Raw genomic sequence first — 56,784 nt, 5'->3', positions numbered from 1 at the left:
GTGCCCTGATGCGAACGCGTCGAGGGCCTGCCGGACGGCAGCGTCTTGTTCAGGGCGTAACTCATAGTCTTCGGTCCCCGCTCGCTGGATCTCGGCGCCGCCTCCACTGGCGAAGTCAAGGAAGTATTGCTTCGACGTCAGAGGCGTGTCCGTGAAACGGTGCCACTCCGTGCGCGGCGTGAGCTCACGCTCGACGCCCTGCTGCTTGAGATAGGCGTGGAACTCGCGGTCGGTGAAGGCGCCACCGGCTTCGGTGGTGAAGAACGCACGCTGCGACCAGACCTTCCGCTTCTCGATCCCGAGTTGCGATGCCTGCTGCGCGATGCGCGCGTCGGCTCCGCCCTCCTGCTCGGTGTAGCCGATCTTCTCCCAGCCCTCGTATCTAGGGATGTCCGGAGTCGTCCACGCGTAGACCACGGGGACCACCTCGCGGAACGTGCTGATCCGCGGCTCAGTCATCGGTCCTCACCTCTTTGTGGACGTGATCGATGCGACACACTGCATATGCGTGTTGGGGTGGGAAATCCAGCACGCTGCGACCGGCCGCGGAGTCCCGCAGGGAGTCGAACGTGAATGCGACCCGGCGCACCATGGCCGGTTCGTTGAGCACTCGATGCCACCAGGAGTATTGGATCGCCCGCCCACGGTCGTCGCGACCGGTGAGCGTGTTACCGCAGATGATGTTGTGCTCGACAAGGGCGACCGCCGAACGGTACAGGTTGGTGCGGACTCCGCACGCGCCACCGACTCGCTGATGGAACGCGACGAACTCTGCCAGGAGAGCGGCCTGTGCCGCCCGGTGATTGTCCTCGAGCAGTTCCACGGCGTAGATGGAGGCCAACGCGAACAGCGACTCCGTCGGCCAGACTCCGGGCTGGTAGCGCCTCTCGACGGCGCGAAGCTTGCGCCGCAGGATCGCGACGAGGAAGTTCCCATCGCCAGCCGCGGGTTCGAAGAACGTCTTGTCGACGAAATTCGGTCCGGTCTCCAGTTCCGGGCGCACGAGGTCGAGCATCTGCTCGACCATGCGCCGGGGAGTGAACACTTCGCCGTGAGCCTTCACGCGGAGGCGCGACTTGATCAGCCGCTCGTCCGCCATCGCCGCTCCTTGATCCGTTGACCACCCGGATCGGTACAAGTACCCGGGTTCGTTAACCCTGGCACAAGTCGCGGACATTCCAGACCCTTGAGAGATGCCCCGAGTCCCGTCCGCCGCTGCCGCCCACATCGGGGCGCGGATCCGGGAGGCACGGGAGTCCTCAGCGATGACGCAGGACCAGCTCGCGGTCGGCAGCGACATCGACTCGTCGAACATCCGCGCCTACGAGATGGGGCGCGCGCTGCCGAATCTGCTGAGCCTCGTGCGAATCGCATCGACACTGAAGACTCCGGCCGGCTACTTCCTCGAGGGAGTCACTGTCGAGATGTTCCCGACACAGACAACCGATCGACGGCGGCGGGCGGGTTGAGGGGCCAGGAGCGTGTCAGCCCGACGTCTCATGGGCACCGCTCCCCATCTATCAATCCGCTGAGAAACCCCTACGGTGGTAACCATGAACACCGACCGGAGTCCCCGCATCGCCACCCGCCTGCTGGCGGTCCTGCCCATCGCAGCCGTCGCCTTCTCGCTCGCCGCATGCTCGGCGCCCGAGCGCCCCTCCGCCAAGGAGGTCGCCGCCGGCTACCACAAGATCGTCGAGGAGGCGGGCCAGACCGAGATGTACCCCGGCGACATGATCGAGTGCCTCGCCGACGCCATGGTCAAGTCCGAGATCTCCGACCAGGACCTCGCGAACATCGCCCAGGGCAAGGACCTGCAGACCAGCAAGGACTCGCAGAAGCTGCTGGTCAAGGTCGTCTCGGAGGCAGCGCCGGACTGCGCGCCGAAGCAGTGATCTGAAGTTTCAGGAGGGCGCACAGCGCACAGGGTCGGAACCGGGGGAATGGTTCCGGCCCTTTTCCGTGTCCGCTCCAGAAGCGCGCCTTGTCATGTGACGTCACGCAGTGTCACAAGATCCCCGGAATTCCGCGGCGCACCCTAACGTTGGGCAACATGGCGCGCATGGTGCGCGCATCACCCTCCCCGCTCGACCACATGGAGCCCCCGTGACCACCACCGCCCGCGCGCCGAAGGCGCCCGACACCCGAGGCCCGGTCCGCAAGCTGCTGACCTCCTTCGGGTTCCAGATCCTCGCAGCCCTCGTCCTCGGCATCGCCGCCGGCCTGATCGGCGTCTCCCTCGGCGCCAGCGAGCAGAACCACACCATCCTGTCCGACACGCTCGACCGCATCGGCGGCTCGTACGTCACGCTGCTGAAGGCGGCCGTCGTCCCGCTGATCTTCACCGCGATCGTCGCGAGCATCTCCAACCTGCGCCGCGTGCAGAACGCCGCGCGCCTCGCCGGCCAGACGATCCTGTGGTTCGCCATCACCGCGTTCATCGCGGTGACGATCGGCATCGTGCTCGGCCTGGTCATCCAGCCCGGAAGCAAGGCCGGCGAAGGCCTGAAGACCGGCGAGCCGTACGCGGTCGGCACCTGGTGGAACTTCCTCCTCGGCCTGATCCCGCAGAACTTCCTCGGTCTCAGCGTCTCGAGCTCCCTCGACCCGACCACGAACACCGTCACCTCGGGGGTCGGTTTCAACATCCTGCAGGTCATCGTGGTCGCCGCCGCCGTCGGCATCGCCGCGCTGAAGGCGGGCAAGAAGGCCGAGCCGTTCCTGGCGTTCACCGAGTCGCTGCTCAAGGTCATCCAGCGCGTGCTGTGGTGGATCATCCGCATCGCTCCGCTCGGCACCTTCGGCCTGATCGGCTCCGCCGTCATCAAGTACGGCTGGGACAAGCTCACCGCTCTGGCCTGGTTCGCCGGCGCGATCTACATCGGCCTGGCCATCGTGCTGTTCGTCGTGTACCCGATCCTCGTGAAGACGCACGGACTGTCGATCAAGCAGTACTTCTCGGGCGTGTGGCCGGCGGTGCAGCTGGCATTCGTCAGCCGCTCCTCCATCGGCACCCTGCCGCTCACCGAGCGCGTCACCGAGCGCAACCTCGGCGTCCCCTCCGGCTACGCCTCGTTCGCCGTGCCGCTCGGCGCGACCACCAAGATGGACGGCTGCGCCGCGATCTACCCGGCCATCGCCGCGATCTTCGTCGCTCAGTTCTTCGACGTGACACTCAGCCCCATCCAGTACCTGCTGATCGTGATCGTCTCGGTCGTCGGTTCCGCGGCGACCGCGGGCACCACCGGCGCGATCGTCATGCTCACGCTGACGCTCTCGACCCTCGGCCTGCCGCTGGAGGGCGTCGGCCTGCTGCTCGCGATCGACCCGATCCTCGACATGGGCCGCACCGCGGTGAACGTCGCCGGTCAGGCGCTGGTCCCGACGATCGTCGCCAAGCGCGAGGGCATCCTCGACCTCGACCTGTACAACGCTCCGCGCAACGGTCTTCCCTTCGCCGAGGACATCGACGAGGCGGATGCCGCGGATGCGGCCGAGCCTGAGTCCGGCAAGGAGCCCGTCGCCGCTAAGTGACGACGAGCGGATGCCCGAGCGCCTCGCCCCCACAAGGGGCGGGGCGCTCTCGCATTCCGGGGTCACCGTCGGGCAGCATCCGCTCCCCGGGATGGATCAGAAACGCATGCGCCCCCGCAGGATGGATCAGAAATGCATCCCGGATGCCGATCTCAGGCGCACTTTTGATCCACGCTGCGCGGGGCGCGCCACGGCGCGGGGTCAGGCGCGCGACTGCGGGCGGGTCGCGGCGCGCGTGTCGAGCGCCAGCTCCTCGGCATCCATCGCGGTGATCAGCTCGTGCATGACCTCTTCGCTCAGGTTCCCGGCATCCCGCTCGTCCAGCAGCAGGCGGCGTCGCACCGCCAGCCATCCCTTCGCCATGGCCATGAACTGCTCATGGGTCGGGCGCGGCCTCAGGTCGATCTGCGAGGTCTCGGCATCCGACTCCACCCGGATCAGCCGCTTCGCGAACGCGTCGAACACGGCCAGCTGATCCTCGCCGTGCTTCTTCCCCCACTCGCGCCGCATGTCGCGCAGGTAAGCCTTGCCGGCCTCGCGGCTGCGCTCGCGCACGGCCGCCATTTGCCGGGCATCCTCATGCGCCTCCCGGTCGTCGACGACCTTCAGCGCGCGGATCAGCCACGGCAGCGTCAGTCCCTGCAGCAGCAGGGTGCCGACGGTCACCACGAACGCCACCACGACCAGCGCGTGCGCGGCCTGGGCATCCATCCGGGAGATGTCGGCGGCGGCGAGCGCGGTCGCCAGCGTCACGACACCGCGCATCCCCGCCCACGAGATCACCGCGTTGTCCCGCCACGACAGCTTGGTCTCGGTCAGCCGCTGCCGCAGCTGCTCCTCGGTGAGCGGGCGCCGGCCGCGCCGCTCCACGGTCACCGGCACGCCCGAGCCGCCGTTCTTCATGCGCTCCCACTTGCGCAGGCGCATGCGCGTCCACCACTGGCCCCACGCGCTGGCCGGGTACACGAACAGCGGCCGCACGACCAGCACCACCAGCAGCACCACGACCGACAGCCCGATCACGGGCCAGACCTCGCCGTCGTTGAGATCCGCGACCACCCGAGGGAGCTGCAGGCCGATGTAGGCGAACACGAACGACTCCAGCAGGAAGTCGGCGCTCAGCCACAGCGGCGCCTCCTGCTGCCGAGTCGTGTAGCTCGTCCGAGGAGCGTTGAAGCCCACGTAGAGCCCCATCGCCACCACCGCGATCACGCCGGAGCCGCCGAGCTGCTCGGCGATCGCATAGGCGCCGAACGGTGCGAGCAGTCCGACCGTGCCGTTGATGACCGCGTCGTCGCTGCGCATGCGCAACTGGTGCATGAACAGCCCGAACACCAGTCCGATGAGCACACCGACGATCACGGCCAGCAGGAACTGCCAGATCGTCGCCCAGAAGTTGAAGGCCGCCGGTCCCGCGACGACTGCTGCGGCGAACACGCGATACAGCGTCAGCGAGGTGGCGTCGTTGATCAGGCTCTCACCCGAGAGCACCGTCATCACCCGACGCGGCAGACCGAGCTTCCGGCCGATGGCGGCGGCGGACACGGCATCCGGCGGGGCGACGATCGCCCCGAGCAGCAGGGCGCCGAACGGGCCGAGCTCGGGCAGCAGCCACCACGCGACCAGGCCCACGACGACGGTCGTCACGACCACCAGCCCGATCCCGAGTCTGCGGATCTGCGGCATGGCACGAGCGAAGCTGATGAACGACACGTCGAGCGCCGCCGAGTACAGCAGCGGCGGCAGCACGAGGTTCAGCAGCACATGGCCGTCGATCGAGGGGTTCGGCACGAAGGGCAGGAACGCCGCGGCGAGCGCGACCACCGTGACGAGCAGCGGCGCAGGCCAGCCCCGCCAGCGTGCGATGGCCGCCACCGCGACCGCACCGACGATGACGAAGAAGATGCTCGCGTCCATGGGGGCAAGGCTAACCCTGACCTCCGCGCTCATCCCGGCGCCGGACCGCGCTTCGCCGAGAGCGCCGGATCTCGTCGACGGATGCCGTGCTCACCGCGCGGCGGCGAGCAGCCGGACCACCTCGTCCTCCGAGGTCTGCCGGAAGTCGGTGTAGTACATCCCGACCGCCATGAAGTCGCGCGGAGCGCAGAGACAGACCACCTCATCGGCATCGGTGAGCTGGCTGAGGGCATCCGGCGCCGCCACCGGGACGGCGACCACCACATGCGACGCACCGCGGGCGCGGGCGATCGCGCACGCCGTCCGCATGGTCGCCCCGGTCGCGATCCCGTCGTCCACGATGATCGCGACGCGGCCCTCGATCGGCTCGGCGGGGCGCCCCTCGCGCAGCATCCGCGATCTGCGCTCCACCTCCGCGCGCTCGCGCTGCTCGGCCGCGGCGAGCGCCGCGTCGTCGGCGCCGGTGATGCTGATGACGCCGGCGTTGCGCACGACGGCGCCATCCTCGCCGACGGCGCCCATCGCGACCTCCGGATGCCCGGGCGCCCCGACCTTGCGCACGATCAGCACGTCCAGCGGAGCGGCGAGCGCGCGAGCCACCTCAGCGGCCACGGGCACGCCGCCGCGCGGCAGACCGAGCACGACGCAGTCCTCGTGGGCGCGATGGGTCAGCTCGCGGGCGAGTTCCCGGCCCGCGTCGGCTCTGTCCTCGAAGTTCCACATGGCGTCACCTCATCCCGGATTACGCCGGGCGGATGCGGTGCGTCAAGCCCCTGGCGCACGGGCGTCCCACGCGATCAGCGGTCAGCGTGCGTGCGACCCGGGCGTGGAATGCCGCGGCATCCGCTTCGGTTGCCCCTGATGATGACTTCTGCAGCGCTCTCCGTCCTCGATCTCGTTCCCGTCCGCTCCGGTGCCGACGGCTCCACCCAGACCAGCGCGCAGGCGGTGGCCGCGTCGATGGCGCTCGCCCAGCGCGCCGATGAGCTCGGCTACCGGCGCTACTGGTTCGCGGAGCACCACAACATGCCGTCCGTGGCATCCACCACTCCCCCGGTGCTGATCGCGGCCGCGGCGTCTCGGACGACCCGGATCCGGGTCGGCTCCGGCGGCGTCATGCTGCCCAACCACGCGCCGCTGGTCGTCGCCGAGCAGTTCGCCGCGCTCGAGGCCATCGCGCCCGGACGCATCGACCTGGGCATCGGGCGCGCCCCGGGGAGCGACCCAGTGATCACGCAGCTGCTGCGCCAGTCCGGCACCTCGGGCGACGTGGAGCGCTTCCCCTCGCACGTGCAGGACATCGCGCTGATGCTGCGTCACGAGGGCGCGACCGTGCGGTTCACCAGCGGCGGCGAGTACACCGTGCGGTCGACGCCGATGGCATCCGATGCCCCCGAGATCTGGCTGCTCGGGTCGAGCGACTACTCGGCCCAGCTCGCCGCATCCCTCGGCCTGCCGTACGTGTTCGCGAACCACTTCTCCGGGCAGGGACTGCAGCGCGCCCTCGACCTGTACCGCTCGGCGTTCCAGCCGTCCTCCGTGCTCGAGACGCCGCGAACCTTCCTGACGGCGAACGTCGTCGCCGCCCCGTCCGCCGACGAGGCGGCGGCTCGCGCCCTGCCGCAGCTGCGCATGATGACGCGGCTGCGCCGCAACCAGCCGCTCACCCCGCTGGAGACGGTCGAGCAGGCGCAGCGCGGCCTGGCAGAGGCGGATGCCGGCGAGCAGACGCTCATCGACGGCATCCGCGCCAACTGGTTCATCGGCGCGGGTCCCGAGGTGCGGGAGGCGCTGGACGCCTTCGCCGCGCAGTACGGCGTCGACGAGATCATGATCTCCCCCGTGGCCGGATCTTTCGAGGCCGAGCCGCTCGACGCGACGCCCGGCCGCGTGCAGACCCTGGAGCTGCTCGCGCGCTGAGCGCCTCCGGACGCTCCTTCGAGCTCAGCGCGGATCAATAGTGCATCGCAGATCAGCAGTAGCGCGGCACTATTGATCCAGTCTGTTCGGGCGGATGCATTTCTGATCCACGCTGCGCACGAAGGTCATGCCGCACGCGATGCAATCGCTCGGCGGAGCCGGCCCAGGAACTCCAACGGAAGCCTCAGATCGGCTTGCGTGATGCGGATGACGATCCAACCGCGGTCCTCGAGCTCCCGCTGTCGCTGGATGTCGCGGCGCCACTGGTCCTTGTCCACTCGGTGCCCGTCACCCTCGTACTCGATCGCGATCTTCCACTGCGGATAGGCGAGGTCCACCCGCGCGACGAGCCGCGAGCCGTCGAACTCCTCGTGCTGCACGACGGGTTCGGGCAGCCCTGCGGAGATGATCGCGAGCCTGGTCTCAGTCTCTTTGGGCGATTCCACCTTCTCGCGAGCCAGCCCGAGTGCTTCGCGGATCGTCGCGCTTCCTTTGAACCGCCCCCATGCAGCCAGCCTGCTCGCAACGTCGTCACGGGTGTAGCGGGGTCTGTCCTCGATCAGGCCGGGATAGTTGTCGGCGCCAGTCAGCAGCGCATCCAGCAGTGTGACGGCGTCGGCCAGCGTCAAGTCCGCTGCGCAGCTGAAGACCGCGGAGACCGGATCGACAACGGGCACCCTCCCCACCTTCCAGTTCTCTGCGCGCGACGAGGCGAGGCGACGTCCGGCGACGCCTCGCGTACGCGGCGGACTCTGCTCATGCGGCACGGCGATCTCGAGGTCCTCCGAGAGGAGCCAGCCCGTCGGGTACGGCATCCCCCACCAACGCACGGCGCTGCGACCTACGAGCCGCTGGCCGGGCCGCATCCGCGGGGCGAAGCTGCGCACACGGGCGTGGAACGTCTCGGGCGTCGTCAGCGCCCGCGTTCCATGGAACGGCCGCGCCAGATCGCGGGCATCCGCTCGTCCACGGCCGATACCCGCGTCGGCCGCTTCTCTCACGCTGAAGTGAAGGCCGAGCCGGTCGGGCAGTCGAATCCTGTGTCGCATCCGCCCATGCTCGTGGAAGGCCGGAGGCGAGTGGATGCCGAATCTCAGTACGTGTGGATAAGTCTCAAGGGCTATCCGATGTGCAGGAGCGCTCTTCTTGCTCAGCACGGATCAGAACTGCATCCGATCGACCGGCCCGGCTCAGAAGTGCCTCGCAGAACCCCTCCGCCCGTGCACTATTGATCCATGCCGAGGCGGCCTGGATCCAGCAGGTGCGTTAATGATCGATCCCGCGAAACCGAGCGCTGAGCGCCTACGCCTCGTCGGGCTCGCCGGCGATCAGGCCGCGCAGCCAGTCGCGCGCCTCGACGAACACCTCGTCGGCGTAGCGGTCGGGGTACTGCACGATGCGGCGATCGGCCCGCGGGTAGGAGCCGAGGAACACCACGCGGGGGCTGAACCGGCGGATGCCGAGCAGCGCATCGGCCATGCGCTCGTCGTGGATGTGCCCGTCGGCGTCGAGCACGAAGCGGTACCGCCCCAGCTCGTCGCCGATCGGCCGCGACTCGATCAGCGACAGGTTGATGCCGCGGGTGGAGAACTGCTCCAGCATCTCCAGCAGGGCGCCCGGGCGGTCATCCGGCAGCTCGACGATCAGCGAGGTCTTGTCGGCACCTGTCGGCGCACCCGCGGCGGTCGTGCGCGAGACGAGCACGAAGCGGGTCACGGCGTTGTCGTTGTCGCCGATCTGCTCGGCCAGCACCTCGACGTCCTGGTGCTGCACGATCCCGGGCGCGGCGATCGCGGCCTGCGCCGGCAGCGTCCCGTCGAGGATGCCCAGGGCGGATGCCACATTGCTCGCCGCCGGAACATGGGCGTGCCTGGGGAGGTGCGCTCCGAGCCAGCCGTGGCACTGCGCGTAGGCGACGGGGTGCGCCGCGATGACCTGCACGTCCTCGAGCTTCGTCCCGGGTGCGCCCACCAGCACGAAGTTCACCTTGACGAGGTACTCGCCGATGATCCGCAGGCCCGGGTTCGTCGCCAGGGCGTCCAGCGTCGTCGAGACGCCGCCCTCGATCGAGTTCTCGATCGCGATCATCGCGGCATCCGACACCCCCGACAGCACGTCGGCGAGTGCCTCGCCGACGTTGTGCACGGGCTTCCACTCGTGGCCGCGCGCCTCGGGCACCTGGTCCAGCGCCGCCTCGGTGAAGGTTCCAGCAGGGCCCAGGTAGCTGTACGTGCGGCGTTCGGTCACCCGGCAAGCCTAGTCCCGGGCATCCGCCGGGTTACGGCGGGCGATCCTCACGGGCTGCGCGTGCGCTTCGCGCGGAGATGTACGCCTGCCGCGGACGGAATCCGGCATCCGATCCGCGCGAAGCGCACATTCCCGCGTGAACCGTACGGCACAGGCGGCCCTGATGTCCGCCCGCTTGCATCCGGCCGACTCGGAAGATGCGCAACGGCCACCTGCGGGGCAGACTATGCACATGACGAGCCGTGCAGGCCTCCCCGCGGAGGAAAAGGACCTCATCGATGTCGACGAGCTGATCGCCGCGTACTACGACCGGCATCCGGATCCGAAGGTCGCGACGCAGCGCGTCGTCTTCGGAACCAGCGGCCATCGCGGCTCGGCGCTGTCGTCCAGTTTCAACGAGGACCACATCCTCGCGACCACGCAGGCGATCGTCGACTACCGCAACGGGCAGGGCATCACCGGCCCTCTGTTCCTCGGCCGCGACACCCACGCGCTGTCGCTGCCCGCCGAGCGCAGCGCCATCGAGGTGCTGATCGCGAACGGCGTGGACGTGCGGGTCGACTCGCGGGATGCCTGGGTGCCGACGCCCGCGCTCAGCCACGCGATCCTCACCTACAACCGCGGCCGTGCGGCGGACGACGCCGGACGCGCGGACGGCATCGTCGTCACCCCGTCGCACAACCCTCCCCGCGACGGCGGCTTCAAGTACAACCCGCCGCACGGCGGCCCGGCCGACACGGATGCCACGGGCTGGATCGCCCAGCGCGCCAACGAGCTGATCGAGGCGAAGCTCGAGGGCGTCAAGCGGGAGAGCTTCGCCGACATCGACTGGGATGCCATCACCGGATACGACTTCCGCGACGCGTACGTGCGCGATCTGCCGAACATCATCGACATCGACGCGATCAAGCGCGCGGGCGTGCGCATCGGCGCAGACCCGCTGGGCGGTGCGTCGGTGGAGTACTGGCAGCTCATCAAGGACATGCACGGGCTCGACCTGACGGTCGTGAACCCCGAGGTCGACCCGACCTGGCGCTTCATGACGCTGGACTGGGACGAGAAGATCCGGATGGATCCGTCGTCGCCGTCGGCCATGGCATCCCTGGTCGCCAAGAAGGGCGACTTCGACGTGCTCACCGGCAACGACGCCGACGCCGACCGGCACGGCATCGTCACCCCGGATGCCGGGCTGATGAACCCCAACCACTACCTCGCCGTCGCGATCGACTACCTGTTCTCGCACCGCGCCTCGTGGCCGCGCGACGCCGCGATCGGCAAGACCCTGGTGTCGTCGATGATCATCGACCGGGTCGCCGAGTCGCTGGGCCGCCGTCTGCTGGAGGTGCCGGTCGGCTTCAAGTGGTTCGTGCCCGGCCTGCTCGACGGATCCGTCGCGTTCGGCGGCGAGGAGTCCGCCGGGGCGTCGTTCCTGCGCCACGACGGAAGTGTGTGGTCGACCGACAAGGACGGCATCCTGCTGTGCCTGCTGGCCGCGGAGATCATCGCGGTCACCGGCAAGTCGCCCTCCGAGCGGTATGCAGAGCTCGAGGTCGCCTTCGGGGCATCCGCCTATCAGCGCGTGGACGCGCCGTCGACGCCGGAGCAGAAGGCGACGCTCGGCAAGCTGGCTCCGGATGCCGTGACCGCCACCGACCTCGCCGGTGAGGAGATCACCGCGAAGCTCTCGCACGCCCCAGGGAACGGCGCGGCGATCGGCGGTCTGAAGGTGCAGACCGAGCACGCCTGGTTCGCCGCGCGCCCTTCGGGCACGGAGGACGTCTACAAGCTGTATGCCGAGAGCCTGCTCGGGCCCGAGCACCTCGCGAAGGTGCAGGAGGAGGCCCGCGCGGTGGTCAGCGCCGCGCTCGGGGGCTGAGCGGGACGCGAGTGCCGCCCGCGTCGCGAGCACGGCGACACCGGCACGACCCGAGAACGGATGCACGGCCAGATCGCGGCTTCGATCGTGCATCCGTTCCCGGGTCGTGCATCCGTGCCTGTCAGTCCCCGCCCGGCGAGCCCAGCAGCTCGCGGACGCGGCTGGAGATGCGGGTGAACTCGGGCGTCTCGAGCGTCTGCGCGTACCCGCGCTCGGCGGGCAGGTCCACGCGGTGCTCCTCGAGGATGCGGCCGGGGCGAGGGCTCATCACGACCACCCGGCTGGCGAGGTAGACCGCCTCGGCCACCGAATGGGTGACCAGCAGCACGGTGGTGCCGGTCTGCGCCCAGATGCGGTTGAGCTCGACGTTCATCTTCTCGCGCGTCAGCGCGTCCAGCGCGCCGAAGGGCTCGTCCATCAGCAGCACCCGCGGCTCGTGCAGCAGGGCACGGCACAGCGACACGCGCTGCTGCATGCCGCCGGAGAGCTCGTGCGGGAGCGCCTTCTCGAACCCGGTCAGACCGGTCATCTCGATCAGCTCGTCGGCCCGGGCCTGCGCCTTCTTCGAGTCCATGCCGCGCATCTCCGCCTGCAGCAGGATGTTGCCGCGCACGCTGCGCCACTCGAGCAGAGCCGCGCGCTGGAACACGTAGCCGATGTCCTGCCGAGGGCCCGTCACGTCCTCGCCGTTGAGCCTGACCCTGCCGGAGCTCGGCAGGGTCAGGCCGGCGACGGCCTTCAGCAGCGTCGACTTGCCGCAGCCCGAGGGCCCGGCGATGGTGATGAACTCCCCCGCCTGCACGTCCAGGTCGACGCCCTCCAGCGCCGACACCCGTCCGCGCTTGGAGGCGAAGGTGATCGAGACGTCGGTGATCTCCAGCGCCGCGCTCGTCTGCGTCATGTCGGTCATCTCCTGATCCGGGTACGGGGTGCCGCGGTCACTTGCCGGGGGCGAAGGACGCGTCGAAGTAGGTCTTCACGTCACCGTCGCCCGAGATCAGGCCGGCCTTCGACAGCACGTCGAGCGTGGCCTGCCAGTCCTCGGTGGCGTTGGTTCCGGGTGCCTTGCCCTCGGTCGCCTTGGTGCTGAGCAGCTTGATGGTCTCGTTCCACTGGTCCAGCAGCACGTCCTTTGCGGGCATCTGCGGGTCCTTGCCCGCCATCGACGCGACGGCCGCCTCGGGGTCCTTCTGCGCGGCGGCGAACGCCTCGGAGGTGGCCGCCACCATCTCCTTGACCAGCTCGGGCTTGTCCTTGATGGTGTCGTCGGGCGCGATCAGGCCGTTGCTGTAGAAGTTCAGGCCGGCGTCGGAGTAGCGCAGGTAGGTCATCTTCTTGCCGCTCTTCGCCGCGATCGTGGGTCCCTGATCGTGCGCGAAGCCGATCAGCCCGTCGACCTGGCCGGAGAGCACGGCCGCGATCTTGCCTGCGGGGTCGAGGTTCTGCTGCTTGACGTCGGACTCCTTCAGCCCGACCGCCTCGAGGTACAGCGGGAACGTCGTGGTCGGAGCGTCGCCCGCCGAGACCGCGATCGTCTTGCCCTCGAGGTCCTCGGGCTTCTCGATGCCGGAGTCGGCGAACACCTGCACGGCCGACGGCGTGGTCTGCAGGAAGACGCCGACGCTCTTGATCGCCACGCCCTTGTCGATGTTGGCGAGCACGGCGGGCGTGTCGGCCCAGCCGAAGTCGACCTGCTTCTGGCCGACGGCCTGCGCGGTCTTGGTGGATCCCTGACCGGCCTTGATGGTCAGGTTGATCCCGTGCTCCTTGAAGATGCCCTTCTCGACGCCGTAGTAGAACGGCGCGTGCTCACCGTACGGGTACCAGTTGAGCATCAGGGTGACGTCGGTGAGCTGCTTGTCGCCCTTCGCCGGGGTGCCGCCGTCGCCCGCCGGCGCGGAGGCGCCGCAGCCGACCAGGGCGAGCGCGGATGCCGTGATGACGGCGAGGGTGCTGAGGATGGATGCTGACTTCTTCATCAGTGCTCCTTGTGTGTGATGGTGCAGGGTGCGGATGCTGGGGGGCTCAGAGGCGGACGGTCGCGGCGCCGACGTCGCGCTTGGACGCGTGCCACGGGATGAGGAACTTCTCGGCGATCTGGATGATCGCGAACAGCAGCACGCCCATCAGCGACATGATGATGAGCGCGGCGAACAGCATCGCCGTGTCGAGGTTGCCGTTGGCCTGCAGGATGACGTAGCCGAGGCCCTCGTTCGCCCCGACGAACTCGCCCACGACGGCACCGGTCACGGCGAGGGTGGCAGCCACCTTCAGACCGGAGAGCAGCTCCGGCAGTGCCGCTGGCAGCCGCACCTTGGTGAAGGTGCGCCAGCGACCGGCGCCCATCGTGGACGTCAGCTGCAGGATCTCGGGGTCGACGGAGCGCAGGCCGGCGAGGCCCGAGATCACGACGGGGAAGAACGCCATCAGCACGGCGACCAGGATCTTCGGCTCCATGCCGAATCCGAGCCAGACGATGAACAGCGGCGCGATGGCGATCTTGGGGATGACCTGCGCGAACAGGATCACGGGGTAGAGCGTCTGCTCGAGGCCCCGCGAGTAGACCATGATCACGGCGACGAACAGGCCGACGATCACCGCGATGACGAATCCGACCAGCGTCTCGTAGGTGGTCACCCAGGTGTGCTGCGCGAGGTAGGCGGCGTTGTTCGCGAAGGCCGCCCAGGTGTCGCCGGGCGACGGGATGATGAACGGCTTGACCCACTTCATGGCGGTGACGAGCCACCAGATGAGCAGCACGGCGACGACGAACACGACCGGATGCCAGCTGCGCTGCCACCAGCGGACGAAGGCGTTCGGCTCGCCCGGCGCCTGAGCGAGCGCGAGCGACATGGTGGCGTTCTGCGTTGAAGTCATGGGGTCCTCGACGTCGTCGTCAATGATGAGATCGATTTCGGGAAAGCGCATTCCGAACCGTTGCTGCGAGTCTATGTCGCGCATCGGGGAGTGTCAATCCGGCCGGATGCTGGGCCGCGCACCGCGCACACGGGCGGGCGCGGACCTGCACACAGACACGACATGGCACAGTTGCACGACGCGGGAACGATTGCACGGGCAGATCGCCGAATCGGTCGTGCAGGCGTTCCCCGGCCGTGCATCCGTACCCGCTCGCGTCCGGTCCGCAGGCGCGGCCAGGGCGGGTCAGGCGTGGGGATCAGGCCAGGCGGCGGGCCAGTTCCGCGCCGGCCTCGCGCAGCCAGCGGGCGGGCTCAGCCAGAGCGGATGCCGATGATCCGGCGAGCTCGGTGAGCGAGATCGAGCCGGCGAACAGGCCGGTGTCGGCGTCATCCGTGATGCGCCCCGCCACCACGGCGGCGCGGACGCCGGCATCCGAGGCCACCGAGGCCACGAACGACGGCACCTTGCCGTCGCCGGACTGCCCGTCGTACGAGCCCTCCCCCGTGACGACCAGATCGGCGCCCGCGAGAGCGTCCGCGAGGCCGATCAGACGGGCGACCTCCCCGGCACCGGGCAGCAGTCGCGCGCCCCAGGCGACGAGCGCGCCGCCCACGCCGCCGGCGGCACCGGCCCCTGGCGTCGAAGGATCGAGGTCGAGCAGCTGTGCGAGCGCGGCGAGGCCGGCATCCGCGACGGCGCGATCCACCGCATCCGTGAGCCCCTTCTGCGGGCCGAACACCTCGGCGGCGCCGCGCGGTCCGGTGAGCGGATTGGTCACATCGCTGAGCACGAGCGTCTCGGGTGCGGGACGCAGCGCGGTCAGATCCGCCCGAACGATCGAGGCGAGACCGCGGGCGCCACGAGCTGCGTCGGCACCGTCAGCAGCGAGGAACCGCGCGCCCAGAGCGCGCAGCATGCCCGTGCCGCCGTCGGTGGATGCACTCGAGCCGATCCCGAGGACCAGGCGCGAGACACCGTGGTCGAGAGCCGCAGCGATCGCCTGCCCGAACCCGGTCGAGTCCGCATCCCACGGGCGCAGCTCGCCGAGCAGCTCGATCCCCGAGGTGGATGCGAGGTCGATCACGGCCGTGCCGCCCGGGGCATCCGCGGATGCCGGGAGCAGCAGCCACGACGTCTCCACCGGCGCACCGGCCGGGCCGTCGACGGTGAGGGGCATCCGCTCCGCGCCGGGCACTGCGGCCGCGAAGGCCGCCACCGTGCCCTCTCCCCCGTCGGCCATGGGCCGCAGCACGAGCTCCGCATCCGGAGCGACCTGCACCCAGCCCTGGGCGAGTGCCTGAGCGGCGTCCGCCGCCGTGATGGTCCCCTTGAAGCTGTCCGGCGCGAAGACGACCCTCATCGAGCGATCCCGGGCGTGCTGTCGCGCACGAGCACCTCGATCTCCATCGGCGGCTGCTCCCACTCGTCGGCCACGGTCGCGCGGAACGCCTGATAACCGAGCTCGCTGAGCGGCACGCGCACGGTGGTGAGCTGCGGGGTCACGTCGCGGCTGACCGGCACGTCGTCGAATCCGCATACCGCGATGTCCTCGCCGACCGTGCGGCCCGCGTCCCGGATCGCGGTCATCGCCCCGATCGCCACCACATCGCTGAGCGCGAAGATCAGCGTGCCCGGCTCCACGCCGGCGGCGAGCGCCTCGGTCATCGAGGCCGTGCCCGACTCCCGCTCGAAGGTGCCGCGGTGCACGCGGACGACCTCGCCACCTCCGGCCGTGAAGCCGGCCGTGAAGCCCGCCAGCCTGTCGTCCGAGGTGCTCACGCCCTCGGAGGCTCCGATCCCGATCGCGCGCCGGTATCCGAGCGCCGCCATCGAGCGGCCGAGCTCCTCGGATCCCTCCCGGTTCGGGATGCGGATGCTGCGATCGCCGCCCGCACCGAAGGTGACGGTGCGGCCGCCGAGCGACGCGAACTCCGCCAGCTCGTCGACGGCGGCGGCGTCCCGCTCGCCGGATCGGGATGCCGCGAGGATCACGCCACGGGGACGCTGGCCGCGCAGCGCGTGCAGGATGCGCGCCTCGCGCTGCGGCTCGCGCTCGGTGATCGCGATCGTCACGATCAGCCCCTGCTCGTCGGCACCACGGGCGACGCCGGAGGCGATCAGTCCGAAGTACGGGTCGGCAATGTCGGCCACCAGCAGCGCGATCACGGGAGAGGTGCCGCGCGCGATCGTCTGAGCGGAGACGTTCGCGGTGTAGCCGAGTTCGGCGGCGGCCTGCTCGACGCGTTCGCGGAACGATTCGGCGACCTTTCGCTCGGAGCCGTTCAGCACCCGGGAGGCCGTCGCGAGGGAGACGCCGGCCGCCGCGGCCACGTCGTGCAGCGTCGGCGCGGAGCGCGCCGCCCTGCTCCGGGAAGTGTTTTCCTGGATGGTCATGCCCTGAGCCTACTGCGCTCCCGGGCGCGCTGGCCGTCACGGGGCCTTCGGCCCCACGTCGGCCGTGGTGAGCGGTGCACGGGTCGCCGGTGCGGTGGTGACCTCATGCGCTCCTACGTCGTACGCCCCGGTGCGGGCGCGTCCGTCGATGTCGTCGGTCACCCAGTTCGCGTGGTTCGTCTGGGAGGCGGCGTCGACGGCGGGGCTGGATGCCCCGATCCGCCAGGTGCCTGCGGCATCCTTCGCGAGCTGCGGGTTCACCCTGATGAAGCCGACCTTCGGGATGTTGCCGTTGGCCGCCGCGCCCCACAGGATGTTGCCGCGCCAGTAGAAGTCCTGCATGAGCGGGACGTCGGCGAGCGTGCCGCTGTCGCTCTGGATGATGTTGTCGACGATGGTGACGTTGAGCGGCGGGACCGTGCGGTTCGTCTCACCGCTGATGCCGTCGGTGCCGCCCACGACGGTGTTCAGTGCGATGCGGATGCGGTCGGGGGCGTCGTTCTGCTTGCGCGAGTCCGAGGGCTCGCCCTCGTAGTGGTCCCGCAGCGTGCCCGACCCGACGACGATGGCGCTCTTGCTGAGCCCGGCGAGATAGTTGTCGATGATCTCGTGGTCGTTGCCGTAGATGCGGATGCCGTTGGCGCCGTCCATGATGCGGTTGCCGACGACGGTGTTGTCGTTGCCGTGGCGCAGCACGATGCCGCCGAAGCTGTTGCGGATCGTGTTGTAGCGCACCGTGTTGCCGCTGGACTTGATCGAGATCGTCTCCGGATCGCCGTTGGCGTTCTCGAACAGGTTGTACTCGACGACGGCTCCCGCGACGCTCAGCGCGCGCGGGCTGACTCCCAGACGGATGCACTCGCCGCCGTTCTTGCCGCTGAAGCTCTGGTCGGAGAAGTAGTTGTGGTGCACCCGCACGCCGGTGGCCATGTCGGTGGTGCCCGCGCCCTCGATGCCGAGATAGACGCCGATGGTGCTCTTGCCGTGGAACCAGCTGTACTCCACGACGGAGTCGTCGGCGCGGATGATCAGGTTGTGCTCCGCGCTCTGCGCGAAGACGAACTCGTCCCGGCTGAACGTGATGCGCCTGCTGTCGGCCGGCACGTCCAGGGTGGTCGACTGCGTGAACCGGAACCCCTGGACGACGACGTCGTGCGCGCCCGAGAACGTGAAGCTCTTCGAGCCGCTGAGGGTCACGCCGCCGACGGTCTCGGCCTTGATCGTCACGGGCGCCCCCGCGGTCCCTCCTCCGGAGACGTCGATGCTTCCGGAGACGCTGTAGGAGCCGTTCTTCAGCACGATGGTGTCGCCGGCATCCGCATCGTCGATCGCCGACTGCAGCGCGGAGATCGAGCTGACGACGGTCGCGGTGCTGCCGGGCTCACCGGGGGTCGTCCCCGACGGCGTGACGGCGATGTTCGTGAGACCGGTGACGGCGTGCGCGACCGTGTTCGTGTCCATCACGACATTGGGGGCGTCCGCGCACTTGGACGTGGAGGTGACGTTGACGGCGTACTGCCCGACGCCGCCGAGGTCGGAGCTGTTGCCGCGCCAGATGTTGCCGCAGCCGGATCCGGTGAGCGGGTTGTGGGTCTCGTAGCCGTTCGCGAAGACACCCGGCGAGGCGAACGTGCCGGTGTTGCCCTCGAACAGGTAGCCGTTGCCCTTCACGTCCACCCAGGAGTCGGCGGAGTTCTCGCCGGACAGCCCGGTGCCGTTGAAGGCGTTGCCGCGCACGATCCCGTCTCGCGTTCCCTCCTTGACGTCGATCAGCTCAGCCGCGACGCCGGGACCGATCCTGTTGTCGAGCACCTGGATGCGGTCGGAGCGGTCGAAGCCGCTCGCGTCGGCGTAGCAGTCGTAGTTGGAGTTCGCCGAGCCGAGGTAGACCGCCTCGCCGTAACCCGGCTTCACGAGTCCGGTGCGCACGATCTCGGAGTTGCGCAGCACTCCGTCGGCGGACGAGCGGCGGAAGTGCACGCCCTCCTCGGCGATGTCGCGCACCAGCACTCCGTCGATGGTGACGTGGGTGGCGCCGTCGAGCACGATGCCCTTCTTCGAGTCGGCGACCGTGAGCCCGGTGACGTTCCAGTAGGAGGCCCCGAACAGCCACAGCCCGTATCCGGAGTTCCAGTCGGCGGATGGCGCCGGGCAGCCCGACAGGGTTCCGGAGGAGGCCTCGTTGATGATCACGGCGTCACGCGGACCGGTGAGGGTGATCGGCGCGGATGCCGTGCCCGCGGTCTCGGCGACGAAGCTGCCGCGGTACGTGCCCGCCGCCAGCTTGATGGTCTGTCCCGGCTTCACCGCCGCGAGGGCGCTGGTCAGCTGGGCGGCGGTGGAGACGCCGATGACGTCACCGGTCGAGGGGTCGGTGCCTCCGGTGCCGGCGGTGCCGTACACCTTCAGGTCGTAGAGGGAGTAGCCATAGCTCGTGCCGCGGGCGGTGCCGTAGACACGCAGGTAGCGGCCGGTGCCGGTCAGGTTCGTGAACTCGTCGGTGCCTCCGTCGCCCGCCGATTCCGTGGCGAGGGTCGACCAGGCGGTTCCGTCCGGAGAGATCTCGACGCGATACTTGGTCGCATAGGCGGCCTCCCACTTCAGCACCACCTTCGACACCGTCGCACCCGCTCCCAGATCGACGCGGATCCACTGCGGATCCACACCCTCCTCACTCGCCCAGCGCGACGTCGTGACATCCGCATCGACCGCCTTCGCCCCCTCGAAGCCCGCCCCCTCCGTCGACGACGTCGCCGTCGGCCGACCCTGCGAGATCAGCGTCACCGCCCCCGGGTCCCCGCTCGTATCATCCGCCTGAGCGGCCCCGGACTGCACTGTCAGGCCCAGCGGGATGACGAGCGCGGCTGCCGTCAGCGCCGTCAGCGCCCTGCGGCGGAGGGAGAGGTGGGCATAGGACATCGTCGTCTCCTGCACGTTCGAAGCGGTTCACGACCAGCCTGATCGACTGTTCGTAAAACTTCTTACCATGGGAGATCGGGGCAGCACCAGACTTTTTGGCAAACGCTTGCCAGATTCGATGACGCAACCGTCCACGCACGGCCCGCGCTGCGACGTCGCACGTCAGGTGCGGGCGAGCCAGCCCCGCAGCGTCGTGGCTTCGGGCGCGAGCAGAGCCGGATCGTCACCGGGGACGAACTCGAGCAGGGCGTCGCGAGGCGGAACGGGCAGAGCGGATGCCGCAGCGCACAGCGCCTGCCACATCCCCTGCCGCTCATGCAGGCGCAGGCGCTCGTTGAACGGCCACCAGGAGAACACGTGCACGGCGCTCGTGTGCGCGGCGACCGCGTCGAACTCGGCGAGGGCCGTCGCGTCCGGGGCGTCGACCGAGGGCTGCCAGTACGTGGACAGGGCCGGCACGTCGGCGAGCAGGCGCAGCACGGCATCCGGATCGTCGGCGATCGTGCCGCGGTGATACTCCAGCGCGAGGCCGATCCCCCGCTCGGACGCCTCGGCCGCAGCATCCCTCAGCCGTGCGACGATCTGCGCGTACTGCGCGGGCGAAGCATCCGCGGAGTCCACGTGCCCCGCCCAGATCCGCACGCGATCAGCGCCGAGCGCCTCGGCACTGTCGAGGATCGGGGTGAGCGCCTCGTCGGCGCCGGCACGGAAGTACGAGCCGTACGAGCAGACCGCGAGACCGCCGTCCGTCGTCGCCCGGGCGACCTGCGCTGCGCGTTCGACGTCGCCGGGCGGCACGTGCACATCGCCGCCCCACTCGATCACCTCGAGCTGCGCCTCCGCGGCGAGCGCCACGATCTCCTCCGGCGCGAGCTGCCGGAACGTCACCGAGCAGAGCCCTGGTCGCATGGTCATCCCTTCATCTTCGCCCAGTCGTCCTTCGTCCCGCTGCGCTCGCTCGGGAACCGGCTCCAGAGCGAGGAGCGGAGCGATGAGACGAACGGCGGGTCAGCCCAGATGCGGGCTGACCGCTTCCGCGAACGACGCCACGGTGCGGGCGATGACCGCGTCCGGGGCATCCGCCCAGATCTCGGCGTTGAACAGCTCCACCTCGACGTCGCCGGTGTAGCCGGCGTCCGCCACGGCCCGCGTCAGCGAGGCGAAATCGATCACGCCGTCGCCCGGATAGTGCCGCGAGAGCAGCACGTCCTCGGCGAGCGGCGTCTTCCAGTCGCACACCTGATAGCTGGCGATGCGGCCCTCGCGCCCCGCGCGGGCGATCTGCTCGAGCACCTGCGGGTCCCACCAGATGTGGAACGAGTCGACGACGGCGCCGACGACCGCGGGTTCGAAGTCGGATGCGATGTCCAGCGCCTGACCGAGCGTGGAGACCACGGCACGGTCGGAGGCGTACATCGGATGCAGCGGCTCCACGGCCAGGGTCACACCGTGGTCCCGCGCGAAGGGCGCCAGCGCACCGAGCGCGTCACGCACCCGCTCCCTGGCGCCGATGAGGTCCCTCGACCCCTCGGGCAGGCCGCCCGCAACGAGCACGAGCACGGCCGCGGAACCCGGAGCGCCGGCAGCGGCCAGCGTCGCCGTCTCCTCGATGGCACGACGGTTCTCGTCCAGGGCGGCGACGCGCTCGGGCCCCTCGGGGAGCGTGAAGAACCCACCACGGCAGTGGCTGGAGAAGCGCAGACCGGAATCGGCCAGCATCCGAGCCGCCGTGTCGAGACCGACCTCGTTGACCGGCTCACGCCACAGGCCGATGGACTGCACGCCGGCGTCGGTGGTCGCCTTCAGCGCGGTCGCGAGATCGGCGTACTTGATGGTCGCCTGGTTGATCGACAGGCGGGGATCCGCAGCGCTCACAGGCTGACTCCGTTCAGGCGCAGCATCCCGTGCCAGCGCTCGCGCGCGAGCTCCGGGTCCTCCAGGGCGAGCGAGGCGTTGGCCAGCTCGACGATCCGCGACAGGTGCGGCAGGCTGCGCGCGGAGTGCAGGCCGCCGACCATCTGGAACGCGGGCTGGTGGCCGTTCAGCCAGGACAGGAATGCGACGCCGGTCTTGTAGTAGAACGTGGGCGCGGCGAACACCTGACGGCTGAGCTCCTCCGTCGGACCGAGGATGCGCTGGTACGCCGCCGCATCACCGGCATCGAGCGCCTGGATGGCAGCCGAGGCGACGGGAGTGATCGCCGCGAAGGCGCCGAGCAGCGCGTCGGAGTACGGCCGGGCTCCGGTGCCGGAGTCGCCGATGAGCGAGACGTAGTTGAAGTCGTCGCCGGTGAACATCCGCACGCCCTCGGGAAGGCGCTCGCGCACCGAGATCTCGCTCTCGGCGTTGAGCAGGCTCATCTTCACGCCCGCGACCTTGCCCGGGTTCTCGGCGATGATGTCCAGCAGCACGCCGGATGCCGTCTGCCAGTCATCGGCACCGAAGTACCCGGACAGCTCGGGATCGAACGCGGTGCCGAGCCAGTGCAGCACGACGGGAGTGGTGGCCGAGGACAGCACCTCGCGGTACACGCGGCGGTAGTCGTCGGCGCCGTCCGCCACGCGGGCGAGATGGCGGGATGCCATCAGCACGGGGCCCGCTCCCTGCTCCTCGGTGAAGTGCAGCTGCGACTTGTACGCGTCGACCACCTGGTCGAGGGAGATGTGCGTCTCCTCCACGTGGTCGGTGTTGACGCCGACCACGACGGAGCCGCCCTCCTCGCGGGCCACCTGAGCGCTGCGCGAGATGAGCTCGCGCGTCGCGGCGGCGTCGAGGCCCATGTTCCGTTGCGCGGTGTCCATGGCATCCGCGACGCCCAGACCCCACGAGTAGACGTTCCGACGGAACGCGAGCGTCGAGTCCCAGTCGATGTCGGCGGGCTGACCCGGGGTGTTGTCGCCCCAGACGACCGGCACGACGTGCGCGGCGGCATAGGCGACGCGCGAGCGCAGCGGCGCGGTGGGCCGCTGATACCCGCCGGACGAGTTCAGCTCGGCATCCGTCAGTGCCCCGGATGCCGACAGCAGGCGCAGCGTGCTCACAGCGCGAGCTTCTCGATCGCGATCTTGCGGCCCTCGGCGCTGGAGGCGAGGCCGGCCTCGGCGAACTGCACGCCGCGGGCGCCGGCCAGCAGGTCGAAGCCGTAGTCGGTGCCGAGCACGTACGACTCCAGGTACTCCTCCCACTGCTGGCGGAAGCCGTTCAGGAAGACGTCGTTGGTGGGGACGTCCTGCCAGTCGGCGTCGTAGTCGTGGGTGTCCTCGAGGTCGGGGTTCCACACCGGCTTCGGGGTGGCGTTGCGCGGCTGGATCTTGCAGCCGAAGAGGCCGACCACGGCCGACCCGTGCGTGCCGTCGACCTGGAACTCGACCAGTTCGTCGCGGTTCACGCGCACGGTCCACGAGGAGTTGATCTCGGCGATGATGCCGCCCTCCAGCTCGAAGATGCCGTACGCGGCGTCCTCGGCGGTGGCGTCGTAGTGCTCGCCCTTCTCGTCCCAGCGGTCGGCGATGTGCACGGCGGCCTGTGCGTAGACGCTCTTGACCTCGCCGAACAGGTTCTCGAGCACGTAGTTCCAGTGCGGGAACATGTCGGTGATGATGCCGCCGCCGTCCTCGGTGCGGTAGTTCCAGCTGGGGCGCTGGGCGGGCTGCCAGTCGCCCTCGAACACCCAGTAGCCGAACTCGCCGCGCACGGAGAGGATGCGGCCGAAGAAGCCGGAGTCGATCAGGCGCTTGAGCTTCTGCAGGCCGGGGAGGTACAGCTTGTCGTGCACGACGCCGGTCTTCACGCCCGCGGTCTTCGCGAGCTGCGCGAGCTCGATCGCCTCCTCCAGCGACTCGGCGGTGGGCTTCTCGGTGTAGATCGCCTTGCCCGCGGCGATGGCCTTGCGGATGGCGGTGGCGCGCGCCTTGGTCACCAGGAAGTCGGCGTAGATCTCCCACTGCGGGTCGGCGAGCGCGGCGTCGAGATCGGTGGTGTAGTCGGCGATGCCGTGCTTGGCGGCGAGCTCGGCGAGCTTCTCCTCGCTGCGGCCGACGAGGATCGGCTTGACGGTCACCTTCGACCCGTCGGAGAGCTCGATGCCGCCCTGGTCGCGGATCGCGAGGATCGAGCGCACCAGGTGCTGCCGGTAGCCCATGCGTCCGGAGACGCCGTTCATGATGATGCCGATCTCGCGCACGTTCGCCATTGGTGTTTCCGTTCTGTTCGGGAAGTCGGTCGCGCCGCCGGATGACTCGGTAAGCGCTTTCCCATATCAAAGCAGGTTGTTCCGTGGAGCGCAAGGCCCGCTTGCGCGCGTCAGCGCCCGAGCGCGTCCAGCAGCTCGGCGAAGTGATTGAGGTCGCCGGCCGACCAGGCCCGCAGGCGAGCGCCGATCCGCTGCTCGTAGGCCGCGCGGGCCGCGGCCACGCGCTCCCTCGCCAGCTCCGTGGGCGCCAGGCTGCGCGCGCGGCGGTCATCCGGGTCGCGGACGCTGTCGACCAGACCGAGCTCGGTGAGGTGACGCACCTGCCTGCTGACCGCCGACTTGTCCGCCTGCACGCGCTCGATGATCTGCCCGGCCGTGGTCGCCTCGCCGCTCACGATGCCCACCAGCACCTGGTAGCCCAGCGGCTGCAGGTCGGGATGCACGGTGGCCGCCGCCTCGCGCCAGCCGATCCGGATGCGCGCGAACAATCGGCCGAGCTCCCGCTCCACGCGTTCGACCGCAGCGTCCAGCTCCGCCCCGTCGAGCGTGGGTTCGGACGCATGCTCACTCATGCCCGCCAGCTTACGGCGAAGCCCGCCTCCCGAATCGGGAGGCGGGCTTCAGCACGGTGGAGCGGATGCCGCGGATCAGACCTCGGCGAGCAGCCGGAACACCTTCGAGGCGGCCTGCACCTCTTCCGGCGTCAGCTCGGCGAGCACCGAGCGCATCCGCTCGGCGTTCTCGGCCCGCAGCTGGACCAGCACGGCCGAGGCCTCGGGCGTGGCCGTCAGCACCCGGAGGCGCCCGTCGCGCTCATCCGGCCGCGACTGCAGCAGGCCGAACTCCTCGAGCATCCGGATCTGCCGGCTCACGACCGACTTGTCCATCTCGAACAGGTCGGCGAGCCGGTGGGCGCTCGTGTCCCCGTTGCGGGCGATGTACGCCAGCAGCTTGTAGCCGGAGGGCTGCAGGTCGGGGTGCATCCGGGAGGCCGACTCCTTCCACAGCGCCTTCGCACGCGCGAAGATCAGGTTCATATGAGCCTGGAAGTCCGCGAGCGTGTCATCGGCGGTCTGCGGATCGACCATGTCAGCGCACCTGGTCCTCGTCACCCGTGCCGTCGTCGTCGCGCTCCAGCACCAGGACACGGCCGGAGGCGGACTCCGCGCCGTCCGCATCGATGACGCGGATGCTGCCGGTGGCGGCACCCACCTCGGCCTCGGCGACCTCGATCGCCGACTCCTCGGCGTTGGCGCGCAGCTGCTCGGCGGAGTTCTTCGTCGAGAGCGGCTTGTTGCGGATGAACGCGATGGCGATGACGCCGATCACGGCCAGCGGGATGGCGATGACGAAGGCATCCGCGATGCCGTGGCCGTACGCGGACTCGACGATGCTGCGGATCGACTCGGGCAGGTCGGACATCTTCGGGACGTTGCCCGAGTCCAGCGCCTTCAGCGCCTGGAGGTCGGACGGCGAGCTGGGCTTGAACCCCTTGAAGCCGTCGACGATGTAGTCCTTGACGTTGGTGGCCAGGATCGAGCCCATGATCGTCACGCCGATGGTGCCGGCGATGGTGCGGAAGAAGTTCACACCGGACGACGCCGCGCCGAGCTGCTGCGGCGGAGTGTCGTTCTGCACGATCAGCGTGAGGTTCTGCATCACCATGCCGAGGCCGGCGCCGAGCACGAACATGTAGACCGCGACGAGGATGAACGGGGTGTCGTAGCGCAGCGTGGCCATCAGGCTGACGCCGGCGAGTGCGAGCACCGAGCCCAGCAGCATCCAGCTCTTCCACTTGCCGAAGCGGCTGACCAGCTGACCGATCACGATCGACGCACCCATCTGGCCGACGATCATGGGGATCGTCATCAGGCCCGACTCGGTCGGCGTGGCGCCACGGGCGAGCTGGAAGTACTGCGCCAGGAACACCGAGGTCGCGAACATCGAGACGCCGATGGCGATCGAGGCGATGACCGAGAGCGTGAAGGTGCGGTTGCGGAACAGCGACATCGGGATGAGGGGCTCCTTGACGAACACCTCGACCAGCACGAACGCGAGCAGCACCACGCCGGAGCCGATGGCGAGCACGTAGCTGGTGACCGAGTCCCACTCGAACTGGTCGCCGCCCATCGACACCCAGATCAGCAGCGCCGAGACGCCGACCGCCAGGAGCACGATGCCGAAGTAGTCGATGGAGACCTTCGCGGTCTGCGGCTTGGGCAGGTGCAGGGTGATCTGCAGCAGGATCAGCGCGACGATCGCGAAGGGCACGCCGACGAAGAAGTTGGCGCGCCAGCCGAACACGTCGGTGATGAAGCCGCCCAGCAGCGGGCCGCCGATCGTGGCGAGAGCCATGATGCCGCCGACGACGCCCATGTACTTGCCGCGCTCGCGCGGCGAGATGATCAGCGCGACGGCGATCATGACGAGCGACATCAGGCCGCCGACGCCGAGGCCCTGCAGCACGCGCATGGCGATGAGCATGTTGATGTCGTGCGAGAAGCCGGCGGCGACCGTTCCCGCGGTGAACAGCACGAGCGACAGCTGCACGAGGATCTTGCGGTCGACGAGGTCGGCCAGTTTGCCCCAGATCGGGGTGGTGACGGCGGTCGCCAGCAGGCTCGCGGTGATGACCCAGGTGTACTGGGCCTGGGTGCCGCCGAGGTCGGCGACGATGACGGGAAGGGAGGTCGACACCACCGTGCCGGACAGCACGGCGACGAACATGCCGACGATGAGGCCGGAGATCGCGGTGAAGACCTCGCGGGCCGAGCGCGTGGCTTCGGTGGAGGGGTGTGTGGTGGAGTTCAAGGAAGGCTCTCCTGCAGAGAATGGTTGATCTTCGTCAACGATACATCATTGGTTGATCTTTCTCAACCATTGCCTCGAGTCAACTATTCCGGCCCGCCGTGTTCAGGTGTGTTCACCTGAACACACCTGGCGCGCCGCTGCTGTCACGATGTGGGCATCCGAGGCCACCCGGGCCCGGGTGCGTGATTCGAGGAGGAATCCCTTGCGCATCAGACGAACACGGATGCCCGCGGCGATCGCCGTCGGCGCCGTCTGCCTGGCCGGCCTGGCCGGCATCCCGGCCACCGCCGCCTACGGCGCGGACGGACTGGCGGGATCCATCCACTACGCCAGCGACATCGCCTGGGTCTCCGCCGAGAACGGCTGGGGACCGGTCGAGCTCGACTACAACAACGGCGCCCGCGCCGTGCCCGATCCCGACCGCACCATCCAGTCGATCCGCGGCACCAAGTACCCCAAGGGGCTGGGCACGCACGCCCCGGCGAAGATCGTCTACGACGTGGGCGCGCAGTGCACGCAGCTGCTCGGCTACGTCGGCATCGACGACAGCCAGAGCGGCAAGGGCAGGGTGGACTTCGTCGTCGCCGTCGACGGCACCGAGAGGTTCCGCATGGAGCGGACCGGGACCTCCCCCGCGGGCCGGCTCAACCTCGACCTCCGCGGCGCATCCCGCGTCGAGCTGCGCGCGGAGCCCGGCCCGGAGGGCAACGGCAACGACCACGCGGACTGGGCGGACCTGAGGTTCAACTGCACCGACGGCTTCGTCGCGCAGCCGCTCGCGCTCACCGCGAAGGACGTCGACCTGTCGCTGCTCGCGCCGGGCATGCCGGTGTCGATCGCGATCGAGGGCGCCGCGCCGCGGGTCCCCGTCACCGTCGCCTTCGGCGACACGAGCGTCGTCGCGAACTCCGACGACAGCGGCCGCGCCGTCGCCGCGTTCGTCGTGCCGGCGGGCATGACCGCCGGCACGCACACGATCACGGCATCCGCGGAGGCGCTGTTCGGCGCCGTCGCCACCGGCGAGATCACCGCGAACGTGGTCGCCGTGTCGGATGCCGTGCACTACGTCGACTGCTCCGCCGCAGGCGTGGGCGACGGCTCCGCCGACGACCCCTACACCTCGCTCGCCCAGCTCGACGGCATCCTGTTCCAGCCCGGCGAGAAGGTGCTGTTCAAGCGCGGCGCGACCTGCACGGGCACGTTCGCACCGAAGGGCTCGGGCCTGTCGACCGCGCCCATCACGGTGGCGCCGTACGGAGACGGCGACGCGGAGGCCACCATCGACGGGCACGGAGCGCTCACCGGCATCCACCTGCTCAACGTCAGCAACTGGACCGTCGACGGCATGCACGTGATCAACCCGGGCACCCCCGACCAGCGTCGCGTCGGCATCCTCTACGAGATCAACGACGGATCGAAGCGCAGCGGCGTCGTGCTCACCCGCAACCACGTCGAGAGGGTCGCCGGCTGGTCCGACAAGACCAGCCTCGGCAACGCCTTCTCCCGGTCGGCCGGCATCTCGGTGCTCGGCGACGGCATCGGCTGGTTCGACGGCATCACGATCACCGACAACGTGGTCAACGACACGGCCGCCGGCGGCATCAAGCTGTCGGCGCCCGACACCACGAAGCACTACAACGAGAAGGTCTACGTCGCGCGGAACGACATCCGTGCCGTCGGCGGCGACGGCATCGTGATCCACAACTCCGACAAGCCGGTCATCGAGTACAACTCGGCGATCGACCTCGGACACGGCGAGTACCCGTTCCTGAAGGGCAACTTCGCGGGCATGTGGCCGTACAACTCGGTGGATCCGCTGTTCCAGTACAACGTCGTGGGCAACAGCGTGGGGTCGACCTACGACTCCACGGCCTGGGACTGCGACATGAAGATCAAGGGCAGCTGCACCTTCCAGTACAACTACTCGTACGGCAACGCGGGCGGCTTCTACCTGGACTGCATCTCGGGTTGCGGCACGGCGTCGACCACGACGGACGCGATCCTGCGCTATAACGTCTCGCAGGACGACTGCCGTCTCGCGGGCTCCAGCGGCGGACCGGGAGTGCACCGGATCTACAACAACACGTTCTCGTGCCTGAACCGGCCGTTCCTGGATGACATGAACGCGCCGCGCGAGGTGAGGAACAACGTCTTCATCGCGCCGGGCGGTGCGCTCAGGGCCGACAAGGGCGTCTACGCGAACAACGCCTGGTTCGGCGGCATCCAGCCCCCGGCCGGCGAGACCGGCTCGGTGCTCGCCGATCCGCAGCTGATCGCCGCAGGCAGCGGGCAGCTGAGCCGTGCGCTCCCCGGATACCGCCTCGCGGTCGGCTCGCCGCTGATCGGCGCGGGCGTTCCCGTCCCGGATGCCGGTGCGCACGACTTCTTCGGCGACCCGATCCCCGCGACGCCGAACATCGGCGCCTACCAGGGCCCGGGCGTGGAGGTCGCGCCGCTGCCGTTCCGCGCGCTGGTGAACCAGACCGCGGTCGCCTCGACGGCCAACCCGCGCAACGGGGCGATCACCACGGATCTGCGCGTGCTCTCCGCCGAGGCGCTGGATGCGGCCGGTCTCCAGGTCGGGGCAACGGCTTCCGCCTTCGGCGCCGAGATCGACTGGCACCCGACCGCGGTCGGCACGCCGGACGCGATCAAGGCGGCCGGGCAGCAGGTGGCGCTGAACGGGGAGGGCGACGAGCTCATCGTCGCCGGGTTCTCCTCCGGGACGGCCACCTCCGGCACCGCGACCGTGCACTATCAGGACGGGACCACCGCTGATGTCGAGATCAGCCTGCCGGTGTGGTCGCAGACGCAGGTCGATGCGACCGACACGGCCGTGCTCGCCACGTCGGCCTCGTACCTGAAGCGCACCGCCGCGTACATCGGCGGGACGATCTCGACCGTGCAGGAGCCGGCATCCGTGTTCGCGCAGCGCATCCCGCTGTCGGGCAAGCCCGTCGCGAGCGTCACCCTCCCGGAGGGCAGCCCGATGACCGGCGACGGTCTCACGCTGTTCGCCGTCGAGCTCGCCGGCAGCGCGGTGCCGACGTCGGCCTCCGTGCTCACGGAGTGCCGCGGCCCGTTCGCCTGGGTGCACGTCGACGTCGCCAACGAGCACGACGAGCAGGTGGCCGTGACCGTCGACACCGCACTGGGCGACCGCGTGGCGGAGAAGCTCAAGCCCGGCAAGGACGTGCGGCTGTCGTACAAGGTGAGCACCGCGGTGGACGCCGGCGTGGCCACCCTGGTCGCGATCACGGACTCCGGGGCGCGCACCACGACGACCGTCCCCTATGCGGCGGTGAGCTGCCGCTGAGCACTGACCAGGGGCGGGGTGCGAGCGTCCGCACCCCGCCCCTGGTATGAACGGAAGCGAACAGAACGCACAGAAGGGTGACCGGGTGATCGCCGAGGAGCGGCGGGAGCGGATCCTGCGCGAGATCGTGATGCGCGGACGCATCGAGGTCGGGGACTTCGCCGCCCGCACGGGACTGAGCGGCATGACGATCCGCCGCGACCTCGCCGTGCTCGCGGATCGCGGCCTGATCCGCCGGGTGCACGGCGGGGCGGTGCTCCCCGACACCGCCGAGGCGCCGGCCACCGGCATCCGCGGCATCGGGTCCTCCACGCGGCCGCTGGCGACGATCGGCCTGATCGTGCCGGATGCCGGATATTACTTCCCGCCGCTGATCCGCGGCGCCAGCGAGGCGGCTCTGGCCGCCGGCGTGCGGCTCGTGCTCGGCACGACCAACTACGACCCCGCCGAGGAGACCCGCCAGCTGCAGCGACTGAGCGCGGGCGGGGCGGATGCGACGATGCTCGTGACGGCCCGGCCGGACGTGGTCGACGAGGAGCTCTGGCGCGCGATCGCCGCGGTGGACACCCCCGTGGTCCTCGTGGAGCGCGCGGCCGACGGGGCCCCGACCTCGCTTCGCATCGACGCCGTGCGCAGCGACCACTCCTTCGGCGCGGAGCTCGCCGTCGACCACCTCGCGGAGCGCGGCCACGGCTCGGTCGGGCTGCTGTGCCGCGAGACCGCCACCGCTCCGTGGATCGCGAAGGGGCACCGGCGGGCCGTGGAGCGGCGCGGCCTGGCATCCGCACCGGTCATGACGGCCCCGTCACCGCGCTGGGGCGACGACTCCCGCGCGGACGTGCTGCGGGAGTTCCTGGATGCATGCCTTGCGGAGGGCGTGCGAGCGGCCGTGGTGCTGCCGGACGAGCTCGCCATCGGCCTGCTCAGCGTCGTCGAGGAGCGCGGCCTGCGCGTGCCCGAGGACTTCGCGATCGTCGCCTACGACGACGAGGTGGCCTCCCTCGCCAGCGTGCCGCTGACCGCCGTGGATCCGCCACGGACCGCTGTCGGACGCCGGGCCCTGGAGACCGCGCTGATGCGGCTCGAGCGCCGCGACGACGCGCCCGCGCATCGCATCAAGCTCGCGCCGTCGCTGCACGTGCGCGAGTCCAGCTGACCCACGATCACACGGCGACGGTCGACTCCCGCGCGTACAGCGTCGGCACCACCTGCACCCGCTCGACGGGGCGCGCCGATCCCTCGGTCAGCCGCGCGAGCATGACCTCCACGGCGCGTCGTCCGACATGCTGCTTGGGAGGGCGCAGCGCCGTGATCGGAGGTGCTCCGCTCTCGGCGACCTCGTCGTCGTAGGCGATGATCGACAGGTCGTCGGGCAGCTCCCAGCCCCGGTCGAGGGCGTTCTGCTGCACCAGCAGCGCCTGCGGGTCGGAGTGGATGAGCATCGCCGAGGTTCCGGTCTCGCGCACGCGGTCGAGCAGCGCCTCCACGAACACGGCCCGCTCCGGGCCCTCCATGTAGTCCAGCGACGCGTTCAGGTCGATGGTCTCCTGCAGTCCGAGCTCCTCGACAGCCTGCGCCCAGCCGCGGCGCAGCTGCCACGAGGTCGGCGACTGGGCCGAGGTGAGGATGCCGACGCGGCGGTGCCCCAGCGACGCCAGGTGCGACGCGGCGAGGTGGCCGCCGAACACGTGGTCGGTGGTCACCCATTCCAGCCGGGTGAGGGCGAGGGATGCCGGGGCGCGGCGCTCGACGAGCACGACCGGCACCGGCAGCTGCTCCAGCCAGCTCAGCAGGGCGTGCCCGTCGGGGCCCTGGTTCTCGGGCGCCACGATCAGGCCGTGGAATCCGCCGGACTCGACCAGCGAGCTGATCTGCCGCCGCTGATCCTCCGGCTCGTAACTCGCGCCGCGCAGCACCAGCTGCACGCCGAGCTCGGTCGCCGCGGCCCGTGCGCCGATGACGACCTGCGGCCAGTAGTAGCTCAGCGAGGGCACCACCATGCCCACCCGGTAGCGCGGGCCGCCGGCGGATGCCCGGGGCGCGACGGTCGTGTCGAGCCGGCTGCGCAGGGTGGCCCCGCCGTGCACCCGGGTGACGAGCCCGCGATCGGCGAGTTCGCCGATGTCGCGCCGGATCGTCAGCTCGGACACCGCGAACTCGCGCGCCAGGTCCGCCACGCGCACGGCTCCGGCCGTGCGCAGCTGGTCCATGATCCGCTCGCGCCGGGCGATCCCGAACACCGGCGGCATCTCCGAATCGGTCATCGCGCCTCTCCCCTCAGTTCCCAACCCGCACCGGATGCCGGTCGGAACAGCATCCGCGTGACCCGCTCGCCCCACGACCTGCGCAGGTGCCTGTCATCGATCTCCACGGTCTCGACGTCCACCTCGGCCGGGTCGAAGGTCAGCCGGAGTCCGCGCGAGCCGTCCCGGCCGGGCACGACGATCCCGTCGCCGTCCCGCTCAGGCACGCCCGTGCACACGACGACGATCCGGGTGGCGGGGTCGCCGAGGGCGTCGCTCTCGTCGCGCACGCTGAGCCCGGCATCCGTGACCCGCACGGTGCGGATCCAGCGCTCCCCCGCGGGGTGCGCCGCGCTCAGATCGAGCGTCCAGCCGCCGTCGACGGAGTCCATCGCGGCCCGCCACTGCGCACCGGGAAGCTGCACCTCTCCGCGGGGCATCGGCGCGGAGTGCCAGTCGCTGCGCATGTTCCACAGCTCGTAGCGGCGCTCCGAGAACGTCTCGGCGCGGTACTCGGCGCGACCGAGATCGGGCAGCAGCGGCACCCCGTCGACGGCCACGGCGATCGAGCCGAGGTCGTTGTGGTTGTGGTTCTCGCCGTTGTGGCCGCCCTTGGCGACGACGGTGAGCCCGCCGCGCTCCCGGATGCCGAGACCGATCGACGCCAGGAAGACGTCGGGCCGCACCGGGCCGGATGCCGGATGCTGCGCCGCGTCCGGCGTCACGGCGGCGGTGAGCGCGCCGGAGCGCAGGTCGGTCAGCTCCGCCAGCATCCGGCCCAGTCCGGCGTGGACGCCGTCGTCGAGCCCGCACAGCGGCTGCTCGCCCCGCTCCGCCTGCGCGAAGGCCGCAACGTCGGCAATGCCGCACAGCATCGCCGCACGGAGGAGCACATGCCAGGGAGTGCCGGCGTCGGCTCTCGCCTCGGCATCCGCGAAGCTCGCGAACCAGCCCGGGCCGATCTGCACCCGCTGTGGGAAGCGGGCGAGCTCGGCGAGCCCACTCAGCTCGCCCTCGCGCGCGGCGGTCGCGACGCTGCCGCCGCTCAGCGCATCGAGCAGGCTCAGGGCGTCGAAAGAGCGCCCGCCGCCCTGCCACCAGTAGGCGAAGCCCTCGTCGATCGCGCCGTCCGCGGGCAGCTGCGCGAGATAGCGGTCAAGTCCGTCGACGCAGCGCTCGACCACCCGGTCGCGCAGCGGAGGCTCGGCGAAGGCGAGGGCGGCCGGGAGGAGGTTGGAGTGGATCCACGGAGCCCAGTTGTGCACGTGGTCCTCGGTCCCCTCCCAGTGCCATTCGCGGACGAGGAAGGGCTCGAGCACGCGCTTGCGGGCCTCGGCGCCCAGCCGGTCGCGGAGGCCGGGTGCGTGCTCGTCCAGCTGCTGGCCGAGCAGCAGCGCCGCCCAGGCGACGAGGGCGACGTCCTCCCCCGCACCGAGGTCGACGAAGGGGTGCTCGGGGTCGGGGACCCGCAGGCCGCGAGCGAACGCGTCGTCGTGCGCGGGCCAGCACCAGGTGCTCTGCTCGACCTTGAGCCACAGGCCGTCCGCGGCCTCGCGCAACCGTTCCTCGGTCGGGTCGAGGGCCGCGGCGAGCACGGCGACGCGCGTGCGCCGGTTGCGCAGGAAGAGGGCGCTCTCGTACGCCGAGCGGTCGCCCGTGCGCGCATAGGCCGCCCAGTCCGAGAGCAACGGCTGCGGCCAGGCGGTCTCGCGCAGGCGATCGGCCTCGACGAGGATCGTCTCCTTCACGCGGGGGTCGAGCCCGTCCCAGAACGCTCGGTCGGATGCCGTGGGCACCGGCAGCCGGCGCTCAGGATCCCCGTGCTCGCTCCAGATCGCGCGCAGCGCTCCTCGCCGGATCAGCATCCCGCATCCTCTCGCCGATGAATCTTTATGTTCGAGTGAGTGTTTTCAGCTTCGAATCGGTTGCGTTTGATTGGGTGTTCAGTCTTCACTGGGAAAGCCGCGTCACGCAAGCGGTCTGGCTCGCGAACCTCGTTGGAGAAATACATGCCCTCTTCCCGCCCCCGGGCACACGCGGTCATGTCGGCCGAGGCATACGAACTGCTGTTCGACGAGGCCCGCCGCCGCCGCTTCGCGGAGCTCGCCGACGTGCGCACGCCGATGCACATCGCCGACCTCACGGCCCCCGGGCTGGACGAGCTGCTGGCCGAGGCCGAGGTGCTGATCACGTCGTGGGGCGCCCCGCGCTTCGAGGCACCGCTGCTGGACCGGATGCCGCGCCTGCGCGCCGTGTTCCATGCCGCCGGCAGCATCCGCCAGCACGTCTCCGAGGACTTCTGGGAGCGCGGCATCCGCATCACGACCGCAGCCGACGCCAACGCCGTGCCCGTCGCCGAGTTCACGCTCGCGACGATCCTGCTCGCGGGCAAGCGGGTCTTCCCGCACGTGCGCACGCCCGCGCTGGCAGCGGCGGACTGGGGCGGGAACCTGCGCGACTTCTCGATCGGCAACCTCGACCGCACCGTGGGACTGGTCGGGTTCTCGCGCATCGGGCGGCGCGTCGCCGAGCTGCTGCGCCCGTTCACCGGCCTGAAGGTGCTCGTCGCCGACCCGTTCGCCGACCCGGCCGAGGTGGCAGCCACCGGCGCCGAGCTCGTGGCGCTGGAGGAGATGCTCCCCCGTGTGAGCGTGCTCTCGCTGCACGCCCCGGCGCTGCCCTCGACGCACCACATGATCTCGGTACGCGAGCTCGCCGCGCTGCCCGACGGCGCCACGGTCATCAACACCGCACGAGGCGCGCTGCTCGACCACGACGCGCTGGTCGCCGAGTGCCGCACGGGCCGGCTGGACGCCGTCCTCGACGTCACCGACCCGGAGCCCCTGCCGCTGGACTCGCCGCTGCTGGATCTGCCGAACGTGGCGCTCACCCCGCACCTGGCCGGATCGCTCGGCACCGAGACGCGACGGCTGACGGACTCCGCCCTGGACGAGCTCGAGGCGTACGCCGCAGGCTCCCCGCTGCTGTACCCGATGGACGCGGTCTCGCTGGCGCGCAGCGCCTGAGGCGCGGCGCCCGGCGACGGAGCGGCGCTCACGCGGCGGCTTCGTCCCGGGCGGGCACCTCGCCGAGCACGGGCCGCAGCACGTAGCGCGCGTTCGCCCAGGCGACGTAGAGCGCCGGCGCCGCGGTCAGGCCGATCGCGATCGCCGGCATGGTGGTGAACACCGCGATCTGCACGCCGAGCACCGCGAACGTCAGCAACTGGAAGTACCAGCGCCGCACGCCCAGATACAGACTCGAGCGCAGCACGTCCCGCAGCCGGGCCGCCGGCACCTCGGAGAGCGCCGCAGCGCCCAGCAGTGCGGTCGAGGCCGTCAGCGCCGCCAGGAGCAGCAGCACGGGCACGATCACCACCGAAGCGGCCGTATCCGCCAGCATCCGCACGTCGACCAGCAGCACCACCGCGAGTCCGACAGCCAGTGCACCCAGCAGCATCGCCTTCCGCCAGGTCGCACGCCAGGAGCGCAGATACGCCCGCACCACCTGCGTCTCGCCCTCGTCATGCGCCCGGTACGCCCCGAACGCGGCGGTCAGTGCCGGCACGGCGGGCACCGCCGCGACCGCCAGCAGCGGCCAGGAGCGCATCGGGTCGGTGGTGATCAGCAGCACCACCAGCGGGGACGCCGCCACCAGCACGAGCAGGTTCACCATCAGTCCCAGATACAGCACGCCCAGGATCGACGCCCAGGTGTCGTGCGCCACGCGCTTCACGGCTCAGCCCTTCATCCCGCTGGTCGCGATGCCCTCGACGAAGTACTTCTGCCCGAGCATGAAGATGATCGCGATCGGCACGACCGAGATGCACAGGCCCGCGAAGAGCAGGGCGTAGTTCGTGTCGAACAGGTTGGAGACGAAGCTCTTCAGACCCAGCTGGATCGTCCACAGGTCGGGGTTGCGCAGATAGATCAGCGGTCCCAGGTAGTCGTTCCAGGTGTTCACGAAGGTCAGCAGCGTCAGGCTCGCGATGGCGGGCACCGACAGCGGGATCATGATGCGCCGCCAGATGCCGTACTCGCTCAGGCCGTCCAGCCGCGCGGCCTCGCTGAGCTCCTCGGGGATGGTCTCGTAGTACTGCTTCATCAGGAACACGCCGAAGGCGCCGAACGCCTGGATGAGGATGATCGCCCAGAGCGTGTTGGACACCTTGAGGTTGGACAGCAGGATGAACTGCGGGATCATGTACGACTGCCACGGCACGGCGATCGTGCCGATGTACGCCAGGAACAGCACGTCCCGTCCGGGGAACCGCATGCGCGAGAAGCCGTAGGCCGCGAACGACCCGGTCAGCACCTGCAGGAAGGTCACCACGACCGCCAGCAGCAGGGTGTTGCGGATCCAGATGAGCATCCCGGACTTCGACCAGATGTCGAGGTAGTTCTGCCAGACGAACGTCTCGGGCCACCACACGATCGGTGCGCTGAACACCTCGTTCGAGGTCTTCAGCGAGCTCAGCAGCATCCAGGCGAACGGAGCGAGCAGGGCGATCGCGGCGACGATCAGGGCGGCGTAGCCGAACACGCGGCCGACGCGGCGCACACCGTGGGAGGATCCGATCGGCGCGGGCTCGGCGAGCCGCCGCATCCGCTTCTCCCCGGTGACCATGAGCTGGGTCTCGGACATCAGGCGCTCCTCCTCTTGTTCCAGAGGAACTGGGCGATCGTGACGATGATGCACAGCAGGAACAGCGCGACCGAGGCGGCGGAGGCGTACCCGAACTGCGACTCCACGAAGCCCTTGCGGTAGATGAACTGCGACAGCACCATGGTGGCCTGCCCCGGACCTCCGTTGGTCATCACGAGGATCAGGTCGAAGATCTTCAGCGAGTTGATGGTGAGCATCACGGTGACGAAGAACATCGTGGGACGCAGGCACGGCAGGGTCACGTTCAGGAAGCGCTGCCAGACGTTCGCGCCGTCGACGCGGGCGGCCTCGTGCAGCTCGCGCGGCACGGTCTGCAGGCCGGCGAGGAACAGGATCATGTAGTAGCCCATGTCGCGCCAGGTGCTGACGATGACGACGGCGGGCATCGCCCAGTCCTTCGAGGTGAGCCAGCCGGGCGGATGCGCGATGCCGATCGAGCGCAGCACGGCGTTGATCGGGCCGAAGTCGGGGCTGAACAGCAGGTTCCACACCACCGCGATCGCGACGATCGAGGTGATGTACGGGAAGAAGGCCGCGGTGCGGAAGAACGCCACGCCGCGCAGCTTGCTGTTCAGCAGCAGTGCGAGCCCGAGCGAGACGACGATGGTGAGCGGGATGTGCATCACCGAGTAGTAGATGGTGTTCCAGAACGAGATCCGGAAGCTGCCGTCGCCGAGCAGCCGCTGGAAGTTGGCGAACCCGACCCAGTCGGCCTTGCCGAAGACGTTCCAGTTCGTGAACGCCATGTAGAACAGGATCAGCACGGGCACGAGCGTGAAGGCCGCGAACCCGGCGAAGTTCGGCAGGATGAACGTCCACCCGATCAGGGTGTTCCTGCGGCGCAGCGCCGAGCGCCGGCGCGGCGGCCGGTTCGGGGGCGGGGCGACGGTGCTGGTCATGGGATTTCCTTCGTCGGGCTGAAGACGGATGGCGGACGCGGGGCGACGGCGGATGCCGGGTGCGTCGCGCGCGGGAAGCGGGGGCGGCCCCGACGGCCCGCCCCGCGCAGCGGGTCAGTCCAGGCCGACCTCGTTGGAGACGCGGTCCTGCGCCTCCTTGATCGCGGCGTCGACCGGCGTCGAGCCGGACATGATCGCCGTGTGCATGTCGCTCAGGATGCCCTGGATCGCCGCGGTCTTGCTCGAGGTGGGGTTCTCGGCGAGCACCTTGTGCGTCGACCATGCGAACTTCGACAGGTCGTCGGTCGGAGCGCCCTTGACACCGAAGTAGGTGTCGGCGACGGCGCTGCTGTTCAGCGCAGGGGTGATGCCGATGCCGGCGAGCACCTGCGCGGCGTCCTCGCTGGACGCGAAGGCGAGGAACTTCTTCGCGGCCGCGGCCTTCTCCGGGCTGGCCGCGGCGTTGACGCCGAAGCCGGTCGGGTCGCCGAAGGTGACCGGGGTGTTGTCGAGCCCCGCGGTCTTCGCGCTGAGCTGCGGGATCGGCGCGATGCCCCACGGGAAGGCATCCGCGTCGCCCGAGGCCTGCTGCGCGATGAGCGTCGCGACGAACCAGGTGCCCATCGGCATCATCGCGGCCTTCTGCTTGCCGAACTCGCCCTGGTAGGTGAGCTGGTTGGCGCTGGAGGTGTTGAAGTCGACGACGTCGCCGTCCTTCTGCAGCTTCAGGACGCGCTCGTAGAACGGCGTCATGTAGTCGTACTTGCCCTTGAGCACGTTCGACCCGGTCTGCGAGTTGGCGAAGCCCTGCACGACCGACTGCCAGCGGTGCAGGTAGGCGCCCTTCGCACCACCGGCGCCGGCGGTCAGCTCGGCGGCCGCCTTGTCGAAGTCGTCCCAGGTCCACGAGCCGTCGGGCTCGGCGACGCCGGCCTTCTTGAACAGGTCCTTGTTGTAGAAGAGCACCCAGGAGTCCTGGCGGTACGGGGTCGCGTACGCCTTGCCGTCGACCTTGTAGGAGTCGGCGCCGCCGATGCCCTTGGGCAGCTTCACGTCGGAGACGTCGAGCAGCTGGCCGCCCTCCTGCAGGGTGGTGACGTACTTGACCTCCTTCTGCGTGATGATGTCCGGGCCGGAGCCGGCGGCGAGGTCGGCGGTGATCAGCGTGTTGTAGTCGGTGGCGTCGTACTCCTTGAGGTTGATCGTGATGTCGGGGTTCTTCTCGTGGAACGCGTCCGCGAGCGCCTTGAACTCCGGCGTGGTGTCGACGCTCCATGCCGACATCGTGAGGGTGACGGGCCCGCTGGAGGCTGCGGGCTTGTCGGCCTCGGTGCTGCCGCTGCATCCGGCGAGCGCCAGCGCTGCCACAGCGGCGATGCTGCCGACGGCGAGGATCCTTCTGTTCATGCTGTTCGTGCTCCTTCGTGATTGCGGCCCGGCCGCGGTTCGGGTGTCTCAGTCTTCGTTCGAGGGGAGTCGGCTGGTGGTGCGCCGGCCGTCCGGCCAGACGACGGTCGCCGTGCCGGCTTCGAGGGCGAGGGTGGGCGCGGATGCCCCGGATCCCGCGCCGTCCGCCGAGTCGGCGCTCAGCTGCACCGCCGCGGCGATCCAGCGACCCGTCTCCGGCGTGGTCGTGAGGACGGGCACGACGGCGTCGGGGCCGAGAGGGCTGGCATCCCGCCGCCGCTCGATGCCGGGCTCGAGTCCGGGGGTGAGCGCCACGAGAGCGCTGGTCAGGTCGCCGAGGCGGGCGGATGCTGCATCCTCGGATGCCGCGACGACCACCTCGCCCTGCTCGCCGGCCAGGGCCCAGCCACCGATCCGCAGCCGGGCGCCGTCGCTCTCGAGGGCGTCGACGCGGATCAGTCGCACCTCCCACGCGCCTCGCACGATCGAGCAGGTCGTGATCCGCCCGGCGAACGCGACCTCGCCGCCGATGCCGGCGCCGTGCCGTGTCTGGACGGGGGCCGGGTCGATCCAGTGCACGTGCGCCGACGACGAGGCAACGGCGATCTCGCCGTCGCTCTCGATGCCGAGCAGGGTCAGTCCGGTCCGATGCGTGGCCCGGCCGGCCGCGTCGATGAGCGCGACGGACTGCTCCAGTGGCTCGGCCCACGCGTCACCGTTCAGCAGCGGGGACACGGCGGTGGAGTAGCCCAGTCGCGCGTACAGCGGGGAGTCGCCGGCGTCCGCCCCCGGCTGGGCGTGGTCGGTGCCGTGGTTGATCACGCGGACGATGCCGTCGGATGCCGTGCCGGACACGATCCAGCCGGCGGGCGCCACCACGCGCAGGTCGTCGGGGAACGGCGCGGGTTCCGGGGCCGCCCAGACCGGGTGGTCGGCGGGAAGCGCGATGCCGAGCATCCCCTTCGACGCCCAGTAGGGCGACCCGGGGCCGGAGTAGCTCTGCGCGAGGCGCCGCCACTCACCGTGCCAGCCCATCGTGAGCAGGTCGTCGCCGTCCGGAGCGCCGTGCTCGTCGAAGTGCGCGATGATGCCCATCGCGGTGCGGCGCAGGGTGCCGAGGTCGGTGGACGGGACCTGCGCGAACGCGCCGACCCAGAACGGGGCCGCGGCGGCGAACCGGTAGATCAGGCTGCGTCCCTCGATCAGCGGGCCGCCGTCGGCGCCGACCAGGTGCACGGCATCCTGCAGGTAGCCGTCCAGCGCCTCGACGTCGCCGGCGAAGCGCTCGGGCGCGATCTCGTCGGCGCCCTGCATGCGCGACCAGAGCACCGGGTACAGGTGCAGAGCCCAGCCGACGTAGTGGTCGTAGTTGCGGTCGTCGCCGTCGGAGAACCAGCCGTCGCCGCGGGCGAAGGAGTCGTGCCGATCGAGATCGGCGGCGATGTCGGATGCCGACCAGGGCCCGCCGACCGAGCGCAGGAAGGTCTGCACCACGATGCGGAACCACACCCAGTTGTTCTGCGGGTAGGTGGTGTCGCCCACGACGGGCGAGAGGTACTCGATCACGCGCTGCCGGGTCGTGGCGTCGAGCCGGTCCCAGATCCAGGGCCGGGTCATGTCGAGGATGAGCGCGATCGAGGCGGCCTCGACCTTGGCCTGGGGATGCTCGTCGAGCCGCACCCAGCGCTCTTCGGACGCCGGGTCGACGCCGGCCGCGATCCCGCGGCTGTAGTCGTGGATCAGCCGGTCCACGCCCTCGCCGCGCGCGCCCGCGATGCGGAAGCCGGCCAGCAGGAAGGTCCGGGCGAAGCCCTCCAGGCCGTCCACGGCCGTGCCGTAGCCGCCGGGAGCACCGGGAGGCGTGATGCGCGCGAAGCCCGGGGACGCCCATGCCGCCGCGCCGCTCAGCATCCGATCGGCGAAGGCGACCAGTGCCTCCCTCGATCCGCTCCGCAGCGGGCTGCGATGAGGAGTCGTCGGCGTGGGGGTCACAGGGTCTCCTTCGAACAGCGATCCGCACCCGGGAAAGGGTGACTGTTTCAGGAGATTAGCAATCCGTTTTGATCGCCTCAAGAAGGTTTGCGTTCCACCATGAACGTTCGTGATCGTTTATCGAAACGTGTCCTCCGCGCCCAGGGAAGCGCTTGCCGGGCGCATAGTGGAAGCATGCGCGCAGTCATCATGCACGGGCCCGGCGACGTCCGGGTCGAAGAGGTCCCCCTGCCCTCCCTCGTCGAGCCGACGGATGCGATCATCCGACTCGACGCGACCTGCATCTGCGGGTCGGACCTCTGGCCCTACCGCGGCATCCAGCCGATCAAGCGCCCCATCCGGATGGGCCACGAGTACATCGGCACGGTCGAGCAGGTCGGCGCGGAGGTGCGCGACCTCGCGGTCGGCGACTTCGTGGTCGGCTCGTTCATGGCATCCGACGGCACCTGCGAGATCTGCCGGGCCGGCTACCAGTCCCGATGCATCCACGTGGTGGGAATGGGCTCGGTGGGCACGCAGGCCGAGTACGCGCGCGTCCCCTGGGCCGACGGCACGCTGGTGAAGGTGACCGGCGACCTGACCCCCGAGCGCCGGCGCAGCCTGCTCGCGGCATCCGATGTGCTCGGCACCGGCTGGTTCGCGGCGGTCGCCGCCGAGGCGGGGCCGGGAAAGACCGTCGCCGTTGTGGGCGACGGCGCGGTCGGGCTGTGCGGCATCCTCGCCGCCCGGCAGCTGGGCGCGGAGCGGATCATCGCGATGTCGCGGCACGCCGACCGGCAGGAGCTCGCGCGCAGGTTCGGGGCGACCGACATCGTCGAGGAGCGCGGGGATGCCGGGGTGGAGCGCATCAAGGAGCTCACCGGCGGCTACGGCGCGCATTCCACGATCGAGGCGGTCGGCACGCAGGAGTCCATGCAGCAGGCGCTGCGCGCCACCCGCGCCGGCGGGCATGTGGGCTTCGTGGGCGTCTCGCACGACGTGACGATCGACGGCAGCGAGCTGTTCTACTCGGGTGTCCACCTGCACGGCGGCCCGGCGCCTGTGCGGCGCTGGCTGCCCGACCTGGTCGAGCTCATCATGACGTCCGCCATCGATCCGGGCGTCGTGTTCGATCTCACGCTCCCCCTCGACGAGGCCGCCGAGGGCTACCGCGCCATGGACGAGCGCCGCGCCACGAAGGTGCTGCTCGAGTTCTGACCCGCGCCTCAGGCGCTCGCGCGCACGACGAGCGCGGGCGCCAGGAGCGAGGTCGCCGCGCGGCCGCCCTCGATGTCCGCGATCAGCACCTGCACGGCCTGCTCGCCCAGCGCGTCGAAGTCCTGCCGCACCGTGGTCAGCGGGGGCTGGAACTCCGCGGCATCCGCGATGTCGTCGAAGCCGATCACCGCGACGTCGTCGGGCACGCGACGTCCGGCGTCGGCGAGCGCGCGCAGCGCACCGAGCGCCATCTGATCGTTGGCGGCGAAGATCGCGGTGGCCTCGGAGAGAAGCCCTGCCTGCGCATGACCGGATGCCGCGGTCCAGTCGCCGCGCACGATCCCGGGCGCCGCGATACCGGCGGCGGCGAGCGCCTGCCGCCAGCCGCGCTCGCGCTCGGCCGCCGCGAAGGAGCCCTCGGGACCGGCGAGATGGTGCACGGTGGCGTGGCCTGCGGCGAGCAGGTGCTCGGTCGCCGCACGGGCGCCCGCGGCGTGGTCGGTGCCGATCACCGTGAAGCGCTCGTCGGGCGCGGAGTCGACCACCACCAGGCGGAGGCCGGCGGATGCCGCGTCACGGGCCAGCGCGGTGGCCTCGTTGAGCACGATCGCGCCGTCCACGCCCTGATCGCGCAGACGGTCGAAGGCCTCGTCGATGTCACCGCCGGCGCCGAGCGTCACGACGGTCACCGCATAGCCGTGGGATGCCGCCGACTCGGCCACGGCCTGCAGCATCCGAGAGTTGCCGACCGTGGCGAGCGTCTGCGCGACCAGGCCGAGGGTGTGCGTGCGTCCGGTGCGCAGGGCGCGCGCGGCGCGGTTCGGACGGTAGCCGAGCTCGGCCATCGCCTGCTCGACGCGCGCCCGGGTGTCGGGATCGACCTTGGGGCTGTCGTTGGCGACGCGGGAGACGGTCTGCCCGGACACGCCGGCCCGCTGGGCGACCATCGCCATGGACACGCGCTGCTGCGGCATCCGCTCTCCCCTCCCGGATCCGGCTTTCACAACTCCGGATTGTTGACGTTACCACGGCCTACGCGATACCGTGTTGACGTGAACATCGAAGAATCTCCGGAGTTGCGGATCACCGAGCTCGGCGCGGGTGTCGTCAAGCGCGCCACCCGGCTGGCCGACGGGCGCGAGCTGTTCTACTTCGACGATCCGGGCACCTCCCTCGGCGCTGCCCGAGCGGTCGACGCCCGCACGCTCGACGAGCGGCCCGAGACCGCCACGATGCGCCAGGACATCCTCACCGGCGACTGGATCACCTTCGCGACCAAGCGGCAGAACCGGGTGATGATGCCGGGCGCCGACGCCGACCCGCTCGCCCCGCAGACGCCCACGAACCCCTCCGAGGTCCCGTCGCTGTACGACGTGGCGGTGTTCGAGAACCGGTCCCCCTCCTTCGGCCCCGCGCTCAACGCGGCGACCGGCGGCGTGCCTGCGGCGGTCAACCCGACCCATGGGCTCGACGACCTGGCCGAACTCGGCATCGGGCGCACCCGCACCAGCGTCGGCCGGTGCGAGGTCGTCTGCTTCAGCCCCGACACCGAGGGCTCCTTCGGCACGCAGTCCGTCACCCGCGCGCGCACCGTGATCGAGGCCTGGGCCGATCGCACGGCAGCGCTGTCCGAGCTGCCCGGCGTCGAGCAGGTCTTCCCGTTCGAGAACCGCGGCGAGGCCATCGGCGTCACGCTGCCGCATCCGCACGGCCAGATCTACGCCTACCCGTACGTGACCCCGCGCACGCAGCGTCTGCTCGACAGCATCCACCGCACCGCACCCGATCTGATGACGCGCGTGCTGGACTCCGAGCGCTCCTCGGAGCGGGTCGTGCTGCAGGGCGAGCACTGGACGGCGTTCGTGCCGTTCGCGGCGCGCTGGCCCCTCGAGGTGCAGCTCGTGCCGCACCGCCACGTGCCCGACTTCGCCGCGCTGTCGGATGCCGAGCGCGAGGAGCTCGCGCCGCTCTACCTGCGCCTGCTGCGCGGGGTGGATGCCCTCTACGAGACGCCGACGCCGTACATCGCCGCCTGGCACCAGGCACCGGTGCACGCCGGCCGCGACACCGTGCGGATGCGGCTGGAGCTGACCAGCCCGCGCCGCGCGGCCGACAAGCTGAAGTTCCTCGCCGGCTCCGAGGCCGCAATGAGCGCCTGGACCGCCGAGATCCTCCCCGAGGACGCCGCCGCCCGGCTCCGCGACGCGATCGCGACCGTCCCGGACCTCTGACCCGCGCTGCAGAACGGCGGAGATCTGCACGATCTCGGATGGTTTCAGGCCCTGGCATCCGAAGTTCTGCAGAACTGCGAAGTTCTGCCACGAGCACCACTGGAGAAATCTCATGACCGCACTCACCGCCGCCCGCGACCTGTTCACCTCGTCCTTCGGTCGCGAGCCAGAAGGCGTCTGGTCCGCGCCCGGGCGCGTGAACCTGATCGGCGAGCACACCGACTACAACGAGGGCTTCGTGCTGCCGTTCGCCATTCAGCACCGCACGTACGCCGCGGTCGCATTCAACGGCACGGGCGACATCCGGGTCGAGTCGACGTTCGCCGACAGCCAGGTCGTCGCGCACCTGGACGAGCTCGACGGGATCTTCCCCACCGCGCCCGGCGAGGCTCCGGGAGTGCCGGAATGGTCGGCGTACGCGCTCGGCGTCGCCTGGGCGCTGCGGGCGCTGCGCCCCGATGCGCCCCTCACCGGCGTCGACATCGCGATCGCCTCCGACGTGCCGGTCGGCGCGGGCCTGTCCTCCTCGGCCGCGATCGAGGGAGCCGTGGCATCCGCCCTGAACGACCTCTGGGAGCTGGGCCTGGATCCGGTCATCCTCGCGCAAGTCGGCCGCAAGGCCGAGAACGAGGCCGTCGGCGCGCCGACCGGGATCATGGACCAGATGTCGTCCATGCTCGGCCGGCCGGATGCCGCGACCTTCATCGACTGCCGCAGCCTGGAGGCGAAGTCCATCCCGACCGGCTTCCGCGACGCGGGTCTCGAGGTGCTCGTGATCGACACGCAGGTCACCCACGCGCACTCCACCGGCGGTTACCGGGAGCGCCGGGAGTCCTGCGAGCGGGGCGCGCAGCTGCTCGGCATCCGCTCCCTGCGCGACGCGAGCGTCTCCGATCTGCCGCGCGCCGCCGAGATCATGGACGACGTCACGTTCCGCCGGGTGCGGCACATCGTCACCGAGAACCAGCGCGTGCTCGACACGGTCGCCGCCCTCACCGAGCAGGGTCCGCGGGCGATCGGCGACCTCCTGGTCGCCTCGCACGCGTCCATGCGCGATGACTTCGAGATCTCGGTCGCCGAGCTCGACACGGCGGTGGACACCGCGCTCGAGAACGGCGCGATCGGTGCGCGGATGACCGGCGGCGGCTTCGGTGGCGCGGCGATCGCACTGGTCTCGCACGCCGATCTGCCGCGGGTGTCGGATGCCGTCGAGCAGGCCTTCGCGGATGCCGGCTTCACCGCGCCGCACATCTTCACGGTCTCGCCCTCCGAGGGGCCGCGCCGCGACGCCTGACCCCGCCCGGCGCACCGCGCCTGACACAATGGAACCCGCGCGTCCGCGCGACGGAAGGAGACCCATGTCCTGGCTTGTCACCGGCGGTGCCGGCTACATCGGAGCGCACGTGGTGCGCGCACTGGCATCCGCGGGTCTCACCCCGGTCGTGCTGGACGACCTGTCCAGCGGGCGTCCGTCGTTCGTGCCCGAGGGCGTGACCCTCGTCGAGGGCAGCATCCTCGACCGCGAGCTCATCGAGCGCACCCTTCGCGAGCACGACGCGGAGGGCGTGATCCACGTCGCCGGGTTCAAGTACGCCGGCGTCTCCGTGCAGCGCCCGCTGCACACGTACGCGCAGAACGTCGAGGGCACCAGGGTGATCCTCGAGGCCATGGAGGCCGCGGGCGTCGCGAACATCGTGTTCTCCTCCAGCGCCGCCGTCTTCGGCACCCCCGACGTCCAGCTCGTCACCGAGGACACGGCCAAGCGGCCGGCCAGCCCGTACGGCGAGTCGAAGCTCATCGGCGAGTGGCTGCTGCGCGACCAGGGCGTGGCGACGGCAGCATCCGAGAAGCCCCTGCGGCACACCTCGCTGCGCTACTTCAACGTGGTCGGCTCCGCCGACCCGACGGTCTACGACGTCAGCCCGCACAACCTCTTCCCGATCGTGTTCGAGGCGCTGCTCGAGGGCCGCACCCCGCAGATCAACGGCGACGACTACAACACTCCCGACGGCACCAACGTGCGCGACTACGTGCACGTCGGCGACATCGCCGCCGCACATGTGGTGGCCGCGCAGCGCCTCGCCTCCGGCGAGTCGATCGAGCCCGCCTACAACCTCGGCTCCGGCGACGGGCTGAGCGTGAAGCAGATCATGGATGCCATGGTGCGCGTCACCGGGATCGACTTCGTCCCCGCGATCGGGCCACGCCGCCCCGGTGACCCCGACCGCATCGTCGCCGCCGGCGACCTCGCCGCCCGCGACCTGAACTGGACGATGCGGCACACGGTCGACGAGATGGTGCGCTCGGGCTGGGAGGCCCGGCGCAACGCGGGCTGAGCTCCGATGGTCCTCGAGCTGCGCCCCGCGGCCGTGGCGGATGCCGACGGCATCGCCGAGGTGCACGTGCGCTCCTGGCAGGAGGCCTATCGCGGGCTGATGCCGCAGGAAGTCCTCGACGGACTGTCCGTCTCCGAGCGGGCCGCGAACTGGGCGCGCATCCTGGGCGAGACCGGGCGCGGCTCGCAGACGCTCGTGGTGCTCGACGGCTCCCGGGTCGTGGGGTGGGCGAGCTTCGGCGACGCCAGGGATGCGGAGGCCGAGGGTGCCGGCTCAGCGGCCGGGACGGGCGAGCTGTGGGGCATCTACGCCCACCCCGACTCCTGGTCCACCGGCGTCGGGCACCTGCTGATCTCCGCCGTCGAGGACGCGCTGCGGGAGGCCGGTCATGAGACCGCGTACCTGTGGGTGCTGGCGGGCAACGACCGGGCATCCGGCTTCTACGAGCGCCACGGCTGGCACGCCGACGGCGCGAGCAAGGTCGACGAGCGTCCGGGCCTCGTGCTCAACGAGCTCCGGCACGTGAAGCGCCTGGCCTGAGCATCCGGCGCCGGTTCCGTCTCGCATCCGCCCCGCACGCCCCGTCGCCGATCGGCGCGGATGGAAAGCGTCGGTGGATCGCGCCTCCCCGCAACCTTTTCCATCCGCCCCGGGCTCGCCGAGATGGAAATCGGTCGGTACGAGCGGCCCCTGCCGACCTTTTCCATCCGGACACGGGCGGTCCGGATGGAAAACCCCCACTCAGTCCAGTGCGGTCATCACGTGCTTGATGCGCGTGTAGTCGTCGAAGCCGTACTGCGACAGGTCCTTGCCGTAGCCGGAGTGCTTGAAACCGCCGTGCGGCATGTCCGACACGAAGGGGATGTGCGTGTTCACCCACACGCAGCCGAAGTCCAGGTCGCGGGTGAACCGGAGAGCGCGGCTGTGGTCGCGGGTCCACACGGATGCCGCCAGGGCGTACTGCACGCCGTTGGCCATCGACAGCGCCTCATCGTCGGTCTCGAAGGACTGCACGGTGAGCAGCGGTCCAAACACCTCGTTCTGCACGGCCTCGTCGTCCTGCCGCATGCCCGAGACGATGGTCGGCTCGAAGAAGTACCCGCGATCGCCCTGCCGACGTCCGCCGGTCTCGATGCGCGCGTGCGCGGGGAGGCGGTCGACGAAGCCCTGCACCTGGGCTAGCTGCGCGGCGCTGGAGAGCGGCCCGAAGAACACGCCCTCCTCGCGCGGCCCGCCGGTGCGGGCGTGCGTGTGCGTGCGGTCGACCAGCATCCGCACCAGCTCGTCGTGCGCCGAGGAGTGCACGATCACGCGGGTCGCGGCCGTGCAGTCCTGCCCGGCGTTGAAGAACGCCGCCGCCACGATGCCCTCCGCGGCCTTCTGCAGCGGAGCGTCGGCGAAGACCACGGCGGGGGCCTTGCCGCCCAGCTCCAGGTGCACGCGCTTCAGGTCGTTCGCAGCGGATGAGGCGACCGCCATGCCCGCGCGCACCGATCCGGTGATCGCCACCATCTGCGGCACCGGATGCGCGACCAGCGTCGCCCCCGTCTCCCGCGCGCCGAGCACGACGTTCAGCGCGCCGGCCGGGGTGTGCTCGGCGACGATCGCGGCGAGCAGCAGGGTGGAGCGCGGCGTGGACTCGGCGGGCTTGAGCACGACCGTGTTGCCCGCGGCGAGCGCCGGGGCGATCTTCCACACCGCCATGTTCAGCGGGTAGTTCCAGGGCGTGACCTGCCCGATCACCCCGATCGGCTCGCGCCGCACGTAGGAGGTGTGCCCGGCGAGGTACTCCCCGGCGGCTCGTCCCTCCAGACTGCGGGCGGCCCCGGCGAAGAAGCGCAGCTGGTCGACGGACTGCTCGATCTCGTCGGCCACGAGCGTGGCGCGCGGCTTGCCGGTGTCCTGCGACTCCAGGTCGGCGAACTCCTCGGCCCGCGCGGCCATGGCATCCGCGATCCGGAACAGCGCCAGCTGGCGCTCGGCCGGCGTCGTGTCGCGCCAGATCGGGAACGCCGCCGAGGCGGCCGCATAGGCGGCGTCCAGGTCGACCTCATCGGAGAGGGGGATGCGGCCGTCGACCTCGCCGGTCGCGGGATCGATGAGGTCGAGGGTGCCTGTGCCGTGGGCATCCCGGAAGGAGCCAGCGATGTGGTTCTGGAGCGTCGTCAGCATGCCCGACACTCTACCCATGCGAATGCGAAATCAGAAGAAAACTTCTCTCCAAACAATGGATTCAGTTGATTCAGCATCCGGATAGTGTCAGAATCAGCACATGAGCGACAAGACGAAGAGCGTGGCGCTGGACGACGTCTCCAAGCGGATCATCGAGCTGCTGCAGCAGGACGGCCGGCGCCCCTACGCCGAGATCGGCCGCGCGGTCGGTCTCAGCGAGGCGGCCGTCCGCCAGCGCGTGCAGCGGCTGACGGATGCCGGAGTCATGCAGATCGTAGCGGTCACCGACCCCCGTCAGCTCGGTTTCGCGCGGATGGCGATGATCGGCATCCGGACCGCAGGGGATCCGCGCGAGGTCGCCGAGGCGGTGAAGGCGTTCGACGAGATCGCCTACGTGGTCGTGACGCTGGGCACCTTCGACGTGCTCGCCGAGGCCATCTGCGAGACCGACGAGGACCTGCTCGAGCTCGTCAGCAAGCGCGTGCGCGCCATCCCGGGCGTCACGCACACCGAGAGCCTGATCTACGCGGGCCTCCACAAGGACTTCTACAACTGGGGCACGCGCTGATGGGGACCACGGTCTTCGAACGATTCCCACCGGCGGATGCCACGATCACCGAGTCTCTGCGCGATGCGAAGCACGCGCCGTTCTGGCTCGACGACGTCGAGCGTCCCTCCTACCCCGCCCTGGCGGGTTCCGCGCAGGCCGACCTGGTCGTCGTCGGCGGCGGGTACGTCGGCCTGTGGACCGCCGTGCGCGCCAAGGAGCGGGACCCGCAGCGCTCGGTCATCGTGCTCGAGGCCGCGCGCGTCGGCTGGGCGGCGTCGGGGCGCAACGGCGGATTCTGCGAGGCGAGCCTGACGCACGGCCACGAGAACGGGCTGAGCCGGTGGCCCGAGGAGATCGAGCAGCTCGAGCGCCTGGGCCTCGAGAACCTCGACGGCATCGAGCAGGCCGTGCGGCGCTACGGCATGGACGTGGACTGGGAGCGCACCGGGCAGCTGGCCATCGCGACCGAGCCGCACCAGATCGAATGGTTGGAGGGTGACGGGTTCCTCGGCCAGGACGCCGTGCGCTCCGAGGTGCACTCCCCCACCTACCTCGCCGGCAACTGGGACCGCGAGGGCTGCGCGATGGTGCATCCGGCGAAGCTGGCGATCGAGCTGGCGCGCGTCGCCACCGAACTGGGCGTCGTGATCCACGAGCAGAGTCGGGTGACCGGCATCTCGGGCAGCGGCCGTCAGACCGTGAGCGTCGCCGGCGGCGCGACGGTCACCGCCGATCACGTGGCGCTCGCGACCAACGTCTTCCCCTCGCTGCTCAAGCGCAACCGGCTGATGACCGTGCCGGTGTACGACTACGCCCTGATGACGGAGCCGCTGACGCAGGAGCAGCACGACGCGATCGGCTGGAGGAACCGGCAGGGCCTGGCCGACAGCGCCAACCAGTTCCACTACTACCGGCTCAGCGCCGACAACCGCATCCTGTTCGGCGGCTACGACGCGATCTACCACTTCGGCGGCAAGGTGCGCGCCGAGTACGAGGAGCGGCCGGAGACCTACCGCAAGCTCGCCTCGCACTTCTTCACGACCTTCCCGCAGCTGGAGGGGCTGAAGTTCACGCATCGCTGGGCCGGCGCGATCGACTCGTGCAGCCGGTTCTGCGCGTTCTACGGCACCGCCCGCAGCGGACGCGTCGCCTATGCGACGGGATTCACCGGGCTCGGCGTCGGTGCCAGCCGATTCGGCGCCGACGTCATGCTCGACAAGCTGGCAGGCGTCGACACCGAGCGCACGCGCCTGAAGATGGTGCGCACCAAGCCCATCCCGTTCCCGCCCGAGCCCGCCGCAGCCATCGGCGTCAACGTGGTGCGCGCGTCGATGGACCGTGCCGACCACAACGAGGGCAGGCGCAATCTGCTCCTGAAGGGCCTGGACGCCATCGGCATGGGGTTCGACTCGTGAGCGGGCTGGATGCCGGTGTCGTCGTGGATGCCCTGGCCGTCGACCTGGCGCATGAGCCGCTGCCAGCGGAGGTCGTCCGCGCGGGCGAGCCGACCACCGGCATCCGCGAACTCGGCGTCCTCCGCGACGTGGAGCTCGGCATCTGGGAGATGAGCGAGGGCGCCGCGGTCGACACCGAGACCGACGAGGTGTTCATCGTGCTCGCCGGAGCCGCGCGCGTCGACTTCACCGAACCGGTGCTGCCCTCGATCGAGGTGCGGGCGGGGTCCGTCGTGCGGCTGACCGAGGGCATGCGCACCCTGTGGACCGTGCACGAGACCCTGCGCAAGATGTACATCACCTGACGCTGCCGGACGCCTTCCGAAGCGGAGGGTGCGGAGGTATGCTCACAGCGGGGACCTCGTCCGCGCGCCCAAGCGGCGCGGCGTTGTGCTGGGCCGACGCGAGGACGACCACACCCCGGAGCTGGGGCTCATCATGTTCGAGAAACTCATGGCGACGGCCGTCCTTCCGGCGACAGACCTCGATCGCGCCAAGCGCTGGTGGCACGACGTGCTGGATCGGGACCCGGTCTACACCGACGCCGAATCCCAGAACCTGTTCTACGACGTCGGCGGCGCGGTGGTGCTGGTGTACCGCACCGATTTCGCGGGCACGGCGAAGAACACCGCCATCAACCTCGTGACCGACGACCTGGATCGCGACGTGGCTGCGCTGCGGGAACGCGGCGTCGAGTTCCACGAGTACGACTTCCCAGGGCTCAAGACCGTGGATGGGATCGCGGATCTCGGCAGTGAACGCGGAGCGTGGTTCAGCGACAGCGAGGAGAACATCTTCGCCCTCGGCCAGCCATCGCCCGAGATGATGGAGCGCGTGATGGGAGGTGCGCGCGCCGACGGGTGAGGTCGCGCCTGCTCCGAAGCGGGCCGAACCTGAGGCGGGAGGTCGTCAGCGGGCGGAGGCCAGCAGCGCCAGGTGGAGCGCGGAGAGGGTCTCGCCGTCGTCGAGGTCGGCGCCCAGCAGGTCGGCGATCAGCGCGATGCGCTGGTAGAACACCGAGCGCGAGAGGTGTGAGGCGGAAGCGGCGGCCGTGCGGTTGCCGGGATGCGAGACGACCGCGCGCAGCACCCGCACCAGGTCGCCGTCGTGCTGCTCGTCGAAGCGGATCAGCGGGGCCAGCATGCGCTCACTGTGCTCCTGCAGTCGGTGGTCGTCGCCGAGTTCGGTGACCAGCCGGGTCAGCGGACGGTCGCCGACCCGGCGCACCTCCCCCGCGCGCAGCCGAGCCGCGAGCAGGCGGGTCGGGCGCACGGATGCCAGCAGCTCGGCGACCGTCGCGACGTCCGGTCCCACGGCGAGCCCGACGCCGGATGCCTCGGATGCCCGGCGCAGCAGCGCGGCCGCCAGGGAGGCGGAAGCCGAGACCAGCACGACGCCGTCGCCGCCGTGCACCGCACCCAGCGCGCGGACGTCGAGATCGCGACCGGCAGTCGACGCGATCGCACCGTTCGCCACGTCGACGCCAGTGCTGATCGCGGCGATCAGCGCGCCGGTGGCCGCGGCATCCGCTCCCTCCGCGATCAGCACGCTGAGCACGCGCCCACGCAGCGGCAGCCCCGCCGCCTGCAGCCGGGCCGCCACGTCGTCCTCGCCGGTATGGCGCCCGCTCACGACGGCGTTGACCAGCTCTCGGGCGGGCAGCTGGGCCCAGGCCTCGGGGCCGTCGGCCAGGCGTGCGAGCGCCAGCGCGGTGGCCGCGAGCTCGAGCACGGTCGTGCGCCCGGCGGGGTGCGCGGGCCCCGGCAGCGCCACCAGCGTCCCCCAGCGCACGCCTCGCGCCTCGACGGGCACGGCGAGCAGGCCGTCGCCGGTGCGGGAGCGCGCCGGCCAGTCGGTCAGCACGGCGGATGCCGTGGCATCCCGCATGTCGGCGGTCACCACCTCGCGCCCGAGGGTCTCGAGCACCACCGGCGCCCCCAGCACCCGCGCGGTCTCGCGCACGACGGTGTCGGCGGGAGCCCCGCGCAGGGTGAGCCCGGTGAACAGCTCGTGCAGACTCTGGCGCTCCTGCAGCGCCTCCAGCTGACCGGCGATGATGCGACGGTGCACCGCCTCGGTGACGGCGACGAACTTCACCACCTGCTCCAGCGCGATCAGCGCCAGCCCGCGCGCTCGGCACGCCGCGACCAGCGCCGGCGGCGCCACCGGGAAGCGGGCGCCGAGTTCCATCACGATGCCCGCGATGCCGGCATCCGCCAGGCTGTCGACCAAGCTTCGCAGCGCCGCGTCCGCACCCGGCCATCCCGCCGCGGTGGTGAGGAGCAGCTCGCCGCCGTCCAGCAGCTGCGCCACCTGATCGCTGTCGGAGACGTGCACCCAGCGCACCGGGGCGTCGAGTGCGTCGCCGCCGACGAGCACCTGCGGGTCACCGCGCAGCAGCACCTCGGCGTCGAGCACGTCGCGCACGCGCGGCAGCGCGGCCGCATCCGGACGATCTGTCCGATTGTCGACGAAGTCCTGACGATCTGCGGGCATGACGTCAGTCTCGCCGCTGTCAGCATGGGAAGCAAGCCGCCGGTCATTCTGTGCGGTATGACCACGAACTCTCGATGAGGAGCATCCTGTGAGCACCATCCGCCACTTCATCGCCGGCGCCGACGCCGGCGCGGCCGACCGCACTCTCCCGGTGTACGACCCCGCCACGGGCGAGACGCACCGCCAGGTCGCCGCGGCCAGCACGGCGGAGGTCGAGCACGCGATCGCGGTCGCCAAGGAGGCGCAGCGCGCCTGGCGTGCCTCGTCGCTCGTCAAGCGCGCCGATGTGTTCTTCCGGCTGCGCCAGATCCTCACTGAGCGCGCCGACGAGCTCGCCGCCATCGTCACCAGCGAGCACGGGAAGGTGCTCTCGGATGCCGCCGGCGAGGTCTCGCGCGGCATCGAGAACGTCGAGTTCGCGGCCGGATTGCTGCACCATCTGAAGGGCGAGCGCGCCGAGCAGGTGTCCCGCGGAGTGGATGTGCACTCGGCCAAGCAGCCGGTGGGCGTGGTCGCCTGCATCACCCCGTTCAACTTCCCCGTCATGGTGCCGCTGTGGATGGTCGCGTCCGCCATCGCCTGCGGCAACGCCGTGGTGCTCAAGCCCAGCGAGAAGGATCCGTCGGCGGCGATCTGGCTCGCCAGGGCGTTCCAGGAGGCGGGTCTGCCGGACGGCGTGCTCAACGTCGTCAACGGCGACAAGGTCGCGGTCGACGCCCTGCTCGACTCCGAGGACATCGGCGCGGTCAGCTTCGTCGGCTCCACTCCCGTCGCCCGCTCCATCTACGAGCGCGCCTCCGCTGCCGGCAAGCGCGTGCAGGCGCTGGGCGGCGCCAAGAACCACATGGTCGTCATGCCTGATGCCGACATCGACGGCGCCGTCACGGCCGCGATCTCGGCGGCGTACGGCTCCGCCGGCGAGCGCTGCATGGCCGTGTCGGTGCTGGTCGCCGTCGGCGACATCGCGGACGACCTGGTGGAGGGCATCCGCTCTCGCATCGGCGAGCTGCGCATCGGCCCGGGCACTGACCCCGCCAGCGAGATGGGCCCGCTGATCACCCGCGAGCACCGCGACAAGGTCGCCTCCTACGTGGCGGGCGCCGCCACCGAGGGCGGCACCGTCGTCGTCGACGGCACGCAGCGCGCGTTCGAGGGCGACGGATTCTTCACCGGCGTCTCGCTCATCGACAACGTCACCACCGACATGAAGGTCTACCAGGACGAGATCTTCGGGCCCGTCCTCTCGGTGGTGCGCGTGAACAGCTACGAGGAGGCCGTCGAGCTGATCAACGCCAACCGGTTCGGCAACGGCACCGCGATCTTCACCCGCGACGGCGGCACCGCCCGTCAGTTCGAGTACGACATCGAGGTCGGCATGGTCGGCATCAACGTGCCGATCCCGGTGCCGGTGGGGGCTTTCTCGTTCGGCGGCTGGAAGGACTCGCTGTTCGGCGACTCGCACATCTACGGCCCCGAGTCGATCGGCTTCTACACCCGCTCCAAGGTGGTCACCACCCGCTGGCCCGACCACACTCCCGCCCAGCTCGACCTCGGCTTCCCGAGCAACCACTGAGCACCGCAGGAAAGGAAGAACCGATCATGGCACAGTTCACCGACCGCCACGGAGCCACGCACAACCTGCCCGCCCCCGAGGCCGAGGCACAGGTGCGCGCGGACGACCGCGGCCACGTGTTCCACTCCTGGAGCGCGCAGGCGCTCATCGACCCGATGCCGGTCGCCGCCGGCGAGGGCTCGACGTTCTGGGACTACCAGGGCAACGCGTACCTGGACTTCTCCAGTCAGCTCGTCAACCTGAACCTCGGACACCAGCATCCGGACCTCGTCGCCGCCATCCAGCAGCAGGCGGGCCGCCTGGCGACCATCCAGCCCGCCCTCGCGAACGACGTGCGCGGCGAGCTCGCCCGGCTCATCTCCGAGGTGGCCGGCGACGGCTTCGAGAAGGTGTTCTTCACCAACGGCGGAGCGGACGCCAATGAGTACGCGGTGCGCATGGCGCGCCAGACCACCGGTCGCCGCAAGGTGCTGTCGATGTACCGCAGTTACCACGGCTCCACCTCCACCGCGATCTCGCTGACCGGCGACCCGCGGCGCTGGGCGAACGAGGTCAGCGATGCGGGCGCCGTGCGGTTCTTCGGCCCGTACGCGTACCGTTCCGCGTTCCACTCCGAGTCGGAGGAGCAGGAGGGCGAGCGCGCCCTCGCGCACCTGGAGCAGACCGTGCAGCTCGAGGGGCCCTCCACGATCGCGGCGATCATCATCGAGTCGGTCGTCGGCACCAACGGGGTGCTGGCCCCGCCCGCCGGCTACCTGCAGGGCGTGCGCGAACTGTGCGACCGGTACGGCATCGTCTACATCGCCGACGAGGTGATGGTGGGCTTCGGCCGCATCGGCGAGTGGTTCGGCTTCCAGGCCTACGGCGGGCAGCCCGACCTGATCACCTTCGCGAAGGGCGTGAACTCCGGGTACGTGCCGCTGGGCGGCGTGGTCATCTCCGACCGCATCGCGGCGCGCTTCGACGAGGTCTCCTTCCCGGGCGGGCTCACCTACTCCGGGCATCCGCTGGCCTGCGCGGCGGGCGTGGCGACGTTCGAGGTGTTCCGCCGCGACGGCATCCTGGAGCGCGTGCGCGACCTGGGCGAGCGGATCGTCGAGCCGACCCTGCGCGGGTGGACGTCGACGCATCCGAGCGTCGGCGAGGTGCGCGGCCGCGGCCTCTTCTGGGCTGTGGAGCTGGTGCGCGATCGCGAGACGCGCGAGCCGCTGGTGCCGTTCAACGCGTCGGGGGCGGATGCTGCGCCGATGGCCGCCTTCGCCGCTGCCGCCAAGAAGGCGGGCGTCTGGCCGTTCACGCACTTCAACCGCACGCACATCGCGCCGCCGCTGGTGATCACGGAGGAGGAGCTGGTGCGCGGCCTGTCCGCGATCGACGAGGCCCTGACCGTGGCGGACGGGTACACCGCCTGAGGCCGCTGCGGCACGCCGAGACCCCCACTTGCCGTCGAGACCCCCAGGTACAGACGTGGCGGTTTCAAGGGGTCGTCGCAACACCGAAACGAACTAGGCAAGTTCTAGCAGG

48 protein-coding genes (1 of these 48 only partly in view) are annotated in these 56,784 nt (G+C 70.3%); 19 read left to right on the top strand and 29 right to left on the bottom strand.

What is annotated here, in order from left to right; all coding sequences use genetic code 11:
- Positions 1 to 459: the start of a DEAD/DEAH box helicase gene (locus tag ACTJJ4_RS08265; RefSeq protein WP_440942881.1), read on the bottom strand. Its footprint begins 2,823 nt before the window's first position; only the first 459 of its 3,282 coding nucleotides appear in the window; the start codon lies at positions 457 to 459; its stop codon lies off the left edge, out of view.
- Positions 452 to 1,099 (bottom strand): hypothetical protein, encoded by a 648-nt coding sequence (locus ACTJJ4_RS08260; protein WP_440942880.1) that lies wholly within the window; start codon positions 1,097 to 1,099, stop codon positions 452 to 454. The genes ACTJJ4_RS08265 and ACTJJ4_RS08260 overlap by 8 nt, the downstream gene beginning before the upstream one ends.
- Positions 1,100 to 1,193: 94 nt before the next feature.
- On the opposite strand from ACTJJ4_RS08260, the gene ACTJJ4_RS08255 reads away from it, so the two are divergent.
- The 3 genes from ACTJJ4_RS08255 (at position 1,194) to ACTJJ4_RS08245 (ending at position 3,534) form a co-directional block, all read left to right on the top strand.
- Positions 1,194 to 1,469, top strand: a complete 276-nt coding sequence (locus tag ACTJJ4_RS08255; RefSeq protein ID WP_440942879.1) for a helix-turn-helix domain-containing protein — start codon at positions 1,194 to 1,196, stop codon at positions 1,467 to 1,469.
- Between the two features lie 84 nt (positions 1,470 to 1,553).
- Positions 1,554 to 1,895, top strand: a complete 342-nt coding sequence (locus ACTJJ4_RS08250; RefSeq protein WP_440942878.1) for a hypothetical protein — start codon at positions 1,554 to 1,556, stop codon at positions 1,893 to 1,895.
- 211 nt (positions 1,896 to 2,106) lie between these two features.
- The gene (locus tag ACTJJ4_RS08245) at positions 2,107 to 3,534 is read left to right on the top strand and encodes a dicarboxylate/amino acid:cation symporter (protein WP_440942877.1); all 1,428 of its coding nucleotides are present in this window, start codon (positions 2,107 to 2,109) and stop codon (positions 3,532 to 3,534) included.
- Between the two features lie 201 nt (positions 3,535 to 3,735).
- On the opposite strand, the gene ACTJJ4_RS08240 is transcribed toward ACTJJ4_RS08245, so the two are convergent.
- The gene (locus ACTJJ4_RS08240; protein WP_440942876.1) at positions 3,736 to 5,451 is read right to left on the bottom strand and encodes a cation:proton antiporter; all 1,716 of its coding nucleotides are present in this window, start codon (positions 5,449 to 5,451) and stop codon (positions 3,736 to 3,738) included.
- Between the two features lie 90 nt (positions 5,452 to 5,541).
- The gene (locus ACTJJ4_RS08235) at positions 5,542 to 6,174 is read right to left on the bottom strand and encodes a phosphoribosyltransferase (protein ID WP_440942875.1); all 633 of its coding nucleotides are present in this window, start codon (positions 6,172 to 6,174) and stop codon (positions 5,542 to 5,544) included.
- A 141-nt stretch (positions 6,175 to 6,315) separates the two neighbouring features.
- Between ACTJJ4_RS08235 and ACTJJ4_RS08230 the strand changes: the two genes are divergently transcribed.
- On the top strand, positions 6,316 to 7,371 hold the full coding sequence (locus tag ACTJJ4_RS08230; protein ID WP_440943257.1) for an LLM class flavin-dependent oxidoreductase: 1,056 nt from the start codon (positions 6,316 to 6,318) through the stop codon (positions 7,369 to 7,371).
- A gap of 125 nt (positions 7,372 to 7,496) precedes the next feature.
- Here the strand turns inward: ACTJJ4_RS08230 and ACTJJ4_RS08225 are convergent, their stop codons facing one another.
- Together ACTJJ4_RS08225 and pheA are read right to left on the bottom strand one after the other, a co-directional pair.
- A complete protein-coding gene (locus tag ACTJJ4_RS08225) occupies positions 7,497 to 8,528 on the bottom strand; it encodes a hypothetical protein (RefSeq protein WP_440942874.1) in 1,032 nt (343 codons plus the stop codon).
- 145 nt (positions 8,529 to 8,673) lie between these two features.
- Complete coding sequence (pheA, locus tag ACTJJ4_RS08220) at positions 8,674 to 9,618, bottom strand: prephenate dehydratase (RefSeq protein WP_440942873.1); 945 nt, start codon at positions 9,616 to 9,618, stop codon at positions 8,674 to 8,676.
- A 232-nt stretch (positions 9,619 to 9,850) separates the two neighbouring features.
- On the opposite strand from pheA, the gene pgm reads away from it, so the two are divergent.
- Positions 9,851 to 11,494, top strand: a complete 1,644-nt coding sequence (gene pgm, locus ACTJJ4_RS08215; protein WP_440942872.1) for a phosphoglucomutase (alpha-D-glucose-1,6-bisphosphate-dependent) — start codon at positions 9,851 to 9,853, stop codon at positions 11,492 to 11,494.
- A 121-nt stretch (positions 11,495 to 11,615) separates the two neighbouring features.
- Here pgm and ACTJJ4_RS08210 read toward each other — a convergent pair whose 3' ends face one another.
- From ACTJJ4_RS08210 to ACTJJ4_RS08150, 13 genes are all read right to left on the bottom strand, one after another.
- A complete protein-coding gene (locus ACTJJ4_RS08210; RefSeq protein ID WP_440942871.1) occupies positions 11,616 to 12,404 on the bottom strand; it encodes an ABC transporter ATP-binding protein in 789 nt (262 codons plus the stop codon).
- Positions 12,405 to 12,432: 28 nt separating this feature from the next.
- Positions 12,433 to 13,473, bottom strand: a complete 1,041-nt coding sequence (locus ACTJJ4_RS08205) for an ABC transporter substrate-binding protein (RefSeq protein WP_440942870.1) — start codon at positions 13,471 to 13,473, stop codon at positions 12,433 to 12,435.
- A gap of 46 nt (positions 13,474 to 13,519) precedes the next feature.
- Positions 13,520 to 14,371, bottom strand: a complete 852-nt coding sequence (locus ACTJJ4_RS08200; protein WP_440942869.1) for an ABC transporter permease — start codon at positions 14,369 to 14,371, stop codon at positions 13,520 to 13,522.
- Between the two features lie 298 nt (positions 14,372 to 14,669).
- Positions 14,670 to 15,773, bottom strand: coding sequence for a glycerate kinase (locus ACTJJ4_RS08195; RefSeq protein WP_440942868.1), 1,104 nt, complete (start codon positions 15,771 to 15,773; stop codon positions 14,670 to 14,672).
- Positions 15,770 to 16,807, bottom strand: coding sequence for a LacI family DNA-binding transcriptional regulator (locus ACTJJ4_RS08190; RefSeq protein WP_440942867.1), 1,038 nt, complete (start codon positions 16,805 to 16,807; stop codon positions 15,770 to 15,772). The genes ACTJJ4_RS08195 and ACTJJ4_RS08190 overlap by 4 nt, the downstream gene beginning before the upstream one ends.
- 36 nt (positions 16,808 to 16,843) lie before the next feature.
- Positions 16,844 to 19,726, bottom strand: a complete 2,883-nt coding sequence (locus ACTJJ4_RS08185; RefSeq protein WP_440942866.1) for a chondroitinase-B domain-containing protein — start codon at positions 19,724 to 19,726, stop codon at positions 16,844 to 16,846.
- Between the two features lie 162 nt (positions 19,727 to 19,888).
- The gene (locus tag ACTJJ4_RS08180; RefSeq protein ID WP_440942865.1) at positions 19,889 to 20,641 is read right to left on the bottom strand and encodes a sugar phosphate isomerase/epimerase family protein; all 753 of its coding nucleotides are present in this window, start codon (positions 20,639 to 20,641) and stop codon (positions 19,889 to 19,891) included.
- Between the two features lie 93 nt (positions 20,642 to 20,734).
- Positions 20,735 to 21,601, bottom strand: coding sequence for a sugar phosphate isomerase/epimerase family protein (locus tag ACTJJ4_RS08175; RefSeq protein WP_440942864.1), 867 nt, complete (start codon positions 21,599 to 21,601; stop codon positions 20,735 to 20,737).
- Positions 21,598 to 22,767: a dihydrodipicolinate synthase family protein gene (locus ACTJJ4_RS08170; protein ID WP_440942863.1), complete on the bottom strand. Its 1,170-nt coding sequence runs from the start codon at positions 22,765 to 22,767 to the stop codon at positions 21,598 to 21,600. Before ACTJJ4_RS08170 ends, ACTJJ4_RS08175 begins: the two co-directional genes overlap by 4 nt.
- The gene (locus ACTJJ4_RS08165; RefSeq protein WP_440942862.1) at positions 22,764 to 23,918 is read right to left on the bottom strand and encodes a Gfo/Idh/MocA family protein; all 1,155 of its coding nucleotides are present in this window, start codon (positions 23,916 to 23,918) and stop codon (positions 22,764 to 22,766) included. The genes ACTJJ4_RS08170 and ACTJJ4_RS08165 overlap by 4 nt, the downstream gene beginning before the upstream one ends.
- Positions 23,919 to 24,028: 110 nt before the next feature.
- Complete coding sequence (locus ACTJJ4_RS08160) at positions 24,029 to 24,490, bottom strand: MarR family winged helix-turn-helix transcriptional regulator (RefSeq protein WP_292700082.1); 462 nt, start codon at positions 24,488 to 24,490, stop codon at positions 24,029 to 24,031.
- Between the two features lie 75 nt (positions 24,491 to 24,565).
- On the bottom strand, positions 24,566 to 25,006 hold the full coding sequence (locus tag ACTJJ4_RS08155) for a MarR family winged helix-turn-helix transcriptional regulator (protein WP_440942861.1): 441 nt from the start codon (positions 25,004 to 25,006) through the stop codon (positions 24,566 to 24,568).
- Position 25,007: 1 nt separating this feature from the next.
- Complete coding sequence (locus ACTJJ4_RS08150; protein WP_440942860.1) at positions 25,008 to 26,729, bottom strand: MDR family MFS transporter; 1,722 nt, start codon at positions 26,727 to 26,729, stop codon at positions 25,008 to 25,010.
- A gap of 202 nt (positions 26,730 to 26,931) precedes the next feature.
- Here ACTJJ4_RS08150 and ACTJJ4_RS08145 point away from each other — a divergent pair, with 202 nt between their 5' ends.
- Entirely contained in the window at positions 26,932 to 30,045 is a 3,114-nt protein-coding gene (locus tag ACTJJ4_RS08145) for an NPCBM/NEW2 domain-containing protein (protein WP_440942859.1), read from the top strand.
- A gap of 85 nt (positions 30,046 to 30,130) precedes the next feature.
- Complete coding sequence (locus tag ACTJJ4_RS08140) at positions 30,131 to 31,201, top strand: substrate-binding domain-containing protein (protein WP_440942858.1); 1,071 nt, start codon at positions 30,131 to 30,133, stop codon at positions 31,199 to 31,201.
- Between the two features lie 7 nt (positions 31,202 to 31,208).
- Here ACTJJ4_RS08140 and ACTJJ4_RS08135 read toward each other — a convergent pair whose 3' ends face one another.
- Positions 31,209 to 32,309, bottom strand: a complete 1,101-nt coding sequence (locus ACTJJ4_RS08135) for a substrate-binding domain-containing protein (RefSeq protein ID WP_292700071.1) — start codon at positions 32,307 to 32,309, stop codon at positions 31,209 to 31,211.
- Positions 32,306 to 34,153 carry a hypothetical protein gene (locus tag ACTJJ4_RS08130; RefSeq protein WP_440942857.1) on the bottom strand — a complete coding sequence of 616 codons (1,848 nt, stop codon included), beginning with the start codon at positions 34,151 to 34,153 and terminating at the stop codon, positions 32,306 to 32,308. The genes ACTJJ4_RS08135 and ACTJJ4_RS08130 overlap by 4 nt, the downstream gene beginning before the upstream one ends.
- Before the next feature lie 144 nt (positions 34,154 to 34,297).
- Between ACTJJ4_RS08130 and ACTJJ4_RS08125 the strand changes: the two genes are divergently transcribed.
- Positions 34,298 to 35,314 (top strand): hydroxyacid dehydrogenase, encoded by a 1,017-nt coding sequence (locus ACTJJ4_RS08125; protein ID WP_440942856.1) that lies wholly within the window; start codon positions 34,298 to 34,300, stop codon positions 35,312 to 35,314.
- 28 nt (positions 35,315 to 35,342) lie between these two features.
- Here the strand turns inward: ACTJJ4_RS08125 and ACTJJ4_RS08120 are convergent, their stop codons facing one another.
- The 5 genes from ACTJJ4_RS08120 to ACTJJ4_RS08100 form a co-directional block, all read right to left on the bottom strand.
- The gene (locus ACTJJ4_RS08120; protein WP_440942855.1) at positions 35,343 to 36,023 is read right to left on the bottom strand and encodes a YesL family protein; all 681 of its coding nucleotides are present in this window, start codon (positions 36,021 to 36,023) and stop codon (positions 35,343 to 35,345) included.
- A gap of 3 nt (positions 36,024 to 36,026) precedes the next feature.
- A complete protein-coding gene (locus ACTJJ4_RS08115; protein ID WP_440942854.1) occupies positions 36,027 to 36,932 on the bottom strand; it encodes a carbohydrate ABC transporter permease in 906 nt (301 codons plus the stop codon).
- Positions 36,932 to 37,852 carry a carbohydrate ABC transporter permease gene (locus tag ACTJJ4_RS08110; protein ID WP_285637636.1) on the bottom strand — a complete coding sequence of 307 codons (921 nt, stop codon included), beginning with the start codon at positions 37,850 to 37,852 and terminating at the stop codon, positions 36,932 to 36,934. Before ACTJJ4_RS08110 ends, ACTJJ4_RS08115 begins: the two co-directional genes overlap by 1 nt.
- Before the next feature lie 114 nt (positions 37,853 to 37,966).
- Positions 37,967 to 39,259 carry an ABC transporter substrate-binding protein gene (locus ACTJJ4_RS08105; protein ID WP_440942853.1) on the bottom strand — a complete coding sequence of 431 codons (1,293 nt, stop codon included), beginning with the start codon at positions 39,257 to 39,259 and terminating at the stop codon, positions 37,967 to 37,969.
- Positions 39,260 to 39,307: 48 nt separating this feature from the next.
- A complete protein-coding gene (locus ACTJJ4_RS08100; protein WP_440942852.1) occupies positions 39,308 to 41,251 on the bottom strand; it encodes a DUF2264 domain-containing protein in 1,944 nt (647 codons plus the stop codon).
- Positions 41,252 to 41,425: 174 nt separating this feature from the next.
- On the opposite strand from ACTJJ4_RS08100, the gene ACTJJ4_RS08095 reads away from it, so the two are divergent.
- The gene (locus tag ACTJJ4_RS08095) at positions 41,426 to 42,448 is read left to right on the top strand and encodes a zinc-dependent alcohol dehydrogenase family protein (protein WP_440942851.1); all 1,023 of its coding nucleotides are present in this window, start codon (positions 41,426 to 41,428) and stop codon (positions 42,446 to 42,448) included.
- A gap of 8 nt (positions 42,449 to 42,456) precedes the next feature.
- Here the strand turns inward: ACTJJ4_RS08095 and ACTJJ4_RS08090 are convergent, their stop codons facing one another.
- Positions 42,457 to 43,422: a LacI family DNA-binding transcriptional regulator gene (locus ACTJJ4_RS08090; RefSeq protein ID WP_440942850.1), complete on the bottom strand. Its 966-nt coding sequence runs from the start codon at positions 43,420 to 43,422 to the stop codon at positions 42,457 to 42,459.
- A 78-nt stretch (positions 43,423 to 43,500) separates the two neighbouring features.
- On the opposite strand from ACTJJ4_RS08090, the gene galT reads away from it, so the two are divergent.
- The 4 genes from galT (at position 43,501) to ACTJJ4_RS08070 (ending at position 47,555) form a co-directional block, all read left to right on the top strand.
- Complete coding sequence (gene galT, locus ACTJJ4_RS08085) at positions 43,501 to 44,679, top strand: galactose-1-phosphate uridylyltransferase (RefSeq protein WP_440942849.1); 1,179 nt, start codon at positions 43,501 to 43,503, stop codon at positions 44,677 to 44,679.
- A gap of 112 nt (positions 44,680 to 44,791) precedes the next feature.
- A complete protein-coding gene (galK, locus tag ACTJJ4_RS08080) occupies positions 44,792 to 45,973 on the top strand; it encodes a galactokinase (RefSeq protein ID WP_440942848.1) in 1,182 nt (393 codons plus the stop codon).
- 64 nt (positions 45,974 to 46,037) lie between these two features.
- The gene (gene galE / locus ACTJJ4_RS08075; protein ID WP_440942847.1) at positions 46,038 to 47,015 is read left to right on the top strand and encodes a UDP-glucose 4-epimerase GalE; all 978 of its coding nucleotides are present in this window, start codon (positions 46,038 to 46,040) and stop codon (positions 47,013 to 47,015) included.
- A gap of 6 nt (positions 47,016 to 47,021) precedes the next feature.
- Positions 47,022 to 47,555: an N-acetyltransferase family protein gene (locus ACTJJ4_RS08070; RefSeq protein WP_440942846.1), complete on the top strand. Its 534-nt coding sequence runs from the start codon at positions 47,022 to 47,024 to the stop codon at positions 47,553 to 47,555.
- A gap of 201 nt (positions 47,556 to 47,756) precedes the next feature.
- Here the strand turns inward: ACTJJ4_RS08070 and ACTJJ4_RS08065 are convergent, their stop codons facing one another.
- A complete protein-coding gene (locus ACTJJ4_RS08065; RefSeq protein ID WP_440942845.1) occupies positions 47,757 to 49,187 on the bottom strand; it encodes a gamma-aminobutyraldehyde dehydrogenase in 1,431 nt (476 codons plus the stop codon).
- A gap of 100 nt (positions 49,188 to 49,287) precedes the next feature.
- Here ACTJJ4_RS08065 and ACTJJ4_RS08060 point away from each other — a divergent pair, with 100 nt between their 5' ends.
- The 4 genes from ACTJJ4_RS08060 to ACTJJ4_RS08045 all read left to right on the top strand — a co-directional run bounded on the left by ACTJJ4_RS08060 (position 49,288) and on the right by ACTJJ4_RS08045 (position 52,055).
- Positions 49,288 to 49,755, top strand: a complete 468-nt coding sequence (locus ACTJJ4_RS08060; RefSeq protein ID WP_440942844.1) for an Lrp/AsnC family transcriptional regulator — start codon at positions 49,288 to 49,290, stop codon at positions 49,753 to 49,755.
- Positions 49,755 to 51,152, top strand: a complete 1,398-nt coding sequence (locus ACTJJ4_RS08055; protein WP_440942843.1) for an NAD(P)/FAD-dependent oxidoreductase — start codon at positions 49,755 to 49,757, stop codon at positions 51,150 to 51,152. Before ACTJJ4_RS08060 ends, ACTJJ4_RS08055 begins: the two co-directional genes overlap by 1 nt.
- On the top strand, positions 51,149 to 51,496 hold the full coding sequence (locus ACTJJ4_RS08050; protein WP_440942842.1) for a cupin domain-containing protein: 348 nt from the start codon (positions 51,149 to 51,151) through the stop codon (positions 51,494 to 51,496). Before ACTJJ4_RS08055 ends, ACTJJ4_RS08050 begins: the two co-directional genes overlap by 4 nt.
- Before the next feature lie 133 nt (positions 51,497 to 51,629).
- A complete protein-coding gene (locus ACTJJ4_RS08045) occupies positions 51,630 to 52,055 on the top strand; it encodes a VOC family protein (protein WP_440942841.1) in 426 nt (141 codons plus the stop codon).
- Positions 52,056 to 52,100: 45 nt separating this feature from the next.
- Here ACTJJ4_RS08045 and ACTJJ4_RS08040 read toward each other — a convergent pair whose 3' ends face one another.
- Positions 52,101 to 53,687 carry a PucR family transcriptional regulator gene (locus tag ACTJJ4_RS08040; RefSeq protein ID WP_440942840.1) on the bottom strand — a complete coding sequence of 529 codons (1,587 nt, stop codon included), beginning with the start codon at positions 53,685 to 53,687 and terminating at the stop codon, positions 52,101 to 52,103.
- An 88-nt stretch (positions 53,688 to 53,775) separates the two neighbouring features.
- On the opposite strand from ACTJJ4_RS08040, the gene ACTJJ4_RS08035 reads away from it, so the two are divergent.
- Together ACTJJ4_RS08035 and ACTJJ4_RS08030 are read left to right on the top strand one after the other, a co-directional pair.
- A complete protein-coding gene (locus tag ACTJJ4_RS08035; protein WP_440942839.1) occupies positions 53,776 to 55,260 on the top strand; it encodes a CoA-acylating methylmalonate-semialdehyde dehydrogenase in 1,485 nt (494 codons plus the stop codon).
- 26 nt (positions 55,261 to 55,286) lie between these two features.
- Positions 55,287 to 56,672: an aspartate aminotransferase family protein gene (locus ACTJJ4_RS08030; RefSeq protein ID WP_440942838.1), complete on the top strand. Its 1,386-nt coding sequence runs from the start codon at positions 55,287 to 55,289 to the stop codon at positions 56,670 to 56,672.
- The last annotated feature ends 112 nt before the right edge of the window (positions 56,673 to 56,784 follow it).

Origin of the sequence: Microbacterium sp. 22195, assembly GCF_052056515.1 — a bacterium.
Classification (GTDB): Bacteria; Actinomycetota; Actinomycetes; order Actinomycetales; family Microbacteriaceae; genus Microbacterium.
This window is presented reverse-complemented; position numbering and strand designations above follow the sequence as displayed.

What these genes read in the sequence shown, in the direction of transcription:
- ACTJJ4_RS08045 (WP_440942841.1), top strand. Translation starts at nt 51,630, where the DNA reads ATGTTCGAGAAACTCATGGCGACGGCCGTCCTTCCGGCGACAGACCTC.
- ACTJJ4_RS08250 (WP_440942878.1), top strand. Translation starts at nt 1,554, where the DNA reads ATGAACACCGACCGGAGTCCCCGCATCGCCACCCGCCTGCTGGCGGTC.
- ACTJJ4_RS08115 (WP_440942854.1), bottom strand. Translation starts at nt 36,932, where the DNA reads ATGTCCGAGACCCAGCTCATGGTCACCGGGGAGAAGCGGATGCGGCGG.
- ACTJJ4_RS08090 (WP_440942850.1), bottom strand. Translation starts at nt 43,422, where the DNA reads ATGCCGCAGCAGCGCGTGTCCATGGCGATGGTCGCCCAGCGGGCCGGC.
- ACTJJ4_RS08130 (WP_440942857.1), bottom strand. Translation starts at nt 34,153, where the DNA reads ATGCTGATCCGGCGAGGAGCGCTGCGCGCGATCTGGAGCGAGCACGGG.
- ACTJJ4_RS08095 (WP_440942851.1), top strand. Translation starts at nt 41,426, where the DNA reads ATGCGCGCAGTCATCATGCACGGGCCCGGCGACGTCCGGGTCGAAGAG.
- ACTJJ4_RS08065 (WP_440942845.1), bottom strand. Translation starts at nt 49,187, where the DNA reads ATGCTGACGACGCTCCAGAACCACATCGCTGGCTCCTTCCGGGATGCC.
- ACTJJ4_RS08055 (WP_440942843.1), top strand. Translation starts at nt 49,755, where the DNA reads ATGGGGACCACGGTCTTCGAACGATTCCCACCGGCGGATGCCACGATC.
- ACTJJ4_RS08110 (WP_285637636.1), bottom strand. Translation starts at nt 37,852, where the DNA reads ATGACCAGCACCGTCGCCCCGCCCCCGAACCGGCCGCCGCGCCGGCGC.
- ACTJJ4_RS08070 (WP_440942846.1), top strand. Translation starts at nt 47,022, where the DNA reads ATGGTCCTCGAGCTGCGCCCCGCGGCCGTGGCGGATGCCGACGGCATC.
- ACTJJ4_RS08260 (WP_440942880.1), bottom strand. Translation starts at nt 1,099, where the DNA reads ATGGCGGACGAGCGGCTGATCAAGTCGCGCCTCCGCGTGAAGGCTCAC.
- galE (WP_440942847.1), top strand. Translation starts at nt 46,038, where the DNA reads ATGTCCTGGCTTGTCACCGGCGGTGCCGGCTACATCGGAGCGCACGTG.
- ACTJJ4_RS08165 (WP_440942862.1), bottom strand. Translation starts at nt 23,918, where the DNA reads ATGGCGAACGTGCGCGAGATCGGCATCATCATGAACGGCGTCTCCGGA.
- ACTJJ4_RS08255 (WP_440942879.1), top strand. Translation starts at nt 1,194, where the DNA reads ATGCCCCGAGTCCCGTCCGCCGCTGCCGCCCACATCGGGGCGCGGATC.
- ACTJJ4_RS08205 (WP_440942870.1), bottom strand. Translation starts at nt 13,473, where the DNA reads ATGAAGAAGTCAGCATCCATCCTCAGCACCCTCGCCGTCATCACGGCA.
- ACTJJ4_RS08105 (WP_440942853.1), bottom strand. Translation starts at nt 39,259, where the DNA reads ATGAACAGAAGGATCCTCGCCGTCGGCAGCATCGCCGCTGTGGCAGCG.
- ACTJJ4_RS08160 (WP_292700082.1), bottom strand. Translation starts at nt 24,490, where the DNA reads ATGAGTGAGCATGCGTCCGAACCCACGCTCGACGGGGCGGAGCTGGAC.
- pgm (WP_440942872.1), top strand. Translation starts at nt 9,851, where the DNA reads ATGACGAGCCGTGCAGGCCTCCCCGCGGAGGAAAAGGACCTCATCGAT.
- ACTJJ4_RS08040 (WP_440942840.1), bottom strand. Translation starts at nt 53,687, where the DNA reads ATGCCCGCAGATCGTCAGGACTTCGTCGACAATCGGACAGATCGTCCG.
- ACTJJ4_RS08230 (WP_440943257.1), top strand. Translation starts at nt 6,316, where the DNA reads ATGACTTCTGCAGCGCTCTCCGTCCTCGATCTCGTTCCCGTCCGCTCC.
- ACTJJ4_RS08210 (WP_440942871.1), bottom strand. Translation starts at nt 12,404, where the DNA reads ATGACCGACATGACGCAGACGAGCGCGGCGCTGGAGATCACCGACGTC.
- galK (WP_440942848.1), top strand. Translation starts at nt 44,792, where the DNA reads ATGACCGCACTCACCGCCGCCCGCGACCTGTTCACCTCGTCCTTCGGT.
- ACTJJ4_RS08240 (WP_440942876.1), bottom strand. Translation starts at nt 5,451, where the DNA reads ATGGACGCGAGCATCTTCTTCGTCATCGTCGGTGCGGTCGCGGTGGCG.
- ACTJJ4_RS08200 (WP_440942869.1), bottom strand. Translation starts at nt 14,371, where the DNA reads ATGACTTCAACGCAGAACGCCACCATGTCGCTCGCGCTCGCTCAGGCG.
- ACTJJ4_RS08125 (WP_440942856.1), top strand. Translation starts at nt 34,298, where the DNA reads ATGCCCTCTTCCCGCCCCCGGGCACACGCGGTCATGTCGGCCGAGGCA.
- ACTJJ4_RS08155 (WP_440942861.1), bottom strand. Translation starts at nt 25,006, where the DNA reads ATGGTCGATCCGCAGACCGCCGATGACACGCTCGCGGACTTCCAGGCT.
- ACTJJ4_RS08235 (WP_440942875.1), bottom strand. Translation starts at nt 6,174, where the DNA reads ATGTGGAACTTCGAGGACAGAGCCGACGCGGGCCGGGAACTCGCCCGC.
- ACTJJ4_RS08195 (WP_440942868.1), bottom strand. Translation starts at nt 15,773, where the DNA reads ATGAGGGTCGTCTTCGCGCCGGACAGCTTCAAGGGGACCATCACGGCG.
- ACTJJ4_RS08060 (WP_440942844.1), top strand. Translation starts at nt 49,288, where the DNA reads ATGAGCGACAAGACGAAGAGCGTGGCGCTGGACGACGTCTCCAAGCGG.
- ACTJJ4_RS08180 (WP_440942865.1), bottom strand. Translation starts at nt 20,641, where the DNA reads ATGACCATGCGACCAGGGCTCTGCTCGGTGACGTTCCGGCAGCTCGCG.
- ACTJJ4_RS08030 (WP_440942838.1), top strand. Translation starts at nt 55,287, where the DNA reads ATGGCACAGTTCACCGACCGCCACGGAGCCACGCACAACCTGCCCGCC.
- ACTJJ4_RS08190 (WP_440942867.1), bottom strand. Translation starts at nt 16,807, where the DNA reads ATGACCATCCAGGAAAACACTTCCCGGAGCAGGGCGGCGCGCTCCGCG.
- ACTJJ4_RS08135 (WP_292700071.1), bottom strand. Translation starts at nt 32,309, where the DNA reads ATGACCGATTCGGAGATGCCGCCGGTGTTCGGGATCGCCCGGCGCGAG.
- ACTJJ4_RS08185 (WP_440942866.1), bottom strand. Translation starts at nt 19,726, where the DNA reads ATGTCCTATGCCCACCTCTCCCTCCGCCGCAGGGCGCTGACGGCGCTG.